The sequence below is a fragment of the Rhodopseudomonas sp. genome (assembly GCF_013377015.1).
Classification (GTDB): Bacteria; Pseudomonadota; Alphaproteobacteria; order Rhizobiales; family Xanthobacteraceae; genus JARJEH01.
Genome location: NZ_JACABA010000005.1, coordinates 56,764 through 110,475 on the forward strand (window position 1 = coordinate 56,764; position 53,712 = coordinate 110,475).

Consider the following 53,712-nt stretch of genomic DNA (forward strand, 5'->3'; position numbering starts at 1 on the left):
AGGGCTGTCGATCTCGCTGCCACCCGATGGTGAGGCGTTGGAGGCCTGGTGGCGCGGTCAGGCGCGCGGACGGAACGCCGCGTGACGGGACACTGATGACCGCGAGCCCAGCTTCGGCGCGAGCCAAAAATCGAACGGGGATCTGGCCGCGTCACCACGGTTGTGAACGCCTCGGACCGTCATGGTTTCGGCGGCGGCCCGGATATTGCCTCGACCGAGCAGTGCTTTTTGACAATCGTGCGGCTGGGCCGGAACCCGTGGCGTGGCGGTAGCCAGGATGGCCTCGCCGACCGCGCGCGGATTCGGGGTCTGGCCGTGCTGGACCTGCCGACCCAGCAGCACACCGGCGATGCCTGATACCAGCGCGGTGGCGAAATTCGCTCCGCTTCGAAACGCGACGCCACCTTCCAGGACGGCGCCCCTCAGATTCGATCCTGGTGCCGCGATGCCGTCGCTGAACATGCCCTGGCTTCCCGCGCCGGCGAGCGGCCGACCGTTGCGGTCGATCGCCTCGACCGACAGCACGGCCTTGGGCGTGCCGGAGGCACTACGAAGTTTGCGGCCGCCGCCGGCAGCGGTGATGATCAGGACGTTGCGTTCGTTGCACCGAGCGATCGCATCGCCCAGGTCTGGATCGGGCTGCTGGCCGCGGCGCCATAATCCGTCGCTGATGTTGATGACATGGGCGCCAAGATCGAGCGCCAGCATGATGGCGCTCGCCAGTTCCGGTTCCGAGCAGCCGAGCTGACCTTCGGTGAAAATCGGTATGATTAACCCGCGGCACAGCGGCGCGACGCCTTCAGCGGAACTGCAGGGCTGTCCGAAGATCAGGCTTGCGATGTGGGTGCCTTGCGCCGTAGCCGGGCCGTCAGCGCTGCGCGGCTCCGCAGCACTGCCGAGCGGGGTCAGCCAGGCGCCGCGAAAGCAGTCGTGGGTGCGGTCGACCGGGCCGTCGAGGACGGCAATGGTGATCGCCGGACTGCCCCCCCCAAAAGCGAACAGAATATCTTGCTGGAATGCCGTTCCCGCAACGCCCGCCATTTGCCTCACCCGATACCAGCTGGTCACTCGTCAGACGTGCCCGCCGCTCGTGAGTCGCTGCGGAACCGATTGTGGTTCCGATCGACGACCCTTCGGGCGGCTGGTCGCTTCTCCGCTTCGTCGCGGTGGAACCTGCGACTGATGAAGTTTCGCCTTTGCGGCGCTCCGCGTCTTCGCGTGGCAGCTGATCGATCGTGAAAATCGCGTGATTGTCGCGTGAAAAATGCTATCTTGGGTTGAAATTGGATGGTTGAGATATGGCGACGACAGTTGCGAACTCCGTGCTGAGTCTGTTGGGGCCTTTTCAGCTTTCGACATCGGATGGCAATCGCATCGAAATACCCAGCAAGAAGGGTGCAGCTTTGGTGGCGATGCTGGCGATGTCCAGAGACGGTGAGCGGACACGCGGCTGGTTGCAGGACAGGCTTTGGCGCAAGCGAGGGCACGCCGAAGCGGCTGGCAGTTTGCGCCGTGAATTGTCCAATTTGCGAAAGTGCCTCAATGGCGGACCTGAGCCATTGCTGATCTGCAATCGAGACCGGGTCCGGCTCCGGCTTGATCTGATCGATGTCGATGCGCTCAATTCGATTCAGGACAAAAGCTCGTCCGACGAATTTCTCGAAGGTTTCGATATTCCGGGGGAGGAAGGATTCAGGGAATGGCTTCGCGACCAGCGCCAAGCGCTGGCGCGGCCGCCCAGGAAATCGATTCCGTTTGTGCCGAGCACGGCAAGAGTCACCAGCCACGCCGCGGCCCCGCTGCCGAGCTATATTGTCGATACCTCGCAACCGCCGCTCGGCTTCGAAGGCAACCACGCCATCGCGGTATTGCCGTTCTCGAACCTCACCGGCGACGAGGCCCACGATTATCTGGCCGAAGGCATCAGCGAAGAGCTGATCGCGGGGCTGTCGCGACTCCGCTGGTTGCCGGTGATCGCGCGGAATTCGAGTTTTTCGTTCGCCGACACCGTCGACAGGAAGTCCATTGGCCTGCAGCTGGGCGCCAGATATCTGCTCGAAGGGCATTTGTACCGCTCGTGCGAATCCTACGGGATCTCTGCCAGCCTGTCGGAGTCCGTCACCGGCTACGCGATCTGGTCGCGGCGGTTTGCGCTACCGTCGCCGACCTCGCGGGACCTGCTCGAGCAGTTCGTCAATGAGCTGGTCGCGCATCTCGAAACCAAGATCGGGCACGTTGAACAGACTCGTACCCGCGCCAAGCGGGAGGAGAGTCTCGGCGTCAACGACCTGATCTGGCGCGGCCGATGGCATATCAACCGGCTGACCCGCACCGATTCCGAGATGGCGCAAAAGCTGTTCGCGGAGGCGTTGGAGCTCGACCCGCATTCGCCGGAGGCGCTGATCCAGGTGACGGCGGCGCTGGGCTGGGCGATCTGGGCCGGCCGGCAGCCGCAGGACCAGATCCTGCGGATGCGAAAGCTGGCGCAGCAGGCCACCCTGGTCGATCCGGACGACGGCCGCGGTTTCATGCTGGCCGGGATTGCGGAAATGTGGCTGCGGCATCCGTTGCCGGCCAAAGCGCTGCTGCAGCAGGCGATCGCGCTCAATCCCAGCCTGATGCTGGCACATGCGCAGCTCGGCGGCAGTCACAATCTCGCCGGCGAGCCGGAGCAGGCCATCGTCCATCTCAAGGCGGCGTTGCGACTCAGTACCAACGACCCGAACATGTTTTATTCGCTCGGCGAACTGGCGCTGGCCTACACGCTGCTCGGCCGGTGGTCAGATGCGATCGAACACGCTGATCACGCGCTCGCCCGCCGTCCCGCCTATTGGTACGCCCACGTCATCAAGATCAACGCCGTTGCACGAAGCGGCGACATCGTCGGCGGGCAAGCTGCGCTCGGCGAATTGTTCGCGGTGAAGCCGAATTTCTCCAAGCAATATATCGATTGGCTACCGTTCGTTGACCGAACCTGGATTGATCATTTCGTCGAAGGCTTGAAACTGGTGTCGGGTCGCCGAACCGATTGGCTGGAGCGCGACACTCACAAGAGCCCAGCGCAATTTCAGGCGACGTGATCGCCTGCCGCCAAGGTTGTTGATGCTGGGCGGGTGAAGGTTTCTGCCAGACTCTCGAACTGATAAGCCGGAATGATGGCGTCGTCGTCTTTCCGCGCGTCAGTTCGCAGCGCGTCAATTCAACGCAAGCAAGCGCTCAAATCTGCGCGGCGACCTGGTGCAGGCCGATGATGCGCGCCAGCGAGCGGACCTCTTGCTTCTGGTCTTCGCGCAGCTGGAACAGCAGCGGCATCGCCGCCGACTTCAACTGCTGGACCTCGTCGCTGTCGGGATCGATCGGCGGCGCGCCGGTCGACGGTTGGCCGTGGCGCGAGGTGTGGATCTTGCGGGCGACGGCGCGCAGCGCCTGTTCGACCGAGGGCCAGTAATATTCCTGCGACGACGACAGATTGAGCCGGCCCTTGATGGCGGCGATCTGCTCGTCGCTGAGCAGCGCATAGGATTTCTGTGCCGGCGGCTTGGCGGCGAGCTTCGGTTTGGGCGGCTGCGCTGCGGCGATCGGTTCAGCAGCGATCGGCGCGGCGGCCGTCGGTTGTGCTGCGGTCGGCTCGGCGATCGACGGCATCGGCAGATCGACCGGGCTGTCCGACGCGAACGCCTGGCGCAGCGGCTCGCGCAGTTCCGGATAGGCCTGTTCCAGCGACGGCAGCGCCAGCGAGGCGGTCGTCACCGCAAGCTTGTCGGTCTTGCTCTCGCGGTTCGCGGTCGGACTTTGAATTGCGGCGAGCTGCAGTCTGGTCCCAGCGGCCGGCACGCTGTCCCGCGCCAGAACGCTGACCGCGGCGGCGCCAGTGATAAGGAAGCAGGCCAATGCCAGAAGCGTCGCGGTCTTCGTCAAGATGATCTCCGGTCCCGATGACGGATGCCCGTCATATTCGTCACAAATGCAGAAGAAATAAGGCCAAGGGGCCGCTGGGTACGACCCGCTGAGCAAACGAGAATGACTTGCAGATACGGTTCCGGCCCGCGCGTGCCTGTGGCCGAGCGGTTCGCGGTTCAGGCCGCGATCGCGAGTTCGTAGGCGTCCTGAATATCAGCGACGATATCGGAGGCTTCCCACAGCGCGTCGGGCGCGACCTTCTGGATGCTGATGGTCCAGTTGCCGCCCTTGAGGGTCCGCGGTGTGCTGACGATCTCGAACTGCACATTGCGGCACAGCGGGTGACGCCGCAGCGCGTAGGCGACACGGGTTCTGATTTCGTCGAGCGTGGCCGGTGTCTTGTCAGGGAACATGTCGCTGTCCACTTCGGTTGCGTCGCTTCACCAATGCCGGAAAGAGCAACTGACGCGCACCGGCGCCGCCGATCTTCGGCGCCATATTGTTGGGCCTGCGATGGTTAATGGGCTGTTAAATCCGCGTTGCCGGAGCGGCAATTGTCGCGCATCAATGTCACCCGCGCGGCGCATGACCGGAGTGACGGGATGGCTCGCCACGCAGGGAATTTCGCTTGCGGACCTAAGAGGTCAACGCTTCTCGATCACGAGATTCTGGATGGCGCGGCCGAAGTAACCGTGGACGTCGCCGAGCTTCGAGGACGCGATACCGGCGCCGTCGGGGCCGAGCCACATTTCCGAATTCAGCAGGATCCAATCGCCGACCGGTTGACGGGCGAAATGAACGTTGAGGTCGGCGTTGATGAAGGTCCAATGTCGGAAGTCGAGGATTGCCGAGGTGGCGTTGCTGAAATCGGCGGCGATCACCGCGCGCATCGCCTGCGAGGTCGGCTGTCCCTCGATCATCGGCCGGTCGACCCGGTACCAGATCGCGCCCGGCCCGATCGAGAGAAAACCGCCATGTGCTTCGCGCAGCGACATCCCGCCGACGAACGGGTTGGCGGTGTGACTGACGTCGTGCGGACGGCATTGCTCCGGTGGCGGAACGTCGATCGGCGGGTGTTCGATCTCGGCCGGCAATTGCTGCGGCTCGATCCTGATTTTCAGCACCGTCGCGTTGACGACGATCACGCCATTGGCCAATAGCCGCACCGCGCAGAGCTGGATCTTGCGGCCCTGGCGCAGCACCTCGGTTTCGAATGAAAGCGGCGCCACCGGCACCGGCCGCAGCAGGTCGACGGTCAGCCGCGCGACCTGCATCGGCTGCGGCGTCGCAATCGCTTCGGCTAGATATGTCACCAGCGCCGAGGGTGGCGAGCCGTGCTGCATGGTCGGATGCCAGGGACCGGCGGCATTCGGCCCGGTGACGATGTGGCGACCGTCGATGCGGTAGATGGCGTCCATCAATCAAACATTCCCATCGCGATTTCGCGCCCCGGATGCTGCGCAACCCGGGCACGATGCAGTTGTCTTCGTCTGCTCACAATGCCGGATCGATGGCCGCGTCGTATTCGCGCTTGAACCGCGCGACCAGCTCGGCGACCGGCACCACCTTCGGAATGCTCCCGATACCCTGGCCGCTGCCCCAGATTTCCTTCCAGGCCTTCGGCTTGGCGCGCTCGCCGGAGGCGTCGGTGCCGAAATTCATCTTCGAGGGATCGGATTCCGGCAGATTGTCGGGGTCCATGCCGGCGGCGACGATCGACGGCTTCAGGTAGTTGCCGTGTACGCCGGTGAACAGGTTGGAATAGACGATGTCTTCCGCGGTCGAGGTGGTGATCATGTCCTTGTAGCCCGGCACCGCGTTGGCTTCGGTGGTGGCGATGAAGGCCGAGCCGATATAGGCGAAGTCCGCGCCGAGCACTCGCGCGGCGCGGATCGCGCGGCCATTGCCGATCGCGCCGGACAGTGCCAATGGGCCGTCGAACCATGCCCTGGTCTCGGCGACGAAGGCGAACGGCGAGATTTCGCCGGCATGGCCGCCGGCGCCGGCGCAGACCAGGATCAGCCCGTCGGCGCCCTTCTCGATCGCCTTGTGGGCGAATTTCTGGTTGATCACGTCGTGGAACACGATGCCGCCCCAGCGATGCGCGGCCTGGTTCAATTCCTCGCGGGCGCCGAGCGAGGTGATCATCATCGGCACCTTGTGCTTCTCGCACAGCGCCATGTCGGCATCGAGCCGGTTGTTGGATTTGTGCACGATCTGGTTGACGGCGAACGGCGCCGAGGGCCGCTCCGGATGCGCCTTGTCGTAGGTCGCGAGCTCTTCCTTAATCTGCACCAGCCATTCGTCGAGCAGCGCCGCCGGCCGCGCGTTCAGCGCCGGAAACGATCCGACGATCCCGGCCTTGCACTGCGCGATCACGAGGTCCGGCACCGAAATGATGAACAACGGAGAGCCGATCACCGGGATCGAGAGGCGGCCCTTGAACAGTGCAGGCATCGACATTCGCAAATTCCCCTTGGGTTGTTTTTGGCGGCGTGTGCGCCGCGACAAGAAAGCAAGCGCGCCACCGCCTTGCAAGGCATGATGTCGCGAAATCGCAGCGATTGGACGCAAGATCGCCGCCGGCTTTCGTGGCTAGCGCGCTACTGGCACCAGGCGCTGGTGACGAAATTGTCGGTCCGGCAATCGCCGGGTTGCCGTGGCCGCCCGGGGATCAGAACCTTGGCGGAGCACTTCTCGACCGCATCGGCGCCGAGGCTCTTGCCTTCGCTGAAGCCCTTGGCCTTGCACAGCGTGTCGGCCGCCGCCTTGCAGTCCGGCCCGCCGCCGGCCGATACCGAGCAAACCACCCGACCGGTCACCATCGACGGCACGCCAAGCCGGGACGGGGTTTCCGGCGGTGGCGTGGTTGGCGGGAGCGGGCTTTCCGGCGGTCTGGCGTCCGCTGACGGCCTTGGCTCCGGCTGCTCGTTGGACAAATGCGGCATCGAAATGTCCGGCAACAGCAACGACGGGTTCTTCAGCAGTTTTCCGATTTCATTGACCAGGCCCGGATTTTCCTCGCGCGGCGCGGCCGGCTGCGCAGGCTGCAGCGACGGCGCTGCCGCTGGCGCCGTCTGCGGCCAGGCCGAATGCGGCACGTTCAGCATCGCGACCGACGCCGCGGCGACGAAGACGAGGCGCGCTCGGAATCGCAGCAGTTGATTCACGCGGAGAGCTGACATCGCCGCATCGTATCCGCCTGCGCAGGTTCGGCAAAGCAACGCGCGCAGCGGCTCACCGATTTGTGCTAAACTAAACGAACTGCGACGATGAATCCGAGCACCAGGACGCCGGCGCCGAGGCTGACCCACAGCGTCAGACGCTTCTCGATCTGCTCGCGAATCCACACGCCGTAGCGGTTAAGCAGGATTGCGACCACGAAAAATCGTCCGCCGCGTGCGATCACCGACAGTCCGATAAATTGCCAGAAATTGAAGTCGGCGAACCCGGCGGTGATGGTGACCAGCTTGTATGGAATCGGGGTCAGGCCTTTCAGCAAGATGATCCAGGCGCCCCATTCGGCATAGCCGGCGCGAAACGCCGCGACCTTGTCGCCATAGCCGTAGAACTGGATCACCCAGTGCCCGACCGAATCGTACAGCAGCGCGCCGATCGCGTAGCCGACGGCGCCGCCGACCACCGAGGTTACGGTACACAGGGTGGCGTAGAGCCAGGCCCGCTCCGGCCGCGCCAGCGACATCGGGATCAGCATCACGTCGGGGGGGACCGGAAAGAACGAGCTTTCCGCGAATGACACCATGCCCATTACCCATAAGGCGTAAGGTTTGTGTGCGGCGTCGATACACCAGTCGTAGATTTTTCTCAGCATGGCGCGATCAACCATCCTCGCGCCATTTTGTCCATGCCGCGGCTATGAAATGCGCCCAACCGGGAAAACCGCTCAGCGGCGCTTGCGCAGGCTGCGGCCCTCGAGCGCGACAATTGGTCGCCGTTCGATCCGGGCAGCCGCGGGTTCGGGGATCTTGAGGTTCGATTTCGGAAGCTTTTCGGCGATTCCCAGCATGGCTTCGCGGCGGCTCATCTCGCGCCAGACGTCCTCGGGGGAAACCCCGGCTGACGCCCACAAGACGGTGAGGTTGTAGAGCAGGTCGGCGCTCTCGCGGACCACCGCGGCGCGATTGCCGTTAACCGCGTCGATCACCACCTCTATCGCTTCTTCGGCGAGCTTTTTCGCCATCTTCGAGGGTCCGCGCTGGAACAGCCGCGCGGTTCGCGACAGCGCCGGATCGAGATCCTTGGCCGCGAGCACTGCCTGATAGAGCCGGTCGAGCGAATCACTCATCCGGTTATGTTACTGTAAACAGGTGGCAGGCGCGTTAACGCCCCCACCGAAGCCGACTGTCGCGCAATCGTCACCAAGCTCGATAGCCGAGGCCAAGCGGCCGGCCGCCGCCATAATAGCCCGGCTTATCGTAATAGCCCTGCCCACGGTAATAGCCCGGATTGCCGTAATAGACCGGGCCGCGATTGTAATACTCGTATTCATCGCGACGGGCTTGCGAGGCGGCGATCGCCCCGATGGTTCCGATGATGCCGGCGAAAGCCGCGGCTGCGGCCGGGCCGCCATTGCCGCGACGAACGTGACGATGGCGTCGAGCCGCGCTGAAATCGGTGGCGTCACTGCTTGCGCCGCTCGCGGACGCAGTGTTGGCGGGAACCCGACTTTCCGCCGACGCCGGTGTCGGCGGCAGCGCGGTCATCGCCACGGCAACCAATGTCGCGACTGCGATGCCACGGGTGGTGAACGCCAGTAATTTGCTACGCGTGAACATGTGATGTCCTTCGGCTTGCTCGGCCTTCGACGGCCCGATGAATAAAACCCCGCTGATGCGAAAAAGTTCCATTGCCGCGCACGCCAGGATTTCAGTCTTCGAGCTGTTGCGCCAAGTCGTGCAGTATTTGGTAGCAGGGCAGCACTTGCGCCACGCTGGAATTCGGCTCTCGGCCGTTGCCAATCGCGGCGAAGAACTCCCGGTCCTGTAATTCGATGCCGTTCATGGAGACATCGACCTTGGAGACGTCGATCTTCTCGTCCTTGCCGTTGAACAGGTCGTCGTAGCGGGCGATCCAGGTGCCGTTGTCGCAGATATAGCGGAAGAAGGTGCCGAGCGGGCCGTCATTGTTGAACGACAGGCTCAGCGTGCAGATCGCGCCGTTCTCGGCCTTGAGCTGGATCGACATGTCCATCGCGATGCCGAGCGTCGGATGGATCGGCCCCTGCACCGCATTGGCCTTCACGATCTTCGATCCCGCCTGATAGGCGAACAGATCGACGGTGTGGGCGGCGTGGTGCCACAACAGGTGGTCGGTCCAGCTGCGCGCCTGGCCCAGCGCATTGATGTTGCTGCGGCGGAAGAAATAGGTCTGCACGTCCATCTGCTGAATCGCGATCTCGCCGGCAACGATCTTCTTATGCAGATATTGATGGCTCGGATTGAAGCGGCGGGTGTGGCCGCACATCGCCACCAAGCCGGTCTTCTTCTGCAGGTCGACCACCGCCTGCGCGTCGGCCAGCGAATCCGCCAGCGGGATTTCCACCTGGACATGCTTCCCGGCGTTGAGGCACGCGATCGCCTGCGCCGCATGCATCTGGGTCGGGGTGCAAAGGATCACCGCGTCGACCTCGGGCAACGCCAGTGCGTCGGCGAGTTCGGTGCAGGCGTGGGAGATACCGTATTTCTTCGCGACGTCCTGCGTCGCATCCAGTCGGCGGCCGATCAGCGACACTACTTCGACGCCGTCGATATTCTTGATGCCGTCGAGATGCTTGATGCCGAATGCGCCGGCGCCCGCCAGCGCGACCTTGATCGGTTTAGCCATTCAGTTGTTCTCCAGGATCAGATGGCCGACCGCAGTGTTGCTGGCCGGCACGTGGTAGAAGCGGTGCTTGACGGTGGGCTTGGCCCCGCCTGCGACGTCGCTCATCGCGCCGCGCGCGATCAGCCACATCACCAATTCGATGCCTTCGGAGCCCGCTTCACGCACATAATCGATATGCGGCATCTTCGACAGCCCTTCCGGATCGGCGATCAGCCGGTCGAGGAAGGCATTGTCCCATTCCTTGTTGATCAGCCCGGCGCGCGGGCCCTGCAATTGATGGCTCATGCCGCCGGTGCCCCAGATCTGCACCTTGAGCGGCTCTTCATAGGAGGCGATCGCGCGGCCGATCGCCTGGCCCAGCATGTAGCAGCGCCGGCCCGACGGCGCCGGATATTGCACGACATTGACGGCGAACGGGATCACCGGGCAGGGCCAGGCCTGCGGCTGGCCGCACATCAGGCTGAGCGGAACGGTGAGGCCGTGGTCGACATCCATCTTGTTGACGATGGTGAGATCGAAATCGTCCTGGATCACCGATTGCGCGATGTGCGCTGCGAGTTTCGGATGGCCAATCACCTTCGGCACCGGGCGCGGGCCCCAGCCCTCGTCCGCCGGAGTGTATTCGGCGGCGGTGCCGATCGCGAAGGTCGGAATCAGATCGAGGCTGAAGGCGGTGGCGTGGTCGTTGAACACCAGGAAGATTACGTCTGGCTTCTCGTCCTTCAGCCACTGCTTGGAGAAGTCGTAACCGGCGAACACCTTCTGCCAATAGGGCTCACCGGTCTTGCCGGCGTCGATCGCGGCGCCGATGGCGGGAACGTGCGAGGTGTAGACGCTGGCGGTGACGCGGGCCATTACTTCTTCTCCCCGAGCGAGCGGTTGCCTTCGATCGAACGACCGCCGCCGATCATCATGTTGCGGTATTCCTCTTCGCTCATCCCGGTCATCGAGCCCGCCATCTGCTGAAAGCTCTTGCCGTCGGTGGCGCCGATCTTGGCGAGGAAATAGATGTTGCCGCCGAGCGAAATGCAGCGATTGAGGTCGCGATCCAGCACCGCCTGCTTCTGCTCTTCGGTCATCGGCCATTCGTCCAGATAGGCGCGTTCATTGGCCTTGAAACGGGCGCGGTTGTCCGCCTTCATCAGCGACATGCAGAACTGATTGAGGTGGTAGCCGAGCCGCGACATCTCGGCGTCGAAAATCGTCGTGCCGGGCACGTCCTTGTAGGGTTTGTCGAGTGACATGGCGTCCTCCTCAGGAAAGTTCGGGCCAGTATAGCCGCATCGGGTTGTCGACCAGCAGCTTGTGTTGCAGCTCCGGCGTGGTGACGATCTGCGGAATGAAATCGACCAGCAGGCCATCGTCCGGCATGTGGTCCTTGAGGTTCGGATGCGGCCAGTCGGTGCCCCACAGCACGCGATCCGGAAAAGTCTCGACGATCCGCCGCGCGAACGGCACCACGTCGCGATAGGGCTGCCGCTCCCCGTTCAGCGCCGGCGGTCCGGTCACCGACAGTCGCTCCGGGCAACTGACCTTCGACCAGATGTTGGGATGCAGCGTCATGAACTTGACGAACAGTTCGAATTCCGGGCCATCGACCGGCTTGCCGACGTCGGGCCGGCCCATGTGATCGACCACGACGAGCGTCGGCAGCGCGGTGAAGAAATCCCACAATTCGGGCAGGTCGACCGCCTCGAAATAGATCACCACATGCCAGCCCAGTTTGGCGATCCGGCCGGCAATTTCCAGCAACTCGTCCTTCGGGGTGAAGTCCACCAGCCGCTTGACGAAATTGAACCGCACGCCGCGGACGCCGGCTTCGTGCATCGCCTCCAGTTCGGAGTCGTGGATGCTGCGCTTCACCGTCGCAATGCCCCGCGCGCGACCGCCGGAATGAGCCAGCGCATCGAGCATCGCGCTGTTGTCGGCGCCGTGGCAGGTCGCCTGCACCACGACGTTGCGGGCAAAGCCGAGATGGTCGCGCAAAGCGAACAGTTGCTGCTTCGAGGCGTCGCACGGGGTGTATTTGCGCTCGGGCGCGAACGGGAATTCCGCGCCGGGCCCGAACACATGGCAATGCGCATCCACCGCGCCCGCTGGCACCTTGAATGTCGGCTTCGACGGGTTGGCGTACCAGTCGAGCCAGCCTTGGGTCTTTTCAAATTGCATCAGTGTTGATCTTTCAGGTCTTGGCCTTCGCCGCTGCAAGAATTCGGTCGGCCTCGATGCGCCAGTCAGGACTGCGGGCAAATTCCGGATCGCCGCGCTTGCCGAACACGCCGGCGTCGGCAAGGTCGGCGACGAACGCTTGCCGCTCGGCGGTGCCCTGCGCCGACCATGGCGTCAGCCCCGCCTCGCGTACGGTCTCGGCCACCTCGAAAACTTCCTCGGCGCGGCGACGGCCGTGTTCGATCACGCGCTGGAAGAAATAGGCGCCCTGTTTCTCCCAGTCGATGCTCGGAAAGGTCTCCTGCAGCGACGCCAGCACCGCGTCCTCGACTCCGTAGGCCCGCGCGGTGGTGAAGCTTTCGATCACCATCGCCTCCAGCCCCTTGATCATGATGCTGCGGCACATCTTGGTCGCTGACGCCACGCCGAGTTTTTCACTCGCCACCTTGGCGTCGAAGCCCAGCGCGATCAGCAGCGGCGCCAGCTCCGCCGCGCCGGCGCCGCCGAGCAGCAGTGGCACCTTGATCCGATAGGGCGGGATCGAGGTCATCACCGCGCCCTCGACATAGCGGCCGCCGGCCGCGTCGATCAGTTGGGCGGCGCGCTGCTTGGCGCCGGGCGAGGCCGAATTGAAATCGAGAAACCAGCCGCCCGGCCGGACCCCCGGCGCGCAGGCCTGCGCCACCGCGACGGTCTGGCTGGCGGTCACCGCGGAGACGATCAGGTCGGACATCGCCGCCAGCGCGGCATGGGATGCGACCAGCGCCACGCCATGGATGCCGGCGTGGTAGCGCATCGCGTCCGCCGGACCGCCGTCGAGCTTGATGTCATAGGCCGCGACCTTCACGCCCTGCGCGCGCAGATCCTCGGCCAGAATCCGGCCGACCTCGCCATAGCCGACCAGTCCGAGCTGCCATTGTTTCGGATCGCGGGTCATCTCAATCGATGTATTTCAGGCCGGCTTTTTCCAGCGGCCCGCGCATATTGTACATGTCGAGCCCGAGCACGCCGCTCGCCAGCTTCTCGCGCTTCTCGGCCTCGTTGGCCTCGCGGGCGGCGGCGGCGTCGGCGACGGCTTGCGCCACCGCGGCCGGCACCACCACGACGCCGTCGTCATCGGCAATCACCACGTCGCCCGGATTGACCAGCGCGCCGGCGCAGACCACCGGGATGTTGACCGAGCCGAGTGTCGCCTTCACGGTGCCCTTGGCGCTGATCGCCTTGGAGAATACCGGAAACTGCATCGCGGTGAGATCCTTGACGTCGCGCACACCGCCGTCGATCACCAGCCCGACCGCGCCGCGGGCGCGAAAGCTGGTCGCCAGCAGATCGCCGAAGAAGCCGTCGGTGTTGTCGGCGGTGCAGGCTGCCACCACGATGTCGCCGGGCCGCAACTGCTCGGCGGCGACATGCATCATCCAGTTGTCGCCGGGCTGCAGCAGCACGGTCACCGCAGTGCCGCAGGTATGCGCCCCGGCATAGATCGGCCGCATATAGGGCTGCATCAGCCCGACCCGGCCCATCGCCTCGTGGATGGTGGCGACGCCGAACCGCGCCAGTTTTGCCACCGCGGCTTTGTCGGCCCGCACCACGTTGCGCTTGACGATGCCGAGGTCGTTGGTTCGCACGCTCATGCTAGTGGCCCTTTGCTTTCAGCGCGGCGTCGAGTCGCGGATAGACCCGCCGCGCATTGCCCTCGTAGATCTGCTTCTTCTCGGCGGGCGTCAGCAGCGTCGATGCCTCGATATAGCGCTTGGTGTCGTCGTAATAGAACCCGGTTTCCGGATCGATGCCGCGCACCGCGCCGATCATCTCGCTGGCAAACAGGATGTTGTCCACCGGGATCACCTTGGTCAACAAGTCGATGCCGGGCTGGTGATACACACAGGTATCGAAGAAGATGTTGCCCAGCAGATGATCCTTCAGCAGCGGCTTTTTCATCTCCTGCGCCAGGCCGCGGAACCGGCCCCAGTGGTACGGCACCGCGCCGCCGCCATGCGGGATGACGAATTTCAGCGTCGGGAAATCCCGGAACAGGTCGGCGGTCAGGCACTGCATGAAGGCGGTGGTGTCGGCGTTGAGATAATGCGCGCCGGTGGTGTGGAAGCAGGCGTTGCAGCTGGTCGAGACGTGGATCATCGCCGGGATGTCGTGCTCGACCATCTTCTCGTAGATCGGATACCAGTGCCGGTCGGGCAGCGGCGGCGAGGTCCAGTGTCCGCCGGACGGATCAGGATTGAGGTTGATGCCGACGAAGCCGTAGTCCTTGACGCATTTCTCCAGCTCGGGAATGCAGCTTTTGGGATCGACGCCGGGCGATTGCGGCAGCATCGCCGCGCCGATGAAGTGATCGGGGAACAGCCCGGCGACGCGCGCGCACAATTCGTTGCAGATCGCCGCCCAGGTCGACGATACCTGGAAGTCGCCGATGTGGTGCGCCATGAAGCTGGCGCGCGGCGAGAAGATGGTGAGGTCGCTGCCGCGCTCCTGCATCTTCTTCAGCTGGTTCTCGGCGATGCTGTCGCGCAATTCGTCGTCGCTGATCTTCAGATCGGATACTTTCGGCATCACCGAGGCATCGTTGATGCCGGCGATCTGCCGGTTGCGCCAATCCTCCAGCGCCTTCGGCGCGGTGGTGTAGTGGCCGTGAATGTCGATGATCATGATTATCCTTGGACGTTAATCGGAAAACCTGCGCCCGTCATTTCGAGGAGCGATGCGACGACGCAATCCAGGGGCTCCGTACTTGGCGCCCCTGGATTGCTTCGCTTCGCTCGCAATGACGGTTTCCATGCCTTCAGCCCGCGCGGCGTTGCGCTGCGTCGTTGGTTTGCTGGCCGCGCCACACCGCGGCCGGGATCATCGCCTCGCCGCGCATCAGCAATCGCGCGGTGCGCAGCAGCGCCGCGCGGGTGACGGTCTGCGGGTTTTGCGGATCGACCGCGATCTCTACCGAGAACTCGCCGGTCGGATGTTCGACCGAGATGGTTTTCGCCTCGCCGCGCGGCACCACGGCGATACCTTGCGTCACCGAACCGTCGAGCACGCAGGCGGTGGCGACCGTCACCGCCGCCAGCACGCCGATGGCGTCGTGACAGACATGCGGGATGAAGCTGCGGGTCGCGATGCTGCCGCCGGCGCGCGGCGCCGCGATCAGCGTCATCTTCGGATAGTTCTTCTTGGTCACGTCGCCGAGCTGCATGGCGTGGCCGCAGGCGATCCGCAACCGCTCCAGCCGCGCCTGCAATTCGGTATCGGCATTGAGCTGGTCGACGCTCTCATAGCCGGTGCGGCCGACGGCTTCCGCATTGAACATCACCAGCGGCATGCCGTTGTCGATGCAGGTCACCTCGATGCCATCGATCACGTCGCGGACATGGCCGGTCGGCAGCAAGCCGGGCGCCACCGACCCGGCGGTGTCGAGGAAGTTGATCTTGATCGGCGCCGAGGTGCCGGGCGCGCCGTCGATCCGGGCGTCGCCCTCATAGGCGACATGGCCGTCCGGGGTCTGCACCGTGATGTCGCACAGCATGTCGGTGTTGAGCGTCAGCACCCGCAGCGTGGTGGTCGCGCCCTGCGGCTTCACCAGCCCGGTTTCCAGCGCGAACGGCACTACCGCGGCCAGCATGTTGCCGCAGTTCGGCGTGGTATCGACGGTGTCCTTGTCGGGCTGCAATTGTGCGAACAGAAAATCGAGGTCGACGCCGGGCCGCGTCGCCTTCGAGACGATGCCGACCTTGCTGGTCAAAGGATGCGCGCCACCGAGGCCGTCGATCTGGCGCTTGTCCGGCGAGCCCATCACCGCCAGCAGCACCTTGTCGCGGGTCGGAATGTCGGCGGGCAGGTCGGCGGCATTGAAAAACGGTCCCCGCGAGGTGCCGCCGCGCATGAACAGGCAGGGAATCGCGGTCTGCATTCGTTTCCATCCGGATGATCGTTCGCGGCATTGTGGCGACCCGCCGCGAGCTTCGCCACCGCCGGTCACCTATAACAGCTATCATAATCCAGCATGGGCGGAAGTTCCCAGCGATGCTGGAGTTTACGTCGGCAGCTCCCGGATCAGTTCAGCCAACAGCCGCATCGTATGCTCGGCGAGTGGCGTCGGGCGCCTATGCGCCGAGACCGCCAGGCACAGCACGCTGACGGGCGCCGGATCGACCAGTTTGCGCACCATCAATTCGGCCGCGCGCGCGGACGCCGCGACGCCGCTGGCGGTCAGCACCGCGTGGCCATAGCCGGCACAGACCAGATCGATGATCGAGGGGACGCTGGAGACTTCCCAGGCGATATCGAGTTTCACCCCGGCCAGCGCCGCCTGGGTCTCCAGCAGACGCCGCATCGCATGCACCCGCTCCGGCACGATCAGCGGATAGTTCGACAGCTCCTTGATCGGCAGCGGCGGCGCGGCGCGGCCGCGTTTGCCCTTCGGCGCGGGGCTGACCAGCGACAGCGCCTCCTGCAACAGCGGCGTGATCTCGATTCCGGCCTGGGCGTCCGGATTGTACACCAGGCCGACATCGACCCGACCGGTGGTGACCCATTCGACGATATGGGTCGACAGCCCCTCGACGATCGCAAGCCGCGCTGCGGGCAGTTCGCGCCGGAAGCGGTCGATCAGCGGCAGCGTCAACTGCCGGCCGATGCTCGGCGGCAGCCCGATGGTGACGCGGCCGACCGGCGCGTCACGGCTGGCACCGAGATCCTCGCGCGCCTGTGCGACCAGCTGGATGATGCCAACGCTGTGGTCAAACAGGCGCTTGCCGGCCTCGGTCAGCGCGACGCCGCGGCCATTGCGGACGAACAGCTGCTGGCGCAATTCGGCCTCCAGGCCGCGGACGTGGCGGCTCAGCGCCGGCTGCGCGATGTCGAGCATCACCGCGGCCTTGCTGAAGCTACCCAGCTCAGCGACATGCACGAAATATTCGAGCTGCTTAAGGTTCATCGCATGGCCCGGACCGGTTGCCGCTGTTGTTATTGCCGTTCGATCCCGGCGGTATCGATCACGCCGCGCCACTTCTCGATATCGGATTTGAGCCTTGCGGCGATCTGATCCGGCGTGCTGGCCTTGGCCTCGATGCCCAGCTCGAGCAGCCGCTGCTTCAGACCCGGTTCGGCCAAAACGTCCTGCAGCGCCGCGTTCAACGCCGCGATCACCGCCGGCGGCGTGCCGATCGGTGCGAACAGCCCGTTCCAGGACTCGACGCTGGCCTCGATGCCGCTTTCCCGCAGGGTCGGAACGTCCGGCGCGATCTTCGAGCGCAGCGGGCCGGTCGCCGCCAGCGGCCGCATCTTGCCCTCGGCGATATTGCCCTTCAGCGCCGAATAGCTGTCGACGATCAGCGCCAGATCGCCCTGCAGCAGCGAGATCTGCAGCTCCGGCGTGCCGCGATAGGGAATGATGACGAAGCTGACCCCGGCCGTGGCCTTGAACAATTCGGCCGCGAGGTTCTGGGTGCTGCCGATGTTGATGGTGCCGACATTCAGCGCGCCGGGCTTGTGCTTCGCCGTGTTGATGAAGTCGGCCAGCGTCCCGTAGGGCGAGGCGGTATTGGTGGCGAAGACGAAATCGAAATAGCCGAGGCTCGAGATCGGCGCGAAATCCTTCAGCGGATCGTACGGCAATTTCTTAAACAGCGAGACGCCGATCGCGGTGCCGTTCGACAACAGCGCCAAGGTGTAGCCGTCGGGCGGTGAGGATATCACCGTGCGCGCCGCCGCGATGCCGCCGGCACCGGGCTGGTTCTCGACGTAGAACCGTCCCTTCATCCGCTCTCCGAGCTTTTCCGCGACCAGCCGCGCGGTGACGTCGGCGACGCCGCCGGCCGCGAACGGCAGCACGATTCGCACCGGCCTGGTCGGATAGAGGCCCTGCGCGCGCGCTGGCATCTGCGCCGATGCCAGCAGCAGGCCCAGCGTCACCAGCGCGGCCGGCATGCCGCGCCGGGAGAAGAAGTTGCGGTCAATCAATGTCATCTGGCGACGATAGACGAGAATCACCGGAAGTTGTAGCGACTGCGAACGATTGACGCTGGGCCTGCAACCTGTCTTCATTTCTCTGCCCAGTCTGGCCGTCCGGCGTCGTTGTTGACGCTGGCGCCGCAGCGGTCTTCAACTGCCTGACAGTTTTCCGCGAGCCGTAGAGTAAGCCGATGTCGCAGCCTCCGCTCTTTCGCCCGATCAGCCTGCGCGGAATCACCGCCAAGAACCGGATTCTGATTTCGCCGATGTGCCAGTATTCGGCCACCGATGGCATGGTCAACGACTGGCATCTGGTTCACCTTGGCAAGTTCGCGCAAGGCGGCGCCGGGATCGTGATGATGGAGGCCACCGCGGTTACCCCGGAGGGCCGCATCACCCATGGCGATGTCGGGCTGTGGCACGACGGCCAGATCAAGCCGCTGGAGCGGATCGCGGCCTTCATCCGCGACAACGGCGCGGTGCCGGCGATCCAGCTCGCCCATGCCGGCCGCAAGGGCAGCATGCAGCGACCGTGGTTCGGCAACGCCGCGCTGACCGAGGCCGATCGCGCCCGCGGCGACATGCCGTGGAGCATCGTGGCGCCGAGCCCGATCCCGATGGAGGAAGGCTGGCTGATGCCGCAGGAGCTGTCCGAGGACGAGCTCGATGGACTGCGCGAGCAATGGCGACTAGCGACGCTGCGCGCCGCCGAGGCCGGTTTCGAGATGCTCGAGGTGCATTGCGCCCACGGCTATCTGCTGCATGCGTTCCTGTCGCCGCTGTCGAACAAGCGCACCGACCGCTATGGCGGCGACCGCGCCGGGCGGATGCGCTATCCGTTGGAGATCATCGAGACTATCCGCGCCGCTTGGCCCGACAGCCTGCCGCTGTCGGTGCGGATCTCGTCGATCGACGGCGTCGAGGGCGGCATCGAGCTTTCCGACTCGGTGGCATTCGCTCGCGAGGCGAAAATCCGAGGCGTCGACATCATCGACTGCTCTTCGGGCGGGTTGCTGGGATCGGCCACCGCGGCGCGAATTCCGCGCGGCTACGGCTTTCAGGTGCCGTTCGCCGAGACCATCCGCAACGAGGCGGAGATCCCGACCATCGCGGTCGGGCTGATCCTGCATCCGGACCAGGCCGAGGGCATCGTCGAGCAGGGCCAGGCCGATCTGGTGGCGATCGGCCGTGAGGCGCTGTTCGATCCGAACTGGCCGCTGCACGCCCAGCTCGAACTGACCGAGGGTGACGAAGTATTTTCCGACTGGCCGAAGCAATATGGCTGGTGGCTGGAACGCCGCGAGCCTGGCCTGCGCAAGCTCGACGGCCCGAAGCTGCCGTTTCGCAAGGGATGAGGAGCCCGTCATTGCGCGCCGAGGGCAGGGCGAAGCTCCGCCCGACAGCGAAGCAATCCAGGGAATCCAAGCAAAGACTGGATTGCTTCGTCGCAAGAGCTCCTCGCAATGACGACGTCAAACGACAATGCCCGGCGCAAGGCCGGGCATGAGGCATTGAATTCAGTGTTCGACGGTTCCGGTCGCGCGGTTCGATCGGCCCGAGTACTCAGTATTCGCAGTGGCCGCAACGGGAACGCACCGGCACGTAGTAGGCGCGCGCCGGCGCCACCATCTCGACCCGCTCGCGGACGCCATATTGCGGCGCGATCCGCTCGTACTCCACGCCTTCCGGCGCCACCATCACGGTCTGCGGTACCATAACGGTACGATACTGCGCCGGGGTCCGATGCGCGATCACGCCGCCGGGCGAAACCACCACGGTTTCCTGCACGGTGCGGTACTGCGGCGGAATCACCTGTTGCTGATAGCAGGTGACGCAGGGCGGCGGTGCGTAGCAATTGTAGCATCCGGCGGAAGCGGCGGTCGGCAGCGCGACGGCTGCGACGGCGGAAGCGATCAGAGCGGCAAAAACGCGTGACATGTTGATTCCTGTGCGTCTGCGGGTTGCAATCTGCGCGCATCATTAGTTGTGCGGTTCCGATCGTCAACGACAGTCGCGAATCAAGCTTTATAGACATCGTTAACGGAAGCCGGCGTCGCGAACTACGTGCCAGAGCGTGGAGCCGTTTGGCCTTTGCCAAAATTTAAGCAAAATTTGCGCAAAATTTTCCGTAGCAATCACTGACCATGCTCCGTTTGGAAATAGCTCGCGTTCGAACAGGAGAACCGAACGATGCGAACAGCAGGTGCGATCCTCGGAACCTCGATTGCCGCGCTCACAGTTCTGGCAGCGCCGGTGCAGGCCGCGAATTCCGACCACCAGAGAACTGAAGCCCAGGCCGCGTCGTCGACCTGCAGCTCCTATCAGCGCAAGCCGGATGGAACCTGGATGGCGATTCCCTGCCAGCCGGTCGGCCGCGCCTCATCGCCGCGGCAAACCACCGCGACGCGCAATTCGGACGACGACGCCAGGCGGAACTGATCGCCGGCTGACGCGGCGCTCGCTACCCCGCGGCCTTCGCCGCAGCGCGTCCGGCATTGCGGCCCGAGAACAGACAGCCGCCGAGGAAGGTTCCTTCCAGCGAGCGGTAGCCGTGCATGCCGCCGCCGCCGAAGCCGGCGGCTTCTCCGGCTGCGTAGAGGCCGGGGATGATGGCGCCATTGGCGCCGAACACCCGCGAATCGAGATCGGTCTCGAAGCCGCCCAGCGTCTTGCGGGTCAGGATGTTGAGCCGCACCGCGATCAACGGGCCACGCGCGGGGTCGAGAATCCGATGCGGCTTGGCGGTGCGGATCAGCCGGTCGCCGATATAGCGCCGCGCATTGTGGATGTTCATCACCTGCGCGTCCTTTACGTAAGGATTGGCAATCTCGCGGTCGCGCGCCTCGATCTGGGTCTTGATCCGATCGAGCTGCAGCAGATTGTCGCCTGACAGCGTGTTCATCGCCGCCACCAGGTCGGCGAGATTGTCGCGGACGATGAAATCGACGCCGTTACGCTTGAACGCCTCCACCGGCGCCGGCGCGCCCTTGTTGGTGGCGCGGCGCGCGGTGGCGAGCCAGCTCTTGCCGGTGAGGTCGGGATTCTGCTCCGATCCCGACAGCGCGAATTCCTTCTTGATGATATCCTGGGTCAGGATGAACCAGGAGTAGTCATAGCCGGTCGCCATGATGTAGTTGAGTTGCCCGAGCGTGTCGGAACCGGGAAACAGCGGCGCCGGCAGCCGCCGGCCGGTGGCGTCGAACCACATCGAGGACGGTCCGGGCAGGATACGGATACCGTGCTTCGGCCAGATCGGCGCGAAATTCTCGATACCCTCGACGTAATGCCACATTCGGTCGCGGTTGATCAGCCGCGCGCCCGCGGCTTCGGTGATGCCGATCATCCGGCCATCGACATGAGCGGGCACGCCGGAGATCATTCGCTTCGGCGGCTCGCCCAGCCGCTTCGGCCAGTTCTGTCGCACCAGCTCGTGATTGCCGCCGATCCCGCCGGAAGCGACGATTACCACGCTGGCGCGAAGGGTGAAGTCGCCCACGACGGTGCGCGAACTGCTCTGGCCGCGTTCGACTGCGGTGGGCTCCAGGATCGCGCCACTAACGCCTTCGGCAGCGCCGTTGCTCATGATGAGTTGATCGACGCGATGACGGAATCTGAACGTCAGCCTGCCTTCGGCCTGCGCCATTCGGGCGCGGCGCTCGAATGGCTCGACAATGCCGGGGCCGGTGCCCCAGGTGACGTGAAACCGCGGCACCGAATTGCCGTGGCTCATCGCGTCATAGCCGCCGCGCTCGGCCCAGCCGATCACCGGGAAGATCCGGTGCCCCATCGCGCGCAGCCAGTCGCGTTTTTCGCCGGCCGCGAAGCCGACATAGGCTTCCGCCCAGCGTCGTGGCCACAGATCGTCGTCGCGGTCGAAGCCGGCGGAGCCGATCCAGTCCTGCAGCGCGAGATCGTAACTGTCCTTGATGCCGAGCCGGCGTTGCTCCGGCGAGTCCACCAGGAACAAGCCGCCGAACGACCAGAACGCCTGGCCGCCGAGATTCTGCTCGCCCTCCTGGTCGACCACGATGACGCGCTTGCCGGCGTCGGCGATTTCGGTCGCGGCCACCAGCCCGGCGAGCCCGCCGCCGACCACGATTACGTCTGCATCGTCCGCCATCGCGCGTCCCCTGTTCCCGATCGGGATCAAAGCCCGCGCCGCAAACTTCGGTCAACGGCAAATCGCGCCGGAATCGCGTCAGCTGTTTCAAATCGGGACCGTGGTTCCCCGAGGTGCATCCCGCCTGCAACACTCGATTTGAATTTGATTTGAATCATCTCGGCCATCTGGACAAAAACCCGATCACCCAACACGCTGACGTTGTCTTGAATCGCGAGGTTCCGGCGTCACTCAAGACGCTGTTTGGCAGACGGGCTTTGATTGGGGCTGGTCATGAGATTGGTTACGGGATTGCTGACGGTGGTGCTCCTTCTCGCTGGCGTGGCGTCGAGCCACGCGGTGGTGCGGATTGCCGAGGACCGCGGCGGCCGGATCGGAACCTATGTCGACAAATATCAGGACCTGCGCAGCTCTGGCGAAACCGTGATCATCGACGGCCTGTGCGCGTCCGCCTGCACCATCGTGCTCGGCGCGGTTCCACACGACAAGATCTGCGTGACCTCGAAGGCCAATCTCGGATTCCATGCCGCCTGGGACCGCGGCTCCAATGGCCGCGCGGTAACGAATCCCGAAGCCACCCAGATGCTGTATTCGATGTATCCAACTCCGATTCGGCGCTGGATCGCGCAGCGCGGTGGGCTCACCCCGCGGATGATCTTTCTGCGCGGCCGGGCGCTGATGGGGATGTACAAGCCCTGCTATATGGACGCCCACGCCTCGTCGGCGCACTGAGTCCCGGTTTTCCGCATGACGTGATCGACGAGGCGCGCCGGGCGCTTGCCCGACGCTGCGGCGAGCTCTATCTGGAGCAGCCATGCGATCGCAGGTGCGGCCTATCGCGGGCCGCGGCGCATGCCGACTGGCGCAACGCCAGTTGCCGGATTGCCCCGAGGAACCCAGATGACAGCCAAATCCACCCGCCCGCTCGTCTTGATCGCGGCCTTCGCCGGCAGCCTCGTGGTCGGGCTGGTGGTGGTGTTGTGGCTGCTCGGGGGTCTGCGCAGCGTCACCGCGCCGGCATCAATCGGCGGCCCGTTCCAGCTGGTCGATCAAACCGGCCAGACCGTTACCGAAAAGAGCCTGCAGGGCAAGCCGACGCTGATCTTCTTCGGCTTCACCCATTGCCCCGACGTCTGTCCGACCTCGCTGTTCGAAATCTCCGAGGTATTGCGGGCGATGGGCAAGGATGCCGATCGGGTCAATGCCTATTTTGTCTCGGTCGATCCGGAGCGTGATACGCAGGCGGCGATGAAGGATTATCTGTCCAGTTTCGATCCGCATCTGAAAGGTCTGACCGGCAACGCCGAGGCGGTGGCGAAGATCGTGTCTGGCTACCGGGTCTATGCCAAGAAGGTGCCGCTCAAGGATGGCGACTACACGATGGACCATACCGCGCTGATCTATCTGATGGATCGCGACGGCAACTTCGTGGCCCCGTTCAACCTGAAGCGAAAGCCCGAGGAAGCCGCCACCGACCTGAAGCGCTATCTGTAGCGCGCAGGCCGGGCTGCACCACTGTCGCGGCGGTTCGATCCGGCGCGCAGGGAGCCTCCCGCTCGGCCACGCCGTGCATGGTCTTTTCCCATTGGTAGGGCGCCCACACATATTGCGTCACCGCGCGCCACGCCGCGATCGACAGGCAAAGCCAGTAAAGCGGCGTCAACGCCATGATCCAGCCGCGGCGCAACTGGCCGCGTTGCACCAGTCCGGTCAGGCCGACCACAATGGTTGAAGCGCAGCCGGCTGTGATCGCGGCCAGATGCAGCGGTGTCGGCAACTCCGGCACCAGCCATGCGACCTTCGGAAACGCCGCGGCGAGAATCGCAGCCAGCAGCGTGTACAGCAGGATCGGGTAGACCAGCGCCGTCAGCACGTTGCCGCCGACGATGACGTTCAGCGTGACGAATCCGCCCGGTCCGATCTCGCGCCACAGCCGTGCAGGCTTGCGCATGTGCACCTGCCAGGTCTGCACCCAGCCCTTCATCCAGCGGGTGCGCTGGCGCAGCCAATTGCCGAACGTGATCGGTGCCTCCTCGAAGGTTGTCGAGGCGAAGCTGATCGAGCGATAGCCGAAGCGGTGCAACCGAAAGCCGAGGTCGGCGTCCTCGGTGACATTATAGGGATCCCAGCCGCCGACCTCGCGCAACACTGCCGTGCGGAAATGGTTCGAACTTCCTCCAAGCGGCAGCGGCAATCCGAGTGCGGCCAGGCCGGGCAGGAAAACGTCGAAATGCCCGGCGTATTCGGCGGCGAATGTACGCGACAGCCAGCTGTGAGTGACATTGTCGATGCGCAGGCTGGCCTGCGCGCAGGCGGTGTCGGTGCCATGGCTTCGAAACACATCGAGCGCGGCGCGCAACTGGCCGGGCTCGGGTCGGTCCTCGGCGTCATATACCGCGACGAAACTACCGCGGGCAAAGGGCAGGGCGCAATTCAGCGCTTTCGGCTTGGTCTGAGGATGAACCGCCGGCGCGATCAGCACCCGGACATGCGGCGGTGGTCGCAGTCGGGCGATGGCGGCGCGGGTCTGCAAATCGTTCGGCTCGACTACCAGGATGACATCGAGCTTTTCTTGCGGGTAGTCCAGCGCTTCGAACGCTCGCAACAAGGCGGCGACCGCACTCGCCTCGCGGTACAGCGCCGCGATCAAGGTGTAGACTGGCAATTGGGAATCGGGCAGCCGCGCCAATTGCACGGCAGCGGACCGTGGCCAGAAACATGCCACGAGCCGCAGCGCGCAGAAGGCCAGGAACCAGAGAGCCATCGTGGTGCTCCAGGCTTCGGGCAGGATTGCAGGCGGCAAGAGCAGGAGTGTCGCGACGCCGGCACCACGCTCAATGCGCTGCCACCATAGCGGTCCGCGTTGCCTGGACGGAGCCGCCGACATCGTTGGAAATGTTTGTCGTAGATTATTGGTGGCGGCGTCGGCCAGCGCGCCGCCACCCTGCTGCATCAGGAATTGTTGCAGCGAAGACGCCGAGGTCATCCGCGTCCGCGGCTTCACGTCCGGAAATCTCGCCACCAAATCGCACAGCATCCGCGACGCCAGCAGCCTTGGCGCCAGCGTCCAGATCAACTCGCCGTTGTGTCGTAGCGGGATCAGGCCGAATGTCGCGGCGTGGGGAATCTGGTGATCGCGTAGCGGGGAATCGGCGCGACCGATCTCGGCAAAGGTTTCGGTGGCGATGTCGAGATGTGCTGCGAGCCGCCACAGATACGCCTCCTCGTCGATCACGCCCCACTGGATCAGAACCCGATCGGCTCCGATGTTCAATTCTCTGGCGCGCCATTCCGCGGCTTGCAGCAGGGCGGGCGAAAGCACGCCACGCAGGCAGTCCAACTCGGATGCCGGGCCGCTGTCGATGTTGGCGTGCGGATTGTCATTGCAAGGGCGCAGCGCCGCGTTCCAGCGGGCTAGGAAGGCGGGTCGCTCCGGCCACGGCCGGATCGCACGTCCCTGCGACGACGTCACCATCGTCTCCCCGCTTCGGACATGGTCTGTGAAGGTCATGGGACGATCCTGGCTTCACGCAAACGGAACGCGCCTCCGTCGCCGCGTGGTCGGCCTCACTGCAAAGGCGGGTGCGTGACCAAGTTGGATCGCTTGCCTTTCTTACATTTCTTGCCTTCGATGGTTTCGGCGACCTCCAGGCTTGCCATCGATAGCAGGTAGGCCGCCATCGTCTGATCGAGCTCCAGCGCAAGCCTGTAGGTCTGATCGATCAGCGCGCTGAGTTCGTCGATCCGCTTCTTGTTTGGCATTGATGTCACCCTGGAGGCAGTCTGTGAATTTGAAGGAGGAGCGGCAAGCCGAAGTCCCTGTCGACGTCTCCGACCGACGAACTTCGTCGGTCGTGACGCGGTTGCAGGGCAGGCTTACCCGGCTGGGTCTGACAATCAGGCCACCCGATGGGAAACGGCTTCGGTCGATTCTAGGACGGAGCCGATGACACCCGCGTTCTTGCGGATTCGCGCCAGACTTTCCTCGCTGGTCTCCATCAACACCGCGACGTTGCTTTCGCCCGCGATGTCCGCGGGCAGGCCGAGCGGCCGAACGATCATCCCGATGCTTTGCAGGATCGGCACCCTGAGGGTACGCGCCAGCGCGGTGGCCCCGGTGATGCCTTGCGACAGGCAGTATTCGACGATGCCAAGAAACAGTTCCTGATAGGTGCGGCTATCCCGCCGGCCTTCCATGATCGAATAGCGGGACGCCTCGAGCAGGTCGGAACGTTGCGGCACCGGTCCATCGACCATCCACGCAAAATGCTCGCTCATCATGTGCGGAAGGGTGGTCGGGTACAGGCGGAAGCAACCGACGACGTCGTCTTGCCTGTCGATGGCCAAGCCGTAGACCGCATGTTCGGTGTCGAATTCGTCAGTCTCGATCGTTCCCCGCTCGAATTCCTTCCAGCCGCGCTCCTGCACGAAGATCTTGTGACGCATCCGAAAATGCTGATCCATTGATTTCGCGTAACGTGCCCGATTGTCGTTGTTGACGATGCGGATCATTGCAAGCCCCTCCCATTTCCGAGGGGCTGAGCATCGCGTTGGCGCGGGATTTAGCGATTCCGAGAACTAGGTATTGACAGGGCTACAGCTCGATTTCCCGGCGCCGGATCGCCTCGACGACGGCGTGGGTCCGGTTCGAGACCTTGAGCCGCTGGATCGCCGAGGCCACGAGCTTGTTCACCGTATCTTCCGAGATCTCGAGAATCTGCCCGACGTCCCAGGCAGTCTTGCCGATCGCGATCCAGCTCAGGATCTCGCGTTGCCGCGGCGTGAGAATCTTGTCGCGGCCGGCGGTCGCGGCCTTCATGTGAAGGAGCTTATTGAAGGCGTAGATGGCGATCAATTCGACCGCCGATCTTGCGTCCGCGGTCTCTTCGATCTCGAAGCCGGCGAACGAGATGCCCGCCTGATATCCGCTCAGCCCATGAATCGGAACGCTGACTCCGCGCCGCAATCGAAAGTCCACCGCGGCGATGCTCATGATCGACCGGGCTTTGGGATCATCGGGAATCGGAATGTCGGACCAGTTCGCCGAGCGAAATTGCGAGTGGGTAAAACGGGCGATCGGATCGTGCCGCTGGAAATCGCAGGCGCGGTACATCTCGAACCAGCCACTCGGCCAGCGATTCATCAAGATGCAGGCGTCGAAATTTCGGCGCTGAGTAGTTTTTGGCGTACCGCAGAGAAAATGCTCGAAGCCGAAAGCAGCGACCGAAAGATGAACCGCCGAGGCGATTTGCAACTCATCCGTCGTCCTGTCGATTACATCAATGGCCGCCATCGCGGTCTGGAAGTGTTTATTGTCAAGTTGCGCCATCCCCGCCTCGCCCCACCACGCAACAAACGGCACTCGCGTCGACCGATGGATGGTCTATAAGACCTTCCATTCGAAGGTCGTCGGTAATGCAACCACAGATTGTTCAATCCATCAACGAAAGATTGCTCGGCGTCCACATGGCCTTGCTGCTGGCGGTGACGCTGTTCGGCGCATTGCTGGCCGCCTCGGCATTCGGTGCTGCATCCGCGCAGGTTGCCCCGAAGGCAATCGCGGGGTCGACGCCGCAGGCCGTGCCGGGGTTTTGGGACCCGCGGCGGAGGCCGGACCGTCCCGACCTGTCGCGCCTGACCGTAATCCGATTCATGACCGAGACCGATTACCCGCCGTTCAACTTCACCGGCGCTGACGGTAATCCCGCCGGGTTCAACGTCGATTTGGCGCGGCTGCTATGCGAGGAGATCAAGGTCACCTGCACGGTGCAGATGCGGCGTTTCGAAACCCTGCTGGACGCGATTTCCAGCAATCGCGGCGACGCCATCATCGCCTCCTTGGCGGTGACGCCGCAGCTGCGGGCGCGGCTCGATTTTACCGATCCGTATTACCGGGCACCGGCGCGTTTCGTGGCGCGCAGGGATGCGGTGATGCCGGAAATGCGCCCGGAATATCTCGAGGGCAAGAAGATCGGCGCGATCGCCGGCTCTGCCCACGAGGCGTACCTGAAGACCCTGTTCACCGACGCCGAGCTGCATTCCTATCCGAATGACGAGGCGTTGCGGTTGGCGCTGCGGCGCGGCGAGGTCGATTTCATTTTCGGCGACGCGATCTCGCTGGCGTTCTGGATCAACGGCACCGATTCCGCCGAATGCTGCGCGTTCTCCGGCGGGCCGTTCGTCGAAAGCCGATATTTCGGCGAAGGTGTCGGCATCGCGGTCCGCAAGGGCAACGATCTGTTGCGGCAGGCGCTGAACTGGGCGCTGTTCCGGGTCTGGGAAAAAGGCCGCTACACCGACCTGTGGCTGCGTTATTTCTCCGTCAGCCCGTTCTGAATTCACCCCAGATCCACATTTTGGCGGTTTGGCATTTTGCCGAGGAGCCGCTAGGTTCCGCGGCCCAGGAGGCCATTGATGTCCACGATTGATCTTGCCACGAGCCCGAGCGACCTGCGCGCGCTCGCCGAACAATCCAACGCCTGGCCGTTCGAGCAGGCCAAAGCGATTGTGGCGCGGCTGCAGAAAGCCCCGAAGGACGTGGTGCTGTTCGAGACCGGCTACGGTCCCTCCGGCCTGCCGCATATCGGCACCTTTGGCGAGGTGGGGCGTACCACCATGGTGCGACACGCCTTCCGGGTGCTGACCGAGGACAGGATCAAGACCAAGCTGCTGGCGTTCTCCGACGACATGGACGGCCTGCGCAAGGTGCCGGACAACGTGCCCAACAAGGAGATGCTGACCAGCCATCTCGGCAAGCCGCTGACGAAAATCCCCGATCCGTTCGGCACCCATCCGAGCTTCGGCGAGCACAATAACGCGCGCCTTCGCGCCTTCCTCGATACGTTCGGCTTCGACTACGAATTCGCCAGTTCGACCGATTACTACACCTCGGGAAAATTCGACGCCGCGCTGCTGCGGGTGCTGGAGCGGTTCGACAAGGTGATGGCGATCATGCTGCCGAGCCTGCGCGAGGAGCGCGCCGCGAGCTATTCGCCGTTCCTGCCGATCTGTCCGCGCACCGGCGTGGTGCTGCAAGTACCGATCGTCGCGCACGATGCCAAGGCTGGCACGGTGAGCTACGACGATCCCGAAACCAATGAGCGCGTGACGCTGCCGGTCACCGGCGGCCATTGCAAGCTGCAATGGAAGCCGGATTGGGCGATGCGCTGGTGCGCGCTCGGCGTCGATTATGAAATGGCCGGCAAGGATCTGATCGATTCGGTGAAGTTGTCGGGAAAAATCTGCTCGGCGCTCGGCGGCACGCCGCCGGAAGGCTTCAACTACGAGCTGTTCCTCGACGACAAGGGCCAGAAGATTTCCAAGTCGAAGGGCAACGGGCTGACCATCGACGAATGGCTGCGCTACGCCTCGCCGGAATCGCTGTCGCTGTTCATGTATCGCGAGCCGAAGGCGGCGAAGCGGCTGTTCTTCGACGTGATCCCGCGCAATGTCGACGACTACCAGCAGTTCCTCGACGGCTTTGCGCGTCAGGACCCCAAGCAGCAGCTCGCCAATCCGGTCTGGCACATTCATGCCGGCCATCCGCCGAAATCCGATATGCCGGTGACGTTCCAGCTGCTGCTGACGCTGGTGTCGTCATCGAATGCGGAGAACGCCGAGACGCTGTGGGGCTTCATCGGCCGCTATCGCCCCGGCGTGACGCCGCAAACCCATCCGAAGCTCGACGCCATGGTCGGCTATGCCATCAACTATTATCGCGACTTCGTGGCGCCGACAAAAACCTTCCGCGAGCCGGTCGAGGCCGAGCGGGTGGCGCTGCAGGATCTGCGCGACGCGCTGTCGCAACTGCCTGCGGACGCCACAGCGGAAGCGATTCAGGACGTGGTCTACGAAATCGGCCGCCGCGAACCGTTCCTCGACCACAAGAAGGCGGCCAAGGACGGCAAGCCCGGCGTGGCGCTGGACTGGTTCAACATGCTGTACCAGGTGCTGCTCGGCCAGGAGAAGGGCCCCCGCTTCGGCTCCTTCGTCGCGGTCTATGGCCTGCCCAACGCGGTGGCGATGATCGACGGCGCGCTGGCGCGGAGTGCGTAGCAGTCACTTCAACGCAAGATGCCGCGCGCCTTCCCGCTGCATCTTGCGTGATGAGGCCCTCACGCCGCGGCGGCGCGTTGCGGCTGGCGCTTGGCGGCCGGTTCCATCATGATGCGAAACAGCGAGCATTGCGCGATCGGATCGATCGCGCGCAGCGCCATCCGGGCTTCGAAGCCGCAATTGTCGCAGCTCAAGGTGTGGATCTCGTAGAGGCCGTCGATCGCTTCTACATTCGGCTTCCGAAAATCGGCGCGGCAACGCATACAAGTGGCCATAGCAGTGGTTCCTTCGATTGTGTTGGAGCCGTTGCGAACAAAAGCTCCGTGAAGAGCGCCCTGCCTGGTGTTTCCTTCCGCAATTTCGTCAAAACGCCTTGAGCTGGCGGAATCGCGCGGGCCTTCGAAAAGGCCGCCGCAGCGGTCTTGTGCGGTGCAACATGAGATGGGTACAGCGGATGCGCGGCGCAAGCCACGCACAGACTCGTGATCGGCCGTGTGGTTACCGCCCGGTTTCAACCGGGTGTCGGTACAATTACCGATTTGCTATTCGGCTGCCTGCCGCGCCACCGTCGGCGCGTCGCCCGCCACCGTGGCGCGGCGCATGTCGCGTGGCTGCGCATGGTCGTAGCGCCGCACCCGGTGCATGGTCTGGCGGTTGTCCCACATCACCAGGTCATGCAGAGTCCATTTGTGGACGTAGACGAATTGCGGCTGGGTGGCGTGCTCGTTGAGGTCGCGCAGCAGCAGCCGGCCTTCCGGCACCGTCATGCCGACGATGGCGCCGGCGTGCGAGGCCAGATACAGCGATTTCCGGCCATGCGCCGGATGGGTCCGCACCAGCCGCTGCAGCACCGGTTTGAACATCTGCTTTTCCTCGTCAGAGTAGTCGAGAAAGCCGAGCGCGCCGCGCGAATACATCAGCGAGTGTTCGCAGATCATGTCCTCGATTTCGCTCTTGGTGGCGTCGTCGAGCGTGTCATAGGCCGCGCGCATGTCGGCGAATTCGGTGTTGCCGCCGCTCGGATTGACGATCCGCGCCGACAGCAGCGAGTACTTCGCCGGGATCGGCCGGAACGAACTGTCGGAATGCCACAGGCAGTTGCCCAGGTTGAACAAATGGGTGCGGTGATCGCGCGGCAGCGGTTTGCCGTCCTTGCCGAGATTGGAGACGTCGTTGACCCCGCTGGTCAGCCGCGCGTCCTGCGGCTTGGCCACAGTGCCGCCATGGGCGTTCTCGCGCTCGCCGAAATTGCGCGCGAAAGCGAGCTGCTGCTCGTCGGTGATGTCCTGCTTGGGAAATACCAGCACCGCGTAGTCATCCATCGCGTGTTCGATGGCGCGCGCGTCGTCGCGGCTGATCGGCTGGCGCAGATCGACGCCGCTGATTTCGCCGACGAACAACGGATGCAGCTTGCGGATCGAGATCGCCATGTGCGGTATTCCTCCGGACGGAATGGTTGACCCATTCGATGCGCGGCTTCGGTCGCCCGTGCCGCTTGCTAACCGAAAGCTACGCCGCGAAGGGACGAAGTCAACTGCGCGGCGCGAGGGCGGCTATGCGTTACGCGCCATCAAGCCGCCGTCGACCGGAATGATCGCGCCGGTCAGGAACGACGATGCCGGCAGGCACAGGCTCAGCGTGACGTGGGCGACTTCTTCCGGGTCGCCGTAGCGGTGCAACGCGGTGCGGCGTCGGGCGTAGATCTCCTTGTGCTCGTCCTTGATGCGTTGCGTCATGCCGGTCGAGATCGGCCCTGGGCAGATGCAGTTCACGGTAATGCCGTCGCGGCCAAGTTCGACCGCGAGCGAACGGGTGAGGCCGACCACGCCGGCCTTCGCCGCCGAATACGGGCTGTGCAGCGCGGTGGCGCCGAGCGCCTCGGTGGAGGCGATGTTGACGATCCGCGGGCAGCTTGATCGGCGCAAATACGGCAGTGCGGCGCGGATCATGCGCTGATGCGCGGTGAGCAGCACGCTGATGCTCTTGTCCCAGGCTTCGTCATAGCCGTCGGCGTCGATCGCGGTGACGACCGAGATCCCGGCATTGTTGATGACGATGTCGAGCCCGCCGAACGCTTGCGCGACCGCGTCGACCACGGTCTTGATGTTGGCAGCGCTGGAGACGTCGAGCGTCCAGGCTTTGGCGCTGCCGCCGCGCGCGACGATCGCCGCGGCAACCGCCTGCGCGCCGTCGCCGTCGAAGTCGGTCGCCGCGACCTGCGCGCCTTCGGCCGCGAACACCTGCGCGGTGGCGCGGCCCATTCCGCTTGCCGCGCCGGTGACGAGCACGCGCAGGCCTTTGACCGAGCGGCTGAGCTGTTTAAAGTCCGACATCGGTTTCCTCCGAACTTGTTGTTGTTGGCGCGCGCTCGCGCGGCTCGATTAGCTTGCCTTGATTGACAACGCTCGCACCGATCTGCACAGAGGTCAAACGCGGCAATAACAACAGCAACAACAAGGGAGCGAGGCGATGAGCGAACTGGATTTTGGCGGCCAGCAGGTGCTGGTGATCGGCGGCTCCAGCGGCATCGGCAACGGCATCGCGCAGGCGTTCCGCACCCGCGGCGCGAGCGTCTGCGTCAGCGGCACCCGCACCGGCGCCGCCAACTATGCTGAGGTCGAGGGCTCGGACCTCGCCGGCCTCGCTTACGCGCAACTCGACGTCGGGCAGCCGCAGGCGATCGAGGCGTTCGCGCCGCCGCTCGACCGGCTCGACGTGCTGGTGCTGGCGCAGGGTGCGGTGATCTATCGCCGCGGCGAATTCGAGATGGCGGGATTTCGCCAGGTGATGGAAGTCAATCTGGTCAGCCTGATGGGCTGCGCGCTGAAGTATCATCCGCTGCTGAAGGCCGCCGCCGGCAAGCTGATCATCGTCTCCTCGACCGCGGCCTATCACTCCACCAAGGGCAATCCGTCCTACAACGCCTCAAAGACCGGCGCGGTCGGTCTGACGCGGACGCTGGCCGAGGCCTGGGCCGAGGACGGCATCCGCGTCAACGGCATCGCCCCCGGCCTGGTCGATACCAAGATGACCAAGGTCACCACCGCGCATCCGAAGCGGCTCGAAGGCGCGATCGAAAACATTCCGCTGAAGCGGTTAGGTACCCCGCAGGACATGGCCGGTGCGGCGCTGTTTCTGGCCTCGCCGTTGTCGTCCTACATCATTGGCCACACCTTGGTGGTCGATGGCGGACTGATCCTTTAGGCTTAGCGCGAGAAGAAGCCGGGGGCCCAGGCCGATCGCCCGACATCGCCGGGCGGGCGTGGAGCGCGCGGGCGCGGCGGCTGCTGCGGTTGTGGCGCCGGTGTGGCGCCGAAGCCGAAAAATCCCGTCGCTGGCTGCGGCGGCGCCGGCTTGACCCGCTTCGGTTTCGGCGGCGCGTCCGCAATTCCGGCAGTATCGCCGGCGGGCGTCGCTCCGGCGACCGGCTGCTCGCTCTTCGGCGGTTCCTTGGCGGCTTCGTATCCGACCTCGCGGCGCGGCCAGACGAAATCGTCAGCGCGGCCGGCAGGCGCGGCGAGCGATTCACCCTTCACCAGCGTCCGCGCGGCGAGCGCATCGACCGGTGCCGGCCGGGTGCCGGGTCCGCCGAGCAATTGATCGGTGCTGACCGATGACGCCACCAGCGGAAGGATCGGCCCCGCCATCGGGCGTGGCGCCGGGCCGCCCGGCTTGGCATTCGCATCGGGCGTGCCGGGTTCGGTCGGCAGCGTAAACGGCGCGGAGCGTCCCGCTAGCAGCCGGGTGATCTCGCGCTCGACGTAATGCGCGAGCTTCCGCGCGCCGGCCTTGGTGAAATACACGCCGTCATAGGCGCGCAGTCGGCGGCTCTGGCCCTCGAAGTCGGGGCCCTGCTGCAGGAAGCGTCCAGCTTCGTCGACAAAGCCGTCCCAGACATCCACATAGGTGATGCCAGCCTTCGCAGCGGCGTCGCGATACAGCGCATTCAAGAACAGCATGTCCGAGGTCGCCTTGGTGCCGCGTACCGCTGGCAGTCCGACCCACAACACAGGCACGCCCTTCGACTTCAGCACGCCGATCAGCTCTTCAATCTTCTTGCCGTAGAGTTCGATCCAACGCTCTTCGCGAAACGCGTAGTTGCCGTTGGCGGAGCGTGTGCTTTTCTCCGGGGCGATGATCGATGGGGTATCGGCATCGTCGTCGTCGGAGAGTTCGGCATCGGCGGTCTTGTCGGTCGGCTTGTCGTCAGGCTTGGCATCGGACTTGGCGTCGGTTTTCGCATCCGGCTTGCCGCGGGCGTCCTTCTTGTCCGACTTCTCGACCACGGTTTCGCGCAGCGCAATGCGGTCGTTGATCCCGAGCATCACCACGATGGCGTCCGGCTTTTCGGTGCTGAGAATCCCTTTGGCGGCGGCGGTCCAGTCGGCGGGTTCGCCCTTGGGCTGGTAGCGGATCAGGCCCGAGGTGGTCTTGTGCTTGCGGATCACGCCCATTTCGGGCTGTTCGGCATAGGCGCCCTCGAGGCCATAGGCCAGCCAGTCGGCCATTCCGTCGCCGAGCACCAGCACGTTGCGCTCGGGCACCGTCTCGCGCTTTTCCGGCGCCGGCGCCCGCGAAAAATCCTCGCGCACCGGCGCCCGGCGCGGCGCCTGCTGCTGGAACGGCGCGAAGATGTCGTTGCCGAACCAGCCGCCGCCGCTGCGCGGAATCGGCGCCTGCGGTCGCGGTGGGCCGCCGAAATTGAAGAACTGCGCCGAGGCCGGACCGGCAATGCCGAACAGCAGCATCGCGGCGACGCTGAGCGCGATCAGCGGGCCGCGTTCAGTCAGGACACCCAGCAGGAATTTCGGCTTCATGGACATGACAATTTCGCGGCGCTCGAACAGCAGGGATTGCGCAGATCTATAGTACCGGATTCGGGCCGCAAGCGGGCAGCTTTCGCAAGCTATTGGCCCGGCATCGGCCGCCGTCAAGGGCGGCGGCCGCCTGTGTCGCGGCAAGGTTAGCGCACCGCTTCGGGTTCCGGCCGGCGCGCGTAAGCGGCCGGTTTTGCACGCGAAATCCGCCGGTCGATGGCGCCCGCGAGGGCTGTGTCGATGGCCGTCATCGGCAGCCGGACTTCGGGGCTGTCGATCAGCCCCTCGCGCCACAGCCAGTATTTCAGCGGCGTCGGCGAGGGCTCGGCGAACAACAGCTGCGGCACCTCTGCCAGCCGGCGCCATTCCGCCGAAGCGCCGATCAGGTCCTGCGCCGCCAGCCGCTGCCGGACCGCGGCGAAGGCTTCGGTTTCGACATGGGCCGACGCCAGGATGGCGCCGTCGCAGCCGCGCATCAAGGCGCCATAGAACAGCGCGTCCTCCCCGGTCAGCACCGCGAAGCCGGCCGGTCGTTTGCGCAACAGCTCCACCGTCTGCAGCGTATCGGCGCAGCAATCCTTGACGCCGACGATATTGCGGCGGCCGGCCAGTTGCAGCATCGCCGGATTGCCGAGATTGACCCCAGTGCGATACGGGATGTTGTAGATCATGATCGGCCGAGCCGTGGCATCGGCCAGCGCCTCGAAATGCAGCACCAAGCCGCGCTGCGACGGCCTCGTGTAGTAAGGGCAGGCGATCAGATAGCCGTCGACCGGCCAGTTCGCGGTCCGCAGCAACGATCGGACCACCTTGCTGGTGTCGCTGCCCGACAGCCCGAGATACGTCGGCATCGCGCGGCCAGATTCCGCCCGCGCCTCGGCCGCGATCATCACCAGTCGTTCGAGCTCATCGTCGTCCAGCGTCAGCCCTTCGCCAGTGGTGGCGCCGAGGATCAGCCCGTCGAGCGGTTTGCGCGCGTAGTGCGCGATCAGCCGGCGCAACGATTTGGCGTCGATTGCGCCATCCCGGAACGGAGTGATCAGCGGCAGCCACAGGCCACTCGGCGGCTCGGTCTCGGCTTGCATGGGTCGTCTCCTGCTGTAGGCCGGAGACGGAGACGCAATAAAAAAGCCCCGTCGAAACCGGCGGGGCGATGGGGTTGATACGGTGCGGACTGATCTAGCGCGCGCGTGCATCCCCGGCCCCAAAACAGGCGCGGTTTTTCGAGACGAGATGGACGATGCGAATGATCATCCTGCAAAATGCGCAGGGCAGGCAAGAATTGTCAAGCGGGCGCCAAGCGAAACGCGACAGCGTCGCGCGGCACGTCGGTTCGATCGCGAAATAAGCTACGGCCCAACTACGCCGGCCTGAAGGCTCGCGGCCTGACCGTTCGGCTTGGCCCGGGCAGATCTTTTCCGTTTGATCTTGCCGACGCGCTTCGGGGCGCTGCTGCAGAATTCCTCGGCCGGGTTCATTTCCGCCGTCATGGAATCGAGCACGTCCTTGTAGTCGCCGGTGACCTCCGGCTGCGGAGCGGCTTTCAGCTCCTGCAGATTCGCCGGCTCAACCGCCCGGTAGTCGAACCGCACCCGCTCCAGCCTGTCGCCGACGAACCAGACGCAGACCACGCCGGTAAATTTGTTGTCGTCGAAAATATCGGTGTTGATGGCGTCCACGGTCATGACAGGTCCACCGGACTTGAGCACCACGAGGTCGCCCAGTTTGAGAGCTGTCATATTTGTATCCGAGGTCGTCGACGCGAATCACGCGAGTTTGCGACGCAACAATAGCGAAAGCCTCGTAGCTTCACCAGCCGAGAAGGTGTCCGGGAACCGACAGTGCTACTATTGAGGGGACTAACCGCAGCAGAATCGAGTTTCTACCTTCCTCTCAGCCTCTCAAGCACATCCCCCGTCGCAAACCCGTCCGCCGGCGCCCCGATCGAAGCCTGGAAGCTGCGCAGCGCCTGCCTGGTTTCGCCGCCGAACTGGCCGTCGGGGGTGCCGCGGTAGTAGCCGCGCTGGGCCAGAAGTTGTTGGAGTTCAAGCCGTTCGCTGCGGGACAGCACGCGTTCCTGGCGCGGCCATGGCTGCACGAAGGGGGCGCCGCCGCGGAGGCGATCGGCGAAATGGCCGATCGCCAGCGCGTAGGCTTCGGCCGGGTTGTACTTCATGATGACGCGGAAATTCTGCAGCATCAGAAAGCCGGGGCCTTCGGCGCCGGCGGGCGCCAGCAGATAGGCCTTTTCGGCCGGGTTCGGGAATGGCTGGCCACCGGCGCGGCGCACGCCCATGTGGTCCCATTGCGCCAGCGTCATCGCCTTGGCGCGGTCGGCCAGCAGGTAGTTGAAGTCGCGGGGCAGCGCGACCTCATAGCCCCAGGTCGCGCCCGGCTGCCAGCCGTCCTTCTTCAGATTGTTGGCGGTGGAGGCGATCAAGTCATACGGGTTGTCGACCACGTCGCGGCGGCCGTCGCCGTCGGCGTCGACCGCGTAGCGCTTGAACGCGGTCGGCATGAATTGGGTCGGGCCGAACGCGCCGGCCCAGGAGCCGCGCATCTGCTCGGGGCGCAGGTCCCCGTGGTGCAGGATTTCCAGCGTTACCAGAAACTCGTCCTTGAAATATTTCTGGCGGCGGCCGACGCAGGCCAGCGTCGCGGTGGAGTTCAGCACGCTGCGGTCGCCCATCTGGGTCGAGTAGTTGGATTCGATGCCCCAGATCGAGGCGATGATATAGCGGTCGACGCCGTAAGCTTTTTCGACCGCGTCGAATTGCGGCCTGAATTGGGCGAGGATCTCGCGGCCCCGGGCGAGCCGGTTGTCGTTGACCAGGATGTCGAGATATTCCCACACCGCCTTGGTGAATTCCGGCTGCGAATCCATCAGGTCCATGATCCGCAGATCCGGCTCGAGCCCGGCGGTGAAGCGCTGAAAGCTCTGTTGCGAGATGCCGCGACGCGCGGCGTCCGGCCACATCGCCGCGACGCAATTGTCGAAATTCGCCGCTGCCTCGCGGATTGCGGCGGCCGTCATCAAGGGGTGGCCCGAGGCGCCGTCCTCGCCGCTCCAGGGCAGCGGTGCCGAGCTCGGCGCCGGCGTGGGCTGGTTCTGCGCGGTGGCGGAACGGGGCGGGGCAGCGGGTGCTGCGCGATTGCCCGGCGAGACCGAGCCGGTGAAAAAATTATCGAACAGGCTCAGCGGTCCGCCGCCCGAGGACTGCGCCATCGTGGCCGTGGTCATCGCCACCCCGAGCGCGGCGGTGATCGAGTTGCGCAGCAGCCTGGCGAAAAAGCCCATCTGTTCCATCCCGTCCGCGCCTCGCTCCTCGCAAAAACCCAAGGAGGCCCCGTCACGGTTTCCAACAGCTTAACAACGGCGAATTTTTGTTGTCAGCTGGGCCGATCGCCGAACCGCGACACCCCCGCTGCAAGCGAAAGCCCCGATGCTCGGCATTCATGAATTCTGGCTGTTCGTGGTCTCCGGACTGCTGCTGAATGTCACGCCGGGGCCGGATACCGCCTATATCGTCGGTCGCGGCGTGCAGCTGGGATGGCGCGGCGGCGCTCTGGCTGCGCTCGGCGTAGGCACCGGCTGCCTGGTCCATGTCGCGGCGGCCTCGATCGGGCTGTCAGCGCTGCTGGCAGCCTCCGCCACCGCCTTCGCCGCGATAAAACTGATCGGCGCGGCCTATTTGATTTGGCTCGGCGTCCGGATGCTGGCGTCGCGCACAACTGGCTTCGTCGCGGCAGCGGACGGCAGCCGGACGACGCCGCTGCGCGAGGTGTTCTGGCAGGGCGCGCTGACCAACGCGCTCAATCCGAAAGTGGCGTTGTTCTTCCTGGCGTTCCTGCCGCAATTCGTCGATGCCGCCTCGCCGCACAAGGCCTTCGCATTCCTGCTGCTCGGGTTGATCTTCGTGTTCAACGGCACGCTGTGGTGTCTCGGGCTGGCCGCCTTCGCCGCACAAGCCGCCGGCCGCATCCGTCAATCCGGGCGGGCGCTGCTCTGGATCAACCGATTGCTCGGCGGCATGTTCGTCGCGCTCGGCGTTCGCGTCGCGCTGGCGCAGGCGCGCTGACCGGATCAGGCCAGGATATTGACCAGCGCGCTGCCGGCGAGATAGCAGCCGAGCCCCATCATGGCGATCAGGAACCAGCGGCGGAACGCGGCCGCGTCCATTCTGCTGCGCACCGCCTGGCCGACGAACATGCCAATGAACGCCATCACCATCGCCACCGCGCCGGGCAAGGCGGTGGAGGCGGTGAGCAGCCCGGCGGCGGTGAGGTTGAAGGCCTGCGCCACGGTGGCGGTGGTGAAGAACACACCGAGCGCCTGCACCAGCTCGTCCTTCTCCATGCCGATCGCCTGCATGAATGGCATCGACGGAATCACCTGCACGCCGGTCGCCGCGGCGACCACGCCGGTGATCAGCCCGACCACGCCGCCGATCCAACGTTCATGCCGCGCGGCGACATGGAAGCGGCGTTGGGTCAGCCCGAGCAGCGCATAGATCACCAGCAGCACGCCGAGAACTACGGTGCCGTAGCGGGCATAGGGCCCGGTCATCAATCCGGCGCCGGACCAGATCCCGATCGCGGTGGCGAGCATCAAGGGCCAGAGCCGCCGGACGATGTCGCGCAGATAAGGGCCGACCACGGTCTGCCAGATATTGGTGACGATCGCCGGCGCGATCACGATCGCCAGCGCCTGCGCCGGCGGCATCGACACCGCCAGCAGCCCCATCGCCACGGTCGGCAGCCCGAGCCCGATCACGCCTTTGACGAAGCCGGCGAGCGCGAACACGGCGGCGACGAGAATCAAAAACGGATCCAGCATGGCGGCACATTGACGCAACGCCAATGCCGGCACAATGTGGAGACTCTTGATTTAGCCTCCGTTAAATCCGAAGGCAGGGAGGCCCGATGCGGTTCGACCTGGTCGATCTTCAGCTGTTCGTCGCGGTCGCCGAGGCGCGCAGCATCACCGCCGGCGCGGTCCGCGCCAATCTGGCGCTGGCGTCGGCGAGTGCGCGGATCAGGGCGCTGGAGCAATCGCTGGGGGTGACGCTGCTAACGCGCGGCCGCCGCGGCGTGGCGATCACGGCGGCGGGCGACAGCCTGCTCGGTCATGCCAGGGTGGTGCTGCACGGCGTCGAAATGATGCGCGGCGATCTCGCCGCCTATGCGCGAGGCCTCAAGGCCAGCGTCCATCTGCTGGCCAATACCGCCAGCCTGACCGAGCATTTGCCGAAAACGCTGGCTTCGTTTCTCGCCGCGCAACCCGATTTCGATATCGACGTTGAGGAACGCGAAAGCGCCGAAATCGCCCAGGCGATCGCCGCGGGCACCGCGGAGATCGGCATTGCGGTGGACGCGGCGCTGCCGGACCATCTGGAACGGTTCGCGTTCTGCGACGACCGGCTGGTGCTGGTGCTGCCGCCGCGCGATCCGCTGGCGCAGCATCGCCGCGTCGCATTCGGCGACGTGCTACAACGGGATTTCGTCGGCCTCGCGGGGCCGAGCGCGCTGCAGGATCACATCGCCACGCAGGCGGCGCGGTTCGGAACGCGGCTGCGGTTTCGCGCTCGGCTGCGCGATTTCGGCAGCCTCTGCCAGATGGTCGAGGCCGGGGTCGGGGTGGCGTTGATGCCGGAAGCCGCGGCCCGGGGCTACGCCCGGACCATGAAGATCGCCGCGGTGCGACTGAGCGACGGCTGGGCCAGCCGCAAGCTGGTGATCTGCGTGCGCGGCCTGAAATCCCTGCCGCGGCCGGCACAACAATTGGTCGCGCATCTGCGCAAATCGGCGCCGCAATAGCCGCGTATCAGGCGTTGAGCAATTCCATCGCCGCCTTGTGCACGCGAGGATCGCCGGCGGCGATGATGCGGCCGCCGCTCTGCGCCGGCTTGCCTTCCCAGGTGGTGATGATGCCGCCGGCGCCGGTGATAATCGGGATCAGGGCGGCGACGTCATAGGGCTTCAGCTCGGTCTCGATCACGAGATCAAGCAGGCCGGCCGCCAGCATGCAGTAGGAATAGCAATCGCCGCCATAGCGCGACAGCCGGACCGCGGCCTCGACGCGGCCGAATGCGGCGCGGTCCTCGGCGTTCATCAGCAGCGGGCTGGTGGTGAAGGAGGTGGCCTCCTTCAGCGTGGCGCAGCGCCGCACCGTCAGCTTTCGGCCGCCGGAAGGCCCCTGATATTGCGCCGAACCGCTGTCGCCGCTGAAACGTTCGCCGATGAACGGCTGATGCATCATGCCGAAAACCGGGGTGCCGCGATGCAGCAGCGCGATCAGCGTGCCCCAGACCGGAAATCCGGAGATGAAGGATTTGGTGCCGTCGATCGGGTCCAGCACCCAGACGTATTCTGCGTCCTCGCGCTCGCTGCCGAATTCCTCGCCGACGATGCCGTGCTGCGGGAAGTTCGCCTTGATCAGTCGGCGCATCACCGCCTCGGCGGCGCGGTCGGCCTCGGTGACCGGGTCGAAATCCTGGCCGGGATTCTTGTTGTCGATTGCCAGCGTGGTCCGGAAGAACGGCAGGATGGTCTCGCCGGATGATGTCGCAAGGCGTCCGATAAAGGCGGTGAAATCGATGACCGTCACGGGTGTTCCTTGTGAACCGGGGGTTGCTGGCAATGCTACGTTATTGGGTAATCCAATCGCGCGGCCGTCGCCTGCTTTATTATGGTCAGGTGGGACCGATCCACATCTACGATGGTTGGTCATCGGCTACGACGACCAGCTTTCGAAAAGCATCGCGGATGGCATGTTTTCGTGAATATCGGTACCGTTCACAAGCTTGCGATTGCCCCAGCTGCGGGTCTCTGTCACTAACGAGAGCGGTTCGCTCCAATTTTATCTCTTTGATTAGGCTCAAAAAAATTCCGTTTATCGGCGCCGAAACCGCCAATCAGACATGCATTTTTGCATAGGAAAATGTTCGAAAATACTTGCGTTTTGTGCGGCGCAGTTGCATATTGTTGCGGTGCGGTAGCGCCTCGCGCTATCGCTGCCCTCCTTGGGCGTTTCCTCCCTAGACTTGGGCCGCTTGCCAACGCAAGCGGCCCTTTTTTCTGGAGCGACATCTGGCAACGCCAGGGAAGACCTTCGCCCGTGGCGCGGCGCTATTCCGCCGCGGCCTGGAATGGCCCGAGATCGCCGAGCGGGATCGTGGCCAGAGCATCGGCCAGCAGCGTGAAATCGGCGGCAACCTGCGCGAAACGCGCGCTGCGCTGGCGCAGCCGCTCATCCATGTAGATCGCCCGATTGAGCTCGACTTGAACCGTGTGCAGCCCGCTGGCGGGATTGCCGTAATGCTCGGTGATGAAGCCGCCGGCATAAGGCTTGTTGCGGCCGATCGTATAGCCGCGCGCCGCCAGCGCCTCCTCGATGGTGTCGGGGATCAGCGAGGCGCAGCTGGTGCCGTAGCGGTCGCCGATCACGATGTCGGGTCGCCGCGGCTCGTCGCGCGAGATCCCCACCGACGGCATCGAATGGCAGTCCACCACGATCACGGTTCCGAAATTCTGATGCGCCTTGTTGATCAGCCGCCGCAGCGCGCGATGATACGGCTTGTACAGCGCCTCGATACGGCCGAGCGCGTCGTCGATGTGGATGCGTTCGCGGTAAATCTCCTGGCCGTCGCCGACCACGCGCGGAATGGTGCCGAGACCGCCGGCGACCCGCATCGAACGGGTGTTGGCGAAGCTCGGCAGCCGCCCGGAAAACATCCGCGGATCGAGTTCGTAGGGTTCGCGATTGACGTCCACATAAGACCGCGGGAAGTGCACCCGCACCACCGGAAAGCCGCGCTCGCCGAGCCCGTCGATCAATTCGTCCATGAACGAATCTTCCGAACGGCGTAGCGCCTCGATGTCGATCCGCGACGCATTCAGGAACGCGTTGGGGTACACCGAGCCGGAATGCGGTGAATTGAAAATGATCGGGGCGCGCCAGACTGCGGGTTCGGCGATCTCGAACGCTGGCGAGAATTCACCGTCAAAATCCGTCATGGTCGGGCGCCATCCCTCGAATATGCGGTTTTCCGGCCTTGTCCCTGACCGCGAAGGTCGCCGTCGCGAGCGTCGTCATTGTCGGCAATGACGCCAGCCCTGCCAAGCGAAATAATCCCCGCCCGGCCCGGAAACCGGTTGATGACGCAAAACTCCAGGCTTTGTTGCTTCGGCACCTGATCCGGCGCACGATTGAAGCTCGCTCCGCGCCAGATAGGTGGCGCAGCTTTCACCCGATATTTACCAGCCATCGGGCTAAGTGCAGCGAGTGATCCTCTCATCCGGGTTTGACGTCCAGCAGCCATGCACAAAATCCTCCTCGCCGAAGACGACAACGACATGCGACGGTTCCTGGTCAAGGCGCTGGAAAACGCCGGGTTTCAGGTGTCATCCTATGATAACGGGCTGTCAGCCTATCAGAGGTTGCGCGAAGAACCGTTTGAAATGCTTCTAACCGACATCGTGATGCCGGAAATGGACGGGATCGAGCTGGCGCGCCGCGCCTCCGAACTCGACCCCGACATCAAGATCATGTTCATCACCGGATTTGCTGCGGTGGCGCTGAATTCCGATTCGGAAGCCCCGAAAAATGCCAAGGTGCTGTCCAAGCCGGTGCATCTGCGGGAATTGGTCAGCGAAGTGAACAAGATGCTGGCGGCCTGATTCCTCCTTAGACCTGCTTGCCTGCCCGCATCGGAGCCGATATAGGGACGCAACCCGGACTTGACGTGAGGGCGCGTAGCTCAGCGGGAGAGCACCTCGTTGACATCGAGGGGGTCACAGGTTCGATCCCTGTCGCGCCCACCATCTAATCCTTAAGTCGCTGGACCGCCCCGCGTTCAGCGAATCGGCGCTCCGGCCGATCGGTCACCGTCCTTATCCAGCCCGCCAAATGCTTTGCTTAGCTCTGGTTCCAGGGAACCATTGAGTCGCCCCCGGATTAGCTGCCTGTAACGAAATTGCAGAACAGGAGCACTCCATGATCAAGCGTCTGGCCATTACGGCTGCCGCGCTGGCCGCACTTTGCAGCGCGATTCCCGCTGGCGCCGAAGAGGTCGGCATTGGAGTAGGCCCGGGCGGCATTACGGTCGGGACCAGCAACCATGACCGCTATCGCGACCGAGAAGTCATCCATGAACGCGACCGCCGCGACCGCGACGACACCGTCGTGATCAGGAAGCACGGCGACCGCGACGACGATCGCGATCGCAAGACCATCATCATCGACCGCGACCGCTGATCCAGCCAAGCATCAATCGACGGCCTCCCTGGTGGAGGCCGTTGTCGTTTGTGGATGCGATGCCGCGGTCTATCCGGACCGATTCAGCGCGCTGAAACCTTTCGCCGCCATGCTGCGCAGGCAACCGCAGGCGGATCGCACCGACGCATGGCCTCTGAACGCCCGATATCCGCACTCGAGGTGCGAGGGTTAACGAAACGCTACGATCGCCCCGCGGTCGATGCGCTCGATCTCACCATCCGTGTGGGCGAATTCTACGCGCTGCTCGGGCCCAACGGCGCGGGCAAGACCACGACGCTACGGATGGTCGCGGGCCTATTGAAGCCCGATGCCGGTTCGGTCTCGGTGATGGGGATCGATGCGCTGGCCGATCCGGTGGCGGCCAAGCAGATCACCGCCTGGGTCTCCGACGAGCCGATGATCTACGACAAGCTGACGCCGCTGGAATATCTCGAATTCGTCGCCGGGCTGTGGGGCTGCGATGCGTCCACGGCGGAGGCCGCCGCGCGGGATCTGTTGGACTCGCTCGGGCTCGCCGATCATGCGCATCAGCGCTGCGAAGGCTTCTCCAAGGGCATGCGGCAGAAAGTGGCGCTGGCCGGCGCGCTGGTGCATGAGCCGCGGTTGATCATCCTTGATGAGCCGCTGACCGGACTCGACGCAGTGTCGGCGCGCCACGTCAAGGCGATCCTGCAGGCCCGCGTCCGCGCCGGCTGCACCGTGATCATGACCACGCATATTCTCGAAGTCGCCGAGCGGATGGCCGACCGGATCGGCGTCATCATTTCCGGCCGGCTGGTCGCCGAAGGCACGCTGGCGGAATTGCGCGCGCGCAATGGCGCCGGCGACTCGAGCCTCGAGGACGTGTTCGTGGCGCTGGTGGATTCCGAAGCGGTCGCCGCATGAGCACAGTCTCGCTGGCCGGCTTCGCTCGCCACGACATCCGGCTGGCGTGGCGCGAGTTTCTCACGATGATGAGCGCGGGGCGGCGCGGCCGCGCCCGCAACGTTCTGCTGGCGCTGCTGGTGTTCGCCGCGCTGCTGCATCTGCCGGCCTACGGCATGGTCGGCCGCTTCGCCGACGTTTCCTGGGATGCCGATCTCACCACGCTGATCGTCATCACTGTCACCCTGGCGATGGCCTGGCTGCTGATGTTGTCGCAGGCGATCGAATCGGTGACGCGGGTGTTCTACGCTCGCGCCGATCTCGATCTGATCATGTCGTCGCCGATGCCGCTCGGGCAGGTGTTTTCGGTGCGGATGGCGGCGATCGCGCTCACCGTCACCGCGATGGCGCTGCTGTTCTCCGCGCCGGTGATCGACGTGCTGGCGATCTGCGGCGGCGCGCGCTGGCTTGTCGCGTTCGGCGTGGTCGCGGCGATCGGGATCTCGGCCGCGGCGGTGGCGATCGGCTTCACGGTGGCGCTGTTTCAACTGATCGGGCCGCGTCGGACCCGGCTGGTGGCGCAGATCCTCGCGGTGATCATCGGCGCCGGCTTCGTGATCGGCCTGCAGATCGCGGCGATCCTCTCCACCGGCACGATGTCGCGCTTCGCCTTGCTGACCTCAAGCGCCGCCGCGTCGTTCGCGCCCGATCCCGCCAGCATCACATGGTGGCCGGTGCGTGCGATTCTCGGCGACGCGATGGCGCTGTCGGCGCTGCTCGGCGGCAGCATGCTGTTGCTGGGCTTGGTGATGGCGACGGTGTCGTCGGGCATGGGCGATCTGGTGGTCAGCGCCTCGACCGCCGGCGTGGCATCGACCGCGCGCCGGCGCCGCCGCGGCGGATTCCGCCGCGGCTCGCGGCAGCAGGCGCTGCGGGTCAAGGAATTCATCCTGCTGCGCCGCGATCCCTGGCTGGTGTCGCAGTCGCTGATGCAATTGCTGTATCTGCTGCCGCCGGCGCTGATGCTGTGGCGCAGCTTTTCCGAGAGTTCGACCGCGATCGTGCTGATCACGCCGGTGATCGTAATGGCGGCGGGGCAGCTCGCCGGCGGGCTCGCCTGGCTGACGATTTCCGGCGAGGACGCCCCCGATCTGGTCGCCACCGCGCCATTGCCGGAGACCGCGGTAACGCGGGCCCGGATCGAGGTGGTGCTGATGGTGATCGGCGCGGTGATCGCGCCGCTGCTGGTGGCGCTGGCCTTCGTCGCGCCGCTGCAGGCGGTGGTGACCGCGCTCGGTTGTGCGATCAGTGCGGTGTCGGCGACCGCGATCCAGCTGTGGTTTCGGGTTCAGGCCAGGCGCAGCCAGTTTCGCCGCCGCCAGACCTCGTCGCGCTTCGCCACCTTCGCCGAGGCGTTTTCCTCGATCGGCTGGGCCGCCACCACGGTGCTGGCGCTGACGATTCCGGTGCTGGCCGCGATCACGGAAGTTTTGACCGTCGGCCTGCTGGCCGCGACCTGGAAGTTCAGTCCGCGCCGGGTATGACGCGGCCGGCCCAGGCTTGACGGTGCGCTCGCTTCGATCTTGTGTTCAATCCGACGGTAATCACGATGGTACGGCATTGCGGACCGCGGTCGCGGCTCGTGACGGATCGGAGTCATCCGGGATTTCTGCGGTGTTCGCAGTGCCGTCGATCTCCTCGTTGAAGCGCCCCGCCTGGGCGACGAGCAGGTCGAGGAAGCACCGCGCCCGCAGCGACATCCATTGCGTCTCCGGATAGACGGCGTGCAGCGGCAGCGCCGGAACGGCGAAGTCCGGCAACAGCAACTCCATCTCGCTGCGGCGGATCGACTCGATGACGTTCCACGCCGGCAGAATCGCCACGCCGAGATGCTGCAGCACCGCCTGTTTCATAGCGTCGGCATCGTCGACCACGATCGACCCCGAAATGTCCACGACGTGGCGCCCCAGCTCGGAGTCGAACGCCCACTGGTCGGCCGGCGACAGCCGGGAGTAAGCGATGCAATCCAGGCTCTTCAGGTCGCCGGGCAGCAGCGGCGTCCGGTGCCGGCGTAGGTAGGTCGGCGTCGCCACCAGGAATTGTCGTACCATGCCGATTCGCCGCGTCTTGAGCGAACTCGATTCCAGCGCGCCGACACACAACGCCAGCTCGATGCCGTCCTCGACGAGGTTGGCGCGGCGTTCGCTGAAGCGGATGTCGACCTTGACGTCGGGAAACGCCCGCAAATATTGCTCGACGATCGGCATGATATAGTGCCGGCCGAATGATGAGGGGATGCCGAGCCGCAGCGTCCCGGTCGGCCGCGCGGGAGCTTCCTTGATACTCGCCCGCGCCGTCTCGATGCAGCCGAGCGCCTGACGCGCCAGGTCATAGATCCGATGGGCCTCGCGGGTCGGCGTCAGCTTTCGGGTATTGCGCAGAAACAGCTGCGCGCCGAATTCCTTTTCCAGCAGGGCGATCCGCTTGCTCACCGCCGGCTGGCCGAGGCCCAGCTCCTTGGCCGCCTCTGAAAAGCTTCCGCGTTCCATCGTCTGGACAAACGCTTCGAGGCAGTCGAGACGATCCACCGGCTATTCCTGGTTGGAATAGATCATATCCTCGCCATTCCGTAGACCTCCGTCAAGGGTCGCCCTACGCTGCCGACCAACAGCAAGAAACAACAACAAACGCAATTCCAGGGAGGTTGATGTGAAACGGGAAATCGGAATCGTCGGAGCCGGCGTCGGCGGCTTGCATCTGGCGCTGTATCTGCAGAAGCACGGCGTCGACGCCACGATCATCACCGATCGCGAACCGCACGAATACCGCCACAGCCGGTTGCTGAACACGGTTGCGCATCACCATGTCACGATCGCCAGAGAGGACTATCTCGGCATCGACCATTGGTCGAAGCCGGAATTGTTCTACGCCTATCACGACCACTACTTCAATTTTCCGCAGCCGCTTCACTTCCGTGGCGACTTCACCAAGCCGAGCCGGGCCGTGGACTACCGCATCTATCTGCCGGTCTTGATGGAAGAATTCATGAAGCGCGGCGGCCGGATCGAATACCGTCGGGTTGACGAAGTCGACATCCCGGTGCTGGCCGCTCGGTTCGAATTGCTGGTGGTCTCCACCGGCAAGGGCGGCTTCGGCCAGATCTTTCCCTATCGCCCGGAGCTGACGCCGTTCTCGCAGCCGCAGCGCCGCCTTTGCGTCGGTCTTTACAACGGCGTCCGGCAAACCAATCCGATGAGCGTGACGCTGTCGGTGTCGCCGGGGCACGGCGAGATGATCGTGATTCCGACCGTGACCTTCGACGGCATCGCCACCGCCTTGCTGATGGAGAACGTGCCGGGCGGCGACCTCGAAGAGCTGGCGACCCTGGACTACGCGCAGGACCGCAAGCATTTCCTGCGGACCCTGCTGGCCAAGCTCGAAAGGCACCATCCGACGACCTTCGACCGGATCGATCCCGCGCAATTCGATCTCGCCCAGGAGCAGGACCTGCTGCAGGGCGGGGTGGTGCCGACGGTGCGCAACACTACGGCGGAGTTTGCCGACGGAAAATGCGCCATCGCGCTTGGCGACGTGCATTCGGTGGTCGATCCGATGATGGGGCAGGGCGCCAACATGGCGTCCTATGCGGCCTTCGTGCTCGGCGAGGAGATCGTCAAGGGTGATGCCCTCGATGTCCGCTTCTGCGAAAAGGTCGACCTGCGCCGCCAGGACAGGGTGCTCGCCGCGTCGCGCTGGACCAACATGATGCTGGCGCCGCCGTCGCCCGCGCTGGGCATGCTGCTCGGCACCATGGGCCAGAACAAGCTGCTGGCCGATGAATTCACCGAGAACTTCAACTATCCGGAGGTTCAGTGGGATCGCATCTCGACCCCGCAACGCATTCAAGCCTGGATCGATCGCACCAGCGCTCCCCACGAACAGCGCATCGCAGCGGCTTGAGGAATTCCGATGCATTGTCTGACCGTGCTGTATCCGCGCCCCGACGATCCCGATCGCTTCAAGCGCTACTACATCGACAGCCATCTGCCGCTGGCGAAGCGGCTGCCCGGGCTGCAATCGTGTTCCTGGGGCTTTCCGGTCGCGCTCGGCCCGGGTGACGACACCGCGTTCTGCATCTTCCAGGCCGTGTTCGAGAGCGCGGAAGCGATGGGAGCCGCGCTGCAATCGGAGATCGGCGGCCAGGTCGCCGCCGACGTGCCGAACTACTCGCCGAAGGGCGCCCGGCTGTCGCACTACGCCCTGGAGAGCTAGCGATGCAGCGCGCCGACCCGGCCCAGTTCCGCGCCGCCGCATCGCGCTTTGCCACCGGCGTGACGGTGATCACCGCGCTCGACGCGGCGGGTCGCATCTGCGCCATGACGGCGAACAGCTTCGTTACCGTCAGCCTGTCGCCGCCGACCGTGTTGATCCTGACCGTGGCCGGACGGACCCATTCGGCGATCGCCGCGAGCCGCCGCTACGGCGTGAATGTCCTGCCCGAGCGCGGCGCCGCGCTATCGGCGCACTTTGCCGGCCATCCCGATCCCGAGCTCAGTCCGCGCTACGAATGGACCGACGGGCTTCCGCGGCTCGCCGATTGTCTGGCGTTCTTCGCCTGCGATGTGGTGCGGGAGATCACGCTGAACGATCACACCATGTTCGTCGCGGAGGTGACCACCTGCGACCATCGCGACAGCGCGCCGCTGGTGTTCTTCGGCAGCCGCTATCATCAAGGCGCCGGCAAGCCCGCCGAAACCTGATTGGATCGAACGGATGGGCGGCGTGCGTGGCGCGCCGCCCGATTGCCTCAGCCGTGCAATTTGATCGCGGTCTCGGCGATGGTCTTGCCCTGATAGCGCGCGCCGGCGAGTTCATTGACGCTGGGCTGTCGCGAGCCGTCGCCGCCGGCGATCGTGGTCGCGCCGTAGGGCGAGCCGCCGGTGACTTCGTCGAGTTTCATCTGGCCCTGGAAGCCGTAGTTCAACCCGACCACCACCATGCCGAAATGCAGCAGGTTGGTGATGATCGAGAACAGCGTGGTTTCCTGGCCGCCATGCTGGGTCGCGGTCGAGGTGAAGGCGCCGCCGACCTTGCCGTGCAGCGCGCCCTTCGCCCACAGGCCGCCGGCCTGGTCGAGGAAGTTCGCCATCTGCGACGTCATTCGGCCGAACCGGGTGCCGCTGCCGACGATGATGGCGTCGTAATTGGCGAGATCGGCGATGGTGGCGACCGGCGCTGCCTGGTCGAGCTTGTAGTGCGAGGCTTTCGCCACGTCGGGCGGCACCAGTTCGGGCACCCGCTTGATATCGACTGTCGCACCCGCTTCGCGCGCGCCTTCGGCGACCGCATTCGCCATGGTTTCGATGTGGCCGTAGGCGGAATAATAGAGCACGAGTACTTTAGCCATGATGGTCTCCGTTGGATGAAGGATTGAAGAAGTGTTCGTCATTGCGAGCGAAGCGAAGCAATCCAGGGCTGCGAGTCAGAGCTGGATTGCTTCGTCGCAACAGCTCCTCGCAATGACGAGCGAGAGGATCGTGGTGTTGTTCAGCTTACGCCGCGTCGACCAAGACCAGTTCGGAATCCTCCAGCGCGGTGATGGTCAGCGTGGCCTCGTCGCTGATCGCCGCACCGTCGCGGGCATTGACCCGCACGCCGTTGACCTCGACGCTGCCGACGGCGGGAACCAGATAGAGATGCCGCGTTTTGTCGGGCGCATATTCCGCGCTCTCGCCGGCCTTCAGCGTGGTCGCCAGAACCCTTGCGTCGGCGCGGATTGGCAATGCGTCGACGTCGGACGCAAAGCCGCTGGCGATGGTGACGAGCTTGCCGGAGCGGTCCGATTTCGGGAACGGCTTGGCACCCCAGGTCGGCTGGCCGCCGTCTTGCGTCGGCTCGATCCAGATCTGGAAGATCCGCGTGGTGCCCGGCTCAAGATTGTATTCGGAGTGCCGCACGCCTGAGCCTGCGCTCATCACCTGGACGTCGCCAGCCTCGGTACGGCCGTTGTTGCCGAGCGAGTCCTGATGGGTGATGGCGCCGTCGCGGACATAGGTGATGATTTCCATGTTCTTGTGCGGGTGCGCCGGAAAGCCGGTGTTGGACTGGATCTCGTCGTCGTTCCAGACCCGCAGGGCGCCGTGTCCCATGTTGGCGGGGTCGTAATAATTGGCGAACGAGAAGTGATGCTTGGCCTTCAGCCAGCCGTGGTCGGCACCGCCGAGTTTTGCGAAGGGGCGAAGTTCGATCATGTCTGTCTCCATTCATTGGCACCCGAAGGTGCTGATGACTTGCGTTGGCAGACTGGATAAGGCTTTCGCTTTGGTGCATAAATAGAAACTATTGAAACTCATTGTTTCTAATTATAAGCCTAAGGCCGATCATGGCGAAACTCCCGGATTTCGAGGCGCTGGCGATCTTCGCCAAGGTGGTGGAGCTGCGCTCCTTCGCCGGTGCGGCGGCCGAACTGACCCTGTCCAAGGCCACGGTGTCGAAGGCCGTCACCCGGCTCGAAGCCCGGCTCGGCGCCCGGCTGTTCAACCGGACCTCGCGGCGGTTGGCGCTGACTGATGCCGGTCAAAAACTGGCGGAGCGGGCGACGCAATTGCTGGCCGACGGCGAGGCGGCGGAAAACGAGGCGCTGGCGCAGTCGGCGGCGCCGCGCGGGCTGGTGCGGCTGGCGGTGCCGATGACTTTCGGGGTCAAAGTGGTGGCGCCGCTGCTGCCGGAGTTCCTCGCCCTTTATCCCGAGGTGGCGATCGATCTGCATCTGTCCGATGCGATGGTCGATCTGATCGGCGAGGGCTTCGACGCCGGGGTGCGGATCGCGACCCTGCCGGATTCCTCGCTGATGGCGCGGCGGCTGTGCGCGATGCCGCGCTACACCGTGGCGTCGAAGGCCTATCTGGCGCGCCACGGCCGGCCGACCCATCCGATGCATCTCGCCCAGCATCGCTGCCTCGGTTACGCCTACCTGTCTACGCCCGGCGCCTGGCACTACAGCAACGCTGCCGGCGAACAAGCCACGGTGCGGCCGTCCGGGCCGCTGCGGGTCAATAATGGCGAGGCACTGCTGCCCGCGGTGATCGCCGGGCTCGGCATCGCCGACCTGCCGGAATTCATCGTCGGCGATGCGCTTGCGGCCGGCGAGGTCGAGGTGATCCTGCAGGGCTGGCACCAGCGCGAGGGCGCGGTGCATCTGGTGACGCCGCCCGGCGGCCCGCGGCCGGCGCGGGTCGAGGCGCTCGCTGCCTATCTGGCCGACAAGCTCGGCCGGCCGCGCCGCGCCGGCCTCAGTTCAGCGTGACGTTGAATTCATAGGCCCGGCCGGGCCCGACCAGGGTGAGCTTCAGCGTCGCGCCTTCCGGATGCGCGCCGGGCGGCAGGCCGTCGAGCGCAAAGGTAAAGCGCTTCACCCCGGCGGGCGCGTCGTCGAGCAGCGTCGGCACCGGGAACGACCAGTCCGGTGTCGGACCCTCGACGAACAGGCTCACCTCGCTGGCGGCGGGCGCGATCACATCGACCCAGACTTCGCCGCCATTGCGTTTGACCTCGCGGATCGTCACCGGGTTGGGATCGCCGATCGTGGCCGGCACCGGCACGGTGTCGAGCGCGGCCAACAGTGCGCCGTCCTGGGTGCTGGCGACGCTGACAAACGCCAGTTCGGGACTGGCCTCGACCGGAACGCAGAGCTTTTCGCAGACCGCGTAATCGACCTTGGCGCGCAGCGTCACCGGCTTGTCGGCATTCTTCGCCACGATCCGCAGCGGCAATACCACCTGCTTCTTGTAGCCGAGCGAATGGCCGCCGGCGCCGTCCTCGAATGCGGTCGGGGCCGGCCACAGGATGGTCACGGTTTCGATATTCTCGGACTTGCTGAAATCGAACCGCGGCGGCACGCCGGAATCCCCGGGGGCGCGCCAGTAGGTTTTCCATCCCGGCTGCAACTGGAATGCGATGCCGCCGAGCAACACGGCGCCGCTGCGCGAGCCGGCGATCAATCTTACCGCTGAATGGCTGTCGCTGATCCAGGGCGAGCTATCGTCGGCGTGCGCGCTGTCGCTCAGCACGGCTGCGAATGCCGCGACGGCGACCAACAGGGCACGAACAGGAACCATTGCGATCATCTGACGTCTTTAGGTCCTAGGCCGCGCCCGAACCATTGAATTGGCTGTGATCCAATCCTTGTCGCAGGCCGGAAGCTTGATTGACACGATTGCCACCCAATATCAGGATGTACACGAACCTGAGAGTGCTCTGATGGACCCGAAACCCAAAAGGACCAAGCGCACGGCAGCCAAAGGGGCGGAAGAAGCCTCCAGCCGCGGCTATCTCGACGGGCAATTGCTGATCGCGATGCCGGTGATGGAAGACGAACGGTTCGCGCGGTCGGTGATCTATGTCTGTGCGCATTCCTCGGAAGGCGCCATGGGCATCATCGTCAACCGGCCGGCCGGTAGCATCGATTTTCCGGAATTGCTGGTGCAGCTCGACATCATCGAAAAGGCCGACCAGATCAAGCTGCCGGAAAACGCCGAAACCATGAAAGTGCTGAAGGGCGGGCCGGTTGAAACCGGGCGCGGATTCGTACTGCATTCGAGCGATTTCTTTATCAAGGACGCCACGCTGCCGATCGACGACGGCATCTGTCTGACCGCGACGGTGGACATTTTGAAGGCGATCGCCAAGGGCGCCGGGCCAAAACACGC

60 protein-coding genes and 1 tRNA gene (2 of these 61 cut by a window edge) are annotated in these 53,712 nt (G+C 64.8%); 21 read left to right on the top strand and 40 right to left on the bottom strand.

Features of this window, described 5'->3' with window-relative positions; translation table 11 throughout:
- Nucleotides 1–85, top strand: partial view of a DUF2478 domain-containing protein gene (locus HXX15_RS19050; protein WP_296517966.1) — the 3' end only. Its footprint begins 509 nt before the window's first position; 85 of the gene's 594 nt are visible here — the last part of the coding sequence; the start codon falls outside the window, past its left edge; the stop codon is at nt 83–85.
- Here the strand turns inward: HXX15_RS19050 and HXX15_RS19055 are convergent.
- Both HXX15_RS19055 and HXX15_RS19060 read right to left on the bottom strand, forming a co-directional pair.
- A complete protein-coding gene (locus HXX15_RS19055) occupies nt 58–1,041 on the bottom strand; it encodes a S8 family serine peptidase (protein ID WP_296517967.1) in 984 nt (327 codons plus the stop codon). The genes HXX15_RS19050 and HXX15_RS19055 overlap by 28 nt on opposite strands.
- 23 nt (nt 1,042–1,064) lie before the next feature.
- Nucleotides 1,065–1,721, bottom strand: a complete 657-nt coding sequence (locus HXX15_RS19060; protein WP_296517968.1) for a hypothetical protein — start codon at nt 1,719–1,721, stop codon at nt 1,065–1,067.
- A 36-nt stretch (nt 1,722–1,757) separates the two neighbouring features.
- On the opposite strand from HXX15_RS19060, the gene HXX15_RS19065 reads away from it, so the two are divergent.
- Nucleotides 1,758–3,080 carry a tetratricopeptide repeat protein gene (locus tag HXX15_RS19065; RefSeq protein WP_296517969.1) on the top strand — a complete coding sequence of 441 codons (1,323 nt, stop codon included), beginning with the start codon at nt 1,758–1,760 and terminating at the stop codon, nt 3,078–3,080.
- A gap of 136 nt (nt 3,081–3,216) precedes the next feature.
- Here the strand turns inward: HXX15_RS19065 and HXX15_RS19070 are convergent, their stop codons facing one another.
- The 18 genes from HXX15_RS19070 to HXX15_RS19155 all read right to left on the bottom strand — a co-directional run bounded on the left by HXX15_RS19070 (nt 3,217) and on the right by HXX15_RS19155 (nt 17,886).
- Entirely contained in the window at nt 3,217–3,918 is a 702-nt protein-coding gene (locus HXX15_RS19070; protein WP_296517970.1) for a hypothetical protein, read from the bottom strand.
- A 158-nt stretch (nt 3,919–4,076) separates the two neighbouring features.
- Nucleotides 4,077–4,313 (bottom strand): hypothetical protein, encoded by a 237-nt coding sequence (locus tag HXX15_RS19075; RefSeq protein ID WP_296517971.1) that lies wholly within the window; start codon nt 4,311–4,313, stop codon nt 4,077–4,079.
- 231 nt (nt 4,314–4,544) lie between these two features.
- Entirely contained in the window at nt 4,545–5,318 is a 774-nt protein-coding gene (locus tag HXX15_RS19080) for a thioesterase family protein (RefSeq protein WP_296517972.1), read from the bottom strand.
- Nucleotides 5,319–5,394: 76 nt separating this feature from the next.
- The gene (locus HXX15_RS19085) at nt 5,395–6,363 is read right to left on the bottom strand and encodes a nitronate monooxygenase family protein (protein ID WP_296517973.1); all 969 of its coding nucleotides are present in this window, start codon (nt 6,361–6,363) and stop codon (nt 5,395–5,397) included.
- A 140-nt stretch (nt 6,364–6,503) separates the two neighbouring features.
- Nucleotides 6,504–7,085: a hypothetical protein gene (locus tag HXX15_RS19090; protein WP_296517974.1), complete on the bottom strand. Its 582-nt coding sequence runs from the start codon at nt 7,083–7,085 to the stop codon at nt 6,504–6,506.
- A 65-nt stretch (nt 7,086–7,150) separates the two neighbouring features.
- Nucleotides 7,151–7,732, bottom strand: a complete 582-nt coding sequence (locus tag HXX15_RS19095; RefSeq protein WP_296517975.1) for a YqaA family protein — start codon at nt 7,730–7,732, stop codon at nt 7,151–7,153.
- Between the two features lie 72 nt (nt 7,733–7,804).
- Nucleotides 7,805–8,206 carry a phosphoribosyl-ATP diphosphatase gene (gene hisE, locus HXX15_RS19100; RefSeq protein ID WP_296517976.1) on the bottom strand — a complete coding sequence of 134 codons (402 nt, stop codon included), beginning with the start codon at nt 8,204–8,206 and terminating at the stop codon, nt 7,805–7,807.
- 70 nt (nt 8,207–8,276) lie between these two features.
- Entirely contained in the window at nt 8,277–8,696 is a 420-nt protein-coding gene (locus HXX15_RS19105; protein WP_296517977.1) for a hypothetical protein, read from the bottom strand.
- Nucleotides 8,697–8,787: 91 nt separating this feature from the next.
- Nucleotides 8,788–9,744, bottom strand: coding sequence for a Gfo/Idh/MocA family oxidoreductase (locus tag HXX15_RS19110; protein WP_296517978.1), 957 nt, complete (start codon nt 9,742–9,744; stop codon nt 8,788–8,790).
- On the bottom strand, nt 9,745–10,599 hold the full coding sequence (locus tag HXX15_RS19115; protein ID WP_296517980.1) for a class III extradiol dioxygenase subunit beta: 855 nt from the start codon (nt 10,597–10,599) through the stop codon (nt 9,745–9,747).
- Complete coding sequence (ligA, locus tag HXX15_RS19120) at nt 10,599–10,988, bottom strand: protocatechuate 4,5-dioxygenase subunit alpha (RefSeq protein ID WP_296517982.1); 390 nt, start codon at nt 10,986–10,988, stop codon at nt 10,599–10,601. The genes HXX15_RS19115 and ligA overlap by 1 nt, the downstream gene beginning before the upstream one ends.
- A 10-nt stretch (nt 10,989–10,998) precedes the next feature.
- Nucleotides 10,999–11,913 (bottom strand): amidohydrolase family protein, encoded by a 915-nt coding sequence (locus HXX15_RS19125; RefSeq protein WP_296517983.1) that lies wholly within the window; start codon nt 11,911–11,913, stop codon nt 10,999–11,001.
- A 13-nt stretch (nt 11,914–11,926) separates the two neighbouring features.
- Nucleotides 11,927–12,850: an NAD(P)-dependent oxidoreductase gene (locus HXX15_RS19130; RefSeq protein ID WP_296517984.1), complete on the bottom strand. Its 924-nt coding sequence runs from the start codon at nt 12,848–12,850 to the stop codon at nt 11,927–11,929.
- Nucleotide 12,851: 1 nt separating this feature from the next.
- The gene (gene ligK, locus HXX15_RS19135; protein WP_296517985.1) at nt 12,852–13,547 is read right to left on the bottom strand and encodes a 4-carboxy-4-hydroxy-2-oxoadipate aldolase/oxaloacetate decarboxylase; all 696 of its coding nucleotides are present in this window, start codon (nt 13,545–13,547) and stop codon (nt 12,852–12,854) included.
- 1 nt (nt 13,548) lies between these two features.
- Nucleotides 13,549–14,577, bottom strand: a complete 1,029-nt coding sequence (locus tag HXX15_RS19140) for an amidohydrolase family protein (protein WP_296517986.1) — start codon at nt 14,575–14,577, stop codon at nt 13,549–13,551.
- A 133-nt stretch (nt 14,578–14,710) separates the two neighbouring features.
- Complete coding sequence (locus HXX15_RS19145; RefSeq protein WP_296517987.1) at nt 14,711–15,829, bottom strand: 4-oxalomesaconate tautomerase; 1,119 nt, start codon at nt 15,827–15,829, stop codon at nt 14,711–14,713.
- A 123-nt stretch (nt 15,830–15,952) separates the two neighbouring features.
- Nucleotides 15,953–16,855, bottom strand: coding sequence for a LysR substrate-binding domain-containing protein (locus HXX15_RS19150; protein ID WP_296517988.1), 903 nt, complete (start codon nt 16,853–16,855; stop codon nt 15,953–15,955).
- A 29-nt stretch (nt 16,856–16,884) separates the two neighbouring features.
- Nucleotides 16,885–17,886 (bottom strand): tripartite tricarboxylate transporter substrate binding protein, encoded by a 1,002-nt coding sequence (locus HXX15_RS19155; RefSeq protein WP_296517989.1) that lies wholly within the window; start codon nt 17,884–17,886, stop codon nt 16,885–16,887.
- A 176-nt stretch (nt 17,887–18,062) separates the two neighbouring features.
- Here HXX15_RS19155 and HXX15_RS19160 point away from each other — a divergent pair, with 176 nt between their 5' ends.
- The gene (locus HXX15_RS19160) at nt 18,063–19,226 is read left to right on the top strand and encodes an NADH:flavin oxidoreductase/NADH oxidase (protein ID WP_296517990.1); all 1,164 of its coding nucleotides are present in this window, start codon (nt 18,063–18,065) and stop codon (nt 19,224–19,226) included.
- Between the two features lie 208 nt (nt 19,227–19,434).
- Here the strand turns inward: HXX15_RS19160 and HXX15_RS19165 are convergent, their stop codons facing one another.
- Entirely contained in the window at nt 19,435–19,809 is a 375-nt protein-coding gene (locus HXX15_RS19165; protein WP_296517991.1) for a hypothetical protein, read from the bottom strand.
- Nucleotides 19,810–20,061: 252 nt separating this feature from the next.
- Between HXX15_RS19165 and HXX15_RS19170 the strand changes: the two genes are divergently transcribed.
- Complete coding sequence (locus tag HXX15_RS19170) at nt 20,062–20,310, top strand: hypothetical protein (protein ID WP_296517992.1); 249 nt, start codon at nt 20,062–20,064, stop codon at nt 20,308–20,310.
- 22 nt (nt 20,311–20,332) lie between these two features.
- On the opposite strand, the gene HXX15_RS19175 is transcribed toward HXX15_RS19170, so the two are convergent.
- Entirely contained in the window at nt 20,333–21,991 is a 1,659-nt protein-coding gene (locus HXX15_RS19175; protein WP_296517993.1) for an FAD-binding dehydrogenase, read from the bottom strand.
- Nucleotides 21,992–22,264: 273 nt separating this feature from the next.
- On the opposite strand from HXX15_RS19175, the gene HXX15_RS19180 reads away from it, so the two are divergent.
- Together HXX15_RS19180 and HXX15_RS19185 are read left to right on the top strand one after the other, a co-directional pair.
- A complete protein-coding gene (locus tag HXX15_RS19180) occupies nt 22,265–22,723 on the top strand; it encodes a hypothetical protein (RefSeq protein WP_296517994.1) in 459 nt (152 codons plus the stop codon).
- A gap of 168 nt (nt 22,724–22,891) precedes the next feature.
- Nucleotides 22,892–23,485: an SCO family protein gene (locus HXX15_RS19185; protein ID WP_296517995.1), complete on the top strand. Its 594-nt coding sequence runs from the start codon at nt 22,892–22,894 to the stop codon at nt 23,483–23,485.
- Here the strand turns inward: HXX15_RS19185 and HXX15_RS19190 are convergent.
- From HXX15_RS19190 to HXX15_RS19205, 4 genes are all read right to left on the bottom strand, one after another.
- The gene (locus HXX15_RS19190; RefSeq protein WP_296517996.1) at nt 23,430–25,502 is read right to left on the bottom strand and encodes a glycosyltransferase family 2 protein; all 2,073 of its coding nucleotides are present in this window, start codon (nt 25,500–25,502) and stop codon (nt 23,430–23,432) included. The genes HXX15_RS19185 and HXX15_RS19190 overlap by 56 nt on opposite strands.
- Nucleotides 25,503–25,558: 56 nt before the next feature.
- The gene (locus HXX15_RS19195; RefSeq protein ID WP_296517997.1) at nt 25,559–25,753 is read right to left on the bottom strand and encodes a hypothetical protein; all 195 of its coding nucleotides are present in this window, start codon (nt 25,751–25,753) and stop codon (nt 25,559–25,561) included.
- Between the two features lie 135 nt (nt 25,754–25,888).
- Nucleotides 25,889–26,503, bottom strand: a complete 615-nt coding sequence (locus HXX15_RS19200; protein ID WP_296517998.1) for an acyl-homoserine-lactone synthase — start codon at nt 26,501–26,503, stop codon at nt 25,889–25,891.
- A gap of 82 nt (nt 26,504–26,585) precedes the next feature.
- On the bottom strand, nt 26,586–27,320 hold the full coding sequence (locus HXX15_RS19205) for a LuxR family transcriptional regulator (RefSeq protein WP_366558596.1): 735 nt from the start codon (nt 27,318–27,320) through the stop codon (nt 26,586–26,588).
- 86 nt (nt 27,321–27,406) lie between these two features.
- Here HXX15_RS19205 and HXX15_RS19210 point away from each other — a divergent pair, with 86 nt between their 5' ends.
- Both HXX15_RS19210 and HXX15_RS19215 read left to right on the top strand, forming a co-directional pair.
- On the top strand, nt 27,407–28,327 hold the full coding sequence (locus HXX15_RS19210) for a transporter substrate-binding domain-containing protein (protein ID WP_296517999.1): 921 nt from the start codon (nt 27,407–27,409) through the stop codon (nt 28,325–28,327).
- 78 nt (nt 28,328–28,405) lie between these two features.
- Nucleotides 28,406–30,046: a lysine--tRNA ligase gene (locus HXX15_RS19215; RefSeq protein WP_296518000.1), complete on the top strand. Its 1,641-nt coding sequence runs from the start codon at nt 28,406–28,408 to the stop codon at nt 30,044–30,046.
- A 59-nt stretch (nt 30,047–30,105) separates the two neighbouring features.
- Here the strand turns inward: HXX15_RS19215 and HXX15_RS19220 are convergent, their stop codons facing one another.
- The 3 genes from HXX15_RS19220 to HXX15_RS19230 form a co-directional block, all read right to left on the bottom strand.
- Complete coding sequence (locus HXX15_RS19220) at nt 30,106–30,321, bottom strand: hypothetical protein (RefSeq protein ID WP_296518001.1); 216 nt, start codon at nt 30,319–30,321, stop codon at nt 30,106–30,108.
- Nucleotides 30,322–30,588: 267 nt separating this feature from the next.
- A complete protein-coding gene (locus tag HXX15_RS19225) occupies nt 30,589–31,476 on the bottom strand; it encodes a TauD/TfdA family dioxygenase (protein ID WP_296518002.1) in 888 nt (295 codons plus the stop codon).
- A 123-nt stretch (nt 31,477–31,599) separates the two neighbouring features.
- Complete coding sequence (locus HXX15_RS19230) at nt 31,600–32,379, bottom strand: SDR family NAD(P)-dependent oxidoreductase (protein ID WP_296518003.1); 780 nt, start codon at nt 32,377–32,379, stop codon at nt 31,600–31,602.
- Between the two features lie 136 nt (nt 32,380–32,515).
- On the opposite strand from HXX15_RS19230, the gene HXX15_RS19235 reads away from it, so the two are divergent.
- On the top strand, nt 32,516–33,250 hold the full coding sequence (locus tag HXX15_RS19235; RefSeq protein WP_296518004.1) for an SDR family oxidoreductase: 735 nt from the start codon (nt 32,516–32,518) through the stop codon (nt 33,248–33,250).
- A 2-nt stretch (nt 33,251–33,252) separates the two neighbouring features.
- Here HXX15_RS19235 and HXX15_RS19240 read toward each other — a convergent pair whose 3' ends face one another.
- From HXX15_RS19240 to HXX15_RS19255, 4 genes are all read right to left on the bottom strand, one after another.
- Nucleotides 33,253–34,863 (bottom strand): GDSL-type esterase/lipase family protein, encoded by a 1,611-nt coding sequence (locus HXX15_RS19240; protein WP_296518225.1) that lies wholly within the window; start codon nt 34,861–34,863, stop codon nt 33,253–33,255.
- Nucleotides 34,864–35,009: 146 nt separating this feature from the next.
- A complete protein-coding gene (locus HXX15_RS19245) occupies nt 35,010–35,948 on the bottom strand; it encodes a 4-hydroxy-tetrahydrodipicolinate synthase (RefSeq protein ID WP_296518005.1) in 939 nt (312 codons plus the stop codon).
- A gap of 264 nt (nt 35,949–36,212) precedes the next feature.
- Nucleotides 36,213–36,575, bottom strand: a complete 363-nt coding sequence (locus tag HXX15_RS19250) for a DUF2158 domain-containing protein (RefSeq protein ID WP_366558597.1) — start codon at nt 36,573–36,575, stop codon at nt 36,213–36,215.
- 170 nt (nt 36,576–36,745) lie between these two features.
- On the bottom strand, nt 36,746–38,104 hold the full coding sequence (locus HXX15_RS19255) for a lytic murein transglycosylase (RefSeq protein ID WP_296518226.1): 1,359 nt from the start codon (nt 38,102–38,104) through the stop codon (nt 36,746–36,748).
- Between the two features lie 202 nt (nt 38,105–38,306).
- On the opposite strand from HXX15_RS19255, the gene HXX15_RS19260 reads away from it, so the two are divergent.
- Nucleotides 38,307–38,942 carry a LysE family translocator gene (locus HXX15_RS19260; RefSeq protein ID WP_296518008.1) on the top strand — a complete coding sequence of 212 codons (636 nt, stop codon included), beginning with the start codon at nt 38,307–38,309 and terminating at the stop codon, nt 38,940–38,942.
- A 5-nt stretch (nt 38,943–38,947) separates the two neighbouring features.
- On the opposite strand, the gene HXX15_RS19265 is transcribed toward HXX15_RS19260, so the two are convergent.
- Entirely contained in the window at nt 38,948–39,700 is a 753-nt protein-coding gene (locus tag HXX15_RS19265) for a sulfite exporter TauE/SafE family protein (RefSeq protein ID WP_296518009.1), read from the bottom strand.
- An 86-nt stretch (nt 39,701–39,786) separates the two neighbouring features.
- Between HXX15_RS19265 and HXX15_RS19270 the strand changes: the two genes are divergently transcribed.
- Nucleotides 39,787–40,680 carry a LysR family transcriptional regulator gene (locus HXX15_RS19270; protein ID WP_296518010.1) on the top strand — a complete coding sequence of 298 codons (894 nt, stop codon included), beginning with the start codon at nt 39,787–39,789 and terminating at the stop codon, nt 40,678–40,680.
- Nucleotides 40,681–40,687: 7 nt separating this feature from the next.
- Here HXX15_RS19270 and hisN read toward each other — a convergent pair whose 3' ends face one another.
- Both hisN and HXX15_RS19280 read right to left on the bottom strand, forming a co-directional pair.
- Nucleotides 40,688–41,470, bottom strand: coding sequence for a histidinol-phosphatase (gene hisN, locus HXX15_RS19275; protein WP_296518012.1), 783 nt, complete (start codon nt 41,468–41,470; stop codon nt 40,688–40,690).
- Between the two features lie 521 nt (nt 41,471–41,991).
- Nucleotides 41,992–42,879 carry an N-formylglutamate amidohydrolase gene (locus HXX15_RS19280; RefSeq protein ID WP_296518013.1) on the bottom strand — a complete coding sequence of 296 codons (888 nt, stop codon included), beginning with the start codon at nt 42,877–42,879 and terminating at the stop codon, nt 41,992–41,994.
- A 303-nt stretch (nt 42,880–43,182) separates the two neighbouring features.
- On the opposite strand from HXX15_RS19280, the gene cpdR reads away from it, so the two are divergent.
- The 5 genes from cpdR to HXX15_RS19305 all read left to right on the top strand — a co-directional run bounded on the left by cpdR (nt 43,183) and on the right by HXX15_RS19305 (nt 46,548).
- On the top strand, nt 43,183–43,542 hold the full coding sequence (cpdR, locus tag HXX15_RS19285) for a cell cycle two-component system response regulator CpdR (RefSeq protein ID WP_044410648.1): 360 nt from the start codon (nt 43,183–43,185) through the stop codon (nt 43,540–43,542).
- Between the two features lie 69 nt (nt 43,543–43,611).
- A tRNA-Val gene (locus HXX15_RS19290) sits at nt 43,612–43,686 on the top strand.
- A 172-nt stretch (nt 43,687–43,858) separates the two neighbouring features.
- Entirely contained in the window at nt 43,859–44,119 is a 261-nt protein-coding gene (locus HXX15_RS19295; RefSeq protein WP_296518014.1) for a hypothetical protein, read from the top strand.
- A gap of 147 nt (nt 44,120–44,266) precedes the next feature.
- Nucleotides 44,267–45,025, top strand: a complete 759-nt coding sequence (locus HXX15_RS19300; RefSeq protein ID WP_296518015.1) for an ABC transporter ATP-binding protein — start codon at nt 44,267–44,269, stop codon at nt 45,023–45,025.
- Nucleotides 45,022–46,548, top strand: coding sequence for a permease (locus HXX15_RS19305; protein ID WP_296518016.1), 1,527 nt, complete (start codon nt 45,022–45,024; stop codon nt 46,546–46,548). Before HXX15_RS19300 ends, HXX15_RS19305 begins: the two co-directional genes overlap by 4 nt.
- Nucleotides 46,549–46,608: 60 nt before the next feature.
- On the opposite strand, the gene HXX15_RS19310 is transcribed toward HXX15_RS19305, so the two are convergent.
- The gene (locus tag HXX15_RS19310; protein ID WP_296518017.1) at nt 46,609–47,592 is read right to left on the bottom strand and encodes a LysR family transcriptional regulator; all 984 of its coding nucleotides are present in this window, start codon (nt 47,590–47,592) and stop codon (nt 46,609–46,611) included.
- A gap of 121 nt (nt 47,593–47,713) precedes the next feature.
- On the opposite strand from HXX15_RS19310, the gene styA reads away from it, so the two are divergent.
- From styA to HXX15_RS19325, 3 genes are read left to right on the top strand one after another with little or no spacing between them, the layout of a single operon-like run.
- Complete coding sequence (gene styA / locus HXX15_RS19315) at nt 47,714–48,964, top strand: styrene monooxygenase subunit StyA (protein WP_296518018.1); 1,251 nt, start codon at nt 47,714–47,716, stop codon at nt 48,962–48,964.
- Between the two features lie 9 nt (nt 48,965–48,973).
- A complete protein-coding gene (locus HXX15_RS19320; RefSeq protein WP_296518019.1) occupies nt 48,974–49,276 on the top strand; it encodes an EthD family reductase in 303 nt (100 codons plus the stop codon).
- A gap of 2 nt (nt 49,277–49,278) precedes the next feature.
- The gene (locus HXX15_RS19325; RefSeq protein WP_296518020.1) at nt 49,279–49,764 is read left to right on the top strand and encodes a flavin reductase family protein; all 486 of its coding nucleotides are present in this window, start codon (nt 49,279–49,281) and stop codon (nt 49,762–49,764) included.
- 47 nt (nt 49,765–49,811) lie between these two features.
- Here HXX15_RS19325 and wrbA read toward each other — a convergent pair whose 3' ends face one another.
- Both wrbA and HXX15_RS19335 read right to left on the bottom strand, forming a co-directional pair.
- Complete coding sequence (gene wrbA, locus HXX15_RS19330) at nt 49,812–50,411, bottom strand: NAD(P)H:quinone oxidoreductase (RefSeq protein ID WP_296518021.1); 600 nt, start codon at nt 50,409–50,411, stop codon at nt 49,812–49,814.
- 145 nt (nt 50,412–50,556) lie between these two features.
- Complete coding sequence (locus HXX15_RS19335; protein WP_296518022.1) at nt 50,557–51,255, bottom strand: pirin family protein; 699 nt, start codon at nt 51,253–51,255, stop codon at nt 50,557–50,559.
- 131 nt (nt 51,256–51,386) lie between these two features.
- Here HXX15_RS19335 and HXX15_RS19340 point away from each other — a divergent pair, with 131 nt between their 5' ends.
- Entirely contained in the window at nt 51,387–52,310 is a 924-nt protein-coding gene (locus tag HXX15_RS19340; protein WP_296518023.1) for a LysR family transcriptional regulator, read from the top strand.
- Here HXX15_RS19340 and HXX15_RS19345 read toward each other — a convergent pair.
- The gene (locus tag HXX15_RS19345) at nt 52,297–53,130 is read right to left on the bottom strand and encodes a protein-disulfide reductase DsbD domain-containing protein (protein ID WP_296518024.1); all 834 of its coding nucleotides are present in this window, start codon (nt 53,128–53,130) and stop codon (nt 52,297–52,299) included. The two genes, HXX15_RS19340 and HXX15_RS19345, sit on opposite strands and share 14 nt — an antisense overlap.
- A gap of 133 nt (nt 53,131–53,263) precedes the next feature.
- Between HXX15_RS19345 and HXX15_RS19350 the strand changes: the two genes are divergently transcribed.
- Nucleotides 53,264–53,712: the 5' portion of a YqgE/AlgH family protein gene (locus HXX15_RS19350; RefSeq protein WP_296518025.1), read on the top strand. The gene runs 193 nt beyond the window's last position; 449 of the gene's 642 nt are visible here — the first part of the coding sequence; its start codon is at nt 53,264–53,266; the stop codon falls past the right edge of the window.

What these genes read in the sequence shown, in the direction of transcription:
- cpdR (WP_044410648.1), top strand. Translation starts at nt 43,183, where the DNA reads ATGCACAAAATCCTCCTCGCCGAAGACGACAACGACATGCGACGGTTC.
- HXX15_RS19180 (WP_296517994.1), top strand. Translation starts at nt 22,265, where the DNA reads ATGAGATTGGTTACGGGATTGCTGACGGTGGTGCTCCTTCTCGCTGGC.
- HXX15_RS19080 (WP_296517972.1), bottom strand. Translation starts at nt 5,318, where the DNA reads ATGGACGCCATCTACCGCATCGACGGTCGCCACATCGTCACCGGGCCG.
- HXX15_RS19345 (WP_296518024.1), bottom strand. Translation starts at nt 53,130, where the DNA reads ATGATCGCAATGGTTCCTGTTCGTGCCCTGTTGGTCGCCGTCGCGGCA.
- HXX15_RS19215 (WP_296518000.1), top strand. Translation starts at nt 28,406, where the DNA reads ATGTCCACGATTGATCTTGCCACGAGCCCGAGCGACCTGCGCGCGCTC.
- HXX15_RS19220 (WP_296518001.1), bottom strand. Translation starts at nt 30,321, where the DNA reads ATGGCCACTTGTATGCGTTGCCGCGCCGATTTTCGGAAGCCGAATGTA.
- HXX15_RS19145 (WP_296517987.1), bottom strand. Translation starts at nt 15,829, where the DNA reads ATGCAGACCGCGATTCCCTGCCTGTTCATGCGCGGCGGCACCTCGCGG.
- HXX15_RS19265 (WP_296518009.1), bottom strand. Translation starts at nt 39,700, where the DNA reads ATGCTGGATCCGTTTTTGATTCTCGTCGCCGCCGTGTTCGCGCTCGCC.
- HXX15_RS19235 (WP_296518004.1), top strand. Translation starts at nt 32,516, where the DNA reads ATGAGCGAACTGGATTTTGGCGGCCAGCAGGTGCTGGTGATCGGCGGC.
- HXX15_RS19320 (WP_296518019.1), top strand. Translation starts at nt 48,974, where the DNA reads ATGCATTGTCTGACCGTGCTGTATCCGCGCCCCGACGATCCCGATCGC.
- HXX15_RS19325 (WP_296518020.1), top strand. Translation starts at nt 49,279, where the DNA reads ATGCAGCGCGCCGACCCGGCCCAGTTCCGCGCCGCCGCATCGCGCTTT.
- HXX15_RS19260 (WP_296518008.1), top strand. Translation starts at nt 38,307, where the DNA reads ATGCTCGGCATTCATGAATTCTGGCTGTTCGTGGTCTCCGGACTGCTG.
- HXX15_RS19340 (WP_296518023.1), top strand. Translation starts at nt 51,387, where the DNA reads ATGGCGAAACTCCCGGATTTCGAGGCGCTGGCGATCTTCGCCAAGGTG.
- HXX15_RS19200 (WP_296517998.1), bottom strand. Translation starts at nt 26,503, where the DNA reads ATGATCCGCATCGTCAACAACGACAATCGGGCACGTTACGCGAAATCA.
- HXX15_RS19305 (WP_296518016.1), top strand. Translation starts at nt 45,022, where the DNA reads ATGAGCACAGTCTCGCTGGCCGGCTTCGCTCGCCACGACATCCGGCTG.
- HXX15_RS19240 (WP_296518225.1), bottom strand. Translation starts at nt 34,863, where the DNA reads ATGAAGCCGAAATTCCTGCTGGGTGTCCTGACTGAACGCGGCCCGCTG.
- HXX15_RS19150 (WP_296517988.1), bottom strand. Translation starts at nt 16,855, where the DNA reads ATGAACCTTAAGCAGCTCGAATATTTCGTGCATGTCGCTGAGCTGGGT.
- HXX15_RS19140 (WP_296517986.1), bottom strand. Translation starts at nt 14,577, where the DNA reads ATGATCATCGACATTCACGGCCACTACACCACCGCGCCGAAGGCGCTG.
- HXX15_RS19205 (WP_366558596.1), bottom strand. Translation starts at nt 27,320, where the DNA reads ATGGCGCAACTTGACAATAAACACTTCCAGACCGCGATGGCGGCCATT.
- HXX15_RS19160 (WP_296517990.1), top strand. Translation starts at nt 18,063, where the DNA reads ATGTCGCAGCCTCCGCTCTTTCGCCCGATCAGCCTGCGCGGAATCACC.
- HXX15_RS19280 (WP_296518013.1), bottom strand. Translation starts at nt 42,879, where the DNA reads ATGACGGATTTTGACGGTGAATTCTCGCCAGCGTTCGAGATCGCCGAA.
- HXX15_RS19190 (WP_296517996.1), bottom strand. Translation starts at nt 25,502, where the DNA reads ATGACCTTCACAGACCATGTCCGAAGCGGGGAGACGATGGTGACGTCG.
- HXX15_RS19335 (WP_296518022.1), bottom strand. Translation starts at nt 51,255, where the DNA reads ATGATCGAACTTCGCCCCTTCGCAAAACTCGGCGGTGCCGACCACGGC.
- HXX15_RS19055 (WP_296517967.1), bottom strand. Translation starts at nt 1,041, where the DNA reads ATGGCGGGCGTTGCGGGAACGGCATTCCAGCAAGATATTCTGTTCGCT.
- HXX15_RS19090 (WP_296517974.1), bottom strand. Translation starts at nt 7,085, where the DNA reads ATGTCAGCTCTCCGCGTGAATCAACTGCTGCGATTCCGAGCGCGCCTC.
- HXX15_RS19255 (WP_296518226.1), bottom strand. Translation starts at nt 38,104, where the DNA reads ATGACCACGGCCACGATGGCGCAGTCCTCGGGCGGCGGACCGCTGAGC.
- HXX15_RS19125 (WP_296517983.1), bottom strand. Translation starts at nt 11,913, where the DNA reads ATGCAATTTGAAAAGACCCAAGGCTGGCTCGACTGGTACGCCAACCCG.
- HXX15_RS19175 (WP_296517993.1), bottom strand. Translation starts at nt 21,991, where the DNA reads ATGGCGGACGATGCAGACGTAATCGTGGTCGGCGGCGGGCTCGCCGGG.
- HXX15_RS19230 (WP_296518003.1), bottom strand. Translation starts at nt 32,379, where the DNA reads ATGTCGGACTTTAAACAGCTCAGCCGCTCGGTCAAAGGCCTGCGCGTG.
- HXX15_RS19210 (WP_296517999.1), top strand. Translation starts at nt 27,407, where the DNA reads ATGCAACCACAGATTGTTCAATCCATCAACGAAAGATTGCTCGGCGTC.
- HXX15_RS19300 (WP_296518015.1), top strand. Translation starts at nt 44,267, where the DNA reads ATGGCCTCTGAACGCCCGATATCCGCACTCGAGGTGCGAGGGTTAACG.
- HXX15_RS19295 (WP_296518014.1), top strand. Translation starts at nt 43,859, where the DNA reads ATGATCAAGCGTCTGGCCATTACGGCTGCCGCGCTGGCCGCACTTTGC.
- HXX15_RS19130 (WP_296517984.1), bottom strand. Translation starts at nt 12,850, where the DNA reads ATGACCCGCGATCCGAAACAATGGCAGCTCGGACTGGTCGGCTATGGC.
- HXX15_RS19085 (WP_296517973.1), bottom strand. Translation starts at nt 6,363, where the DNA reads ATGTCGATGCCTGCACTGTTCAAGGGCCGCCTCTCGATCCCGGTGATC.
- HXX15_RS19270 (WP_296518010.1), top strand. Translation starts at nt 39,787, where the DNA reads ATGCGGTTCGACCTGGTCGATCTTCAGCTGTTCGTCGCGGTCGCCGAG.
- HXX15_RS19115 (WP_296517980.1), bottom strand. Translation starts at nt 10,599, where the DNA reads ATGGCCCGCGTCACCGCCAGCGTCTACACCTCGCACGTTCCCGCCATC.
- HXX15_RS19155 (WP_296517989.1), bottom strand. Translation starts at nt 17,886, where the DNA reads ATGACATTGATTGACCGCAACTTCTTCTCCCGGCGCGGCATGCCGGCC.
- HXX15_RS19110 (WP_296517978.1), bottom strand. Translation starts at nt 9,744, where the DNA reads ATGGCTAAACCGATCAAGGTCGCGCTGGCGGGCGCCGGCGCATTCGGC.
- HXX15_RS19075 (WP_296517971.1), bottom strand. Translation starts at nt 4,313, where the DNA reads ATGTTCCCTGACAAGACACCGGCCACGCTCGACGAAATCAGAACCCGT.
- hisE (WP_296517976.1), bottom strand. Translation starts at nt 8,206, where the DNA reads ATGAGTGATTCGCTCGACCGGCTCTATCAGGCAGTGCTCGCGGCCAAG.
- HXX15_RS19095 (WP_296517975.1), bottom strand. Translation starts at nt 7,732, where the DNA reads ATGCTGAGAAAAATCTACGACTGGTGTATCGACGCCGCACACAAACCT.
- ligK (WP_296517985.1), bottom strand. Translation starts at nt 13,547, where the DNA reads ATGAGCGTGCGAACCAACGACCTCGGCATCGTCAAGCGCAACGTGGTG.
- ligA (WP_296517982.1), bottom strand. Translation starts at nt 10,988, where the DNA reads ATGTCACTCGACAAACCCTACAAGGACGTGCCCGGCACGACGATTTTC.
- HXX15_RS19225 (WP_296518002.1), bottom strand. Translation starts at nt 31,476, where the DNA reads ATGGCGATCTCGATCCGCAAGCTGCATCCGTTGTTCGTCGGCGAAATC.
- HXX15_RS19170 (WP_296517992.1), top strand. Translation starts at nt 20,062, where the DNA reads ATGCGAACAGCAGGTGCGATCCTCGGAACCTCGATTGCCGCGCTCACA.
- HXX15_RS19105 (WP_296517977.1), bottom strand. Translation starts at nt 8,696, where the DNA reads ATGTTCACGCGTAGCAAATTACTGGCGTTCACCACCCGTGGCATCGCA.
- HXX15_RS19165 (WP_296517991.1), bottom strand. Translation starts at nt 19,809, where the DNA reads ATGTCACGCGTTTTTGCCGCTCTGATCGCTTCCGCCGTCGCAGCCGTC.
- HXX15_RS19185 (WP_296517995.1), top strand. Translation starts at nt 22,892, where the DNA reads ATGACAGCCAAATCCACCCGCCCGCTCGTCTTGATCGCGGCCTTCGCC.
- HXX15_RS19195 (WP_296517997.1), bottom strand. Translation starts at nt 25,753, where the DNA reads ATGCCAAACAAGAAGCGGATCGACGAACTCAGCGCGCTGATCGATCAG.
- HXX15_RS19245 (WP_296518005.1), bottom strand. Translation starts at nt 35,948, where the DNA reads ATGCAAGCCGAGACCGAGCCGCCGAGTGGCCTGTGGCTGCCGCTGATC.
- wrbA (WP_296518021.1), bottom strand. Translation starts at nt 50,411, where the DNA reads ATGGCTAAAGTACTCGTGCTCTATTATTCCGCCTACGGCCACATCGAA.